This window comes from Methanohalophilus sp. DAL1, assembly GCF_001683555.1.
GTDB lineage: Archaea > Halobacteriota > Methanosarcinia > Methanosarcinales > Methanosarcinaceae > Methanohalophilus > Methanohalophilus euhalobius.
In genome coordinates, this window is record NZ_MAFX01000033.1 from 55,375 (window position 1) to 99,083 (window position 43,709).

At 40.9% G+C, this 43,709-nt stretch carries 48 protein-coding genes and 3 tRNA genes (1 of these 51 running past the window's edge); 23 read left to right on the top strand and 28 right to left on the bottom strand.

Annotated elements, in window-relative coordinates; translation table 11 throughout:
- From A9957_RS07000 to A9957_RS07020, 5 genes are all read right to left on the bottom strand, one after another.
- Positions 1-441, bottom strand: the 5' portion of a protein-coding gene (locus A9957_RS07000; RefSeq protein WP_292343653.1) for a formylmethanofuran dehydrogenase subunit C. It extends 369 nt beyond the left edge of the window; only the first 441 of its 810 coding nucleotides appear in the window; its start codon is at positions 439-441; its stop codon lies beyond the left edge, outside the window.
- Between the two features lie 4 nt (positions 442-445).
- Positions 446-2,203, bottom strand: coding sequence for a formylmethanofuran dehydrogenase subunit A (locus A9957_RS07005; RefSeq protein WP_292343655.1), 1,758 nt, complete (start codon positions 2,201-2,203; stop codon positions 446-448).
- 1 nt (position 2,204) lies between these two features.
- Positions 2,205-3,230 (bottom strand): 4Fe-4S binding protein, encoded by a 1,026-nt coding sequence (locus tag A9957_RS07010; RefSeq protein WP_292343657.1) that lies wholly within the window; start codon positions 3,228-3,230, stop codon positions 2,205-2,207.
- The gene (locus tag A9957_RS07015; protein ID WP_292343658.1) at positions 3,227-3,832 is read right to left on the bottom strand and encodes an FmdE family protein; all 606 of its coding nucleotides are present in this window, start codon (positions 3,830-3,832) and stop codon (positions 3,227-3,229) included. The genes A9957_RS07010 and A9957_RS07015 overlap by 4 nt, the downstream gene beginning before the upstream one ends.
- Before the next feature lie 182 nt (positions 3,833-4,014).
- A complete protein-coding gene (locus A9957_RS07020) occupies positions 4,015-6,762 on the bottom strand; it encodes a UPF0182 family protein (protein ID WP_292343659.1) in 2,748 nt (915 codons plus the stop codon).
- A gap of 309 nt (positions 6,763-7,071) precedes the next feature.
- Between A9957_RS07020 and A9957_RS07025 the strand changes: the two genes are divergently transcribed.
- The 5 genes from A9957_RS07025 (at position 7,072) to engB (ending at position 10,626) form a co-directional block, all read left to right on the top strand.
- The gene (locus A9957_RS07025) at positions 7,072-8,547 is read left to right on the top strand and encodes a BatD family protein (RefSeq protein WP_292343661.1); all 1,476 of its coding nucleotides are present in this window, start codon (positions 7,072-7,074) and stop codon (positions 8,545-8,547) included.
- 135 nt (positions 8,548-8,682) lie between these two features.
- Positions 8,683-8,841, top strand: coding sequence for a hypothetical protein (locus tag A9957_RS07030; protein ID WP_165868996.1), 159 nt, complete (start codon positions 8,683-8,685; stop codon positions 8,839-8,841).
- On the top strand, positions 8,838-8,999 hold the full coding sequence (locus tag A9957_RS07035) for a hypothetical protein (protein ID WP_292343663.1): 162 nt from the start codon (positions 8,838-8,840) through the stop codon (positions 8,997-8,999). Before A9957_RS07030 ends, A9957_RS07035 begins: the two co-directional genes overlap by 4 nt.
- Before the next feature lie 29 nt (positions 9,000-9,028).
- Positions 9,029-10,006 carry a DHH family phosphoesterase gene (locus A9957_RS07040; RefSeq protein ID WP_096711707.1) on the top strand — a complete coding sequence of 326 codons (978 nt, stop codon included), beginning with the start codon at positions 9,029-9,031 and terminating at the stop codon, positions 10,004-10,006.
- Positions 10,003-10,626 carry a GTP-binding protein EngB gene (gene engB / locus A9957_RS07045; protein WP_096711706.1) on the top strand — a complete coding sequence of 208 codons (624 nt, stop codon included), beginning with the start codon at positions 10,003-10,005 and terminating at the stop codon, positions 10,624-10,626. Before A9957_RS07040 ends, engB begins: the two co-directional genes overlap by 4 nt.
- Positions 10,627-10,639: 13 nt before the next feature.
- On the opposite strand, the gene A9957_RS07050 is transcribed toward engB, so the two are convergent.
- From A9957_RS07050 to A9957_RS07090, 9 genes are all read right to left on the bottom strand, one after another.
- Positions 10,640-11,239: a TatD family nuclease-associated radical SAM protein gene (locus A9957_RS07050; protein WP_096711705.1), complete on the bottom strand. Its 600-nt coding sequence runs from the start codon at positions 11,237-11,239 to the stop codon at positions 10,640-10,642.
- The gene (locus tag A9957_RS07055) at positions 11,236-11,583 is read right to left on the bottom strand and encodes a gamma-glutamylcyclotransferase (RefSeq protein ID WP_128754204.1); all 348 of its coding nucleotides are present in this window, start codon (positions 11,581-11,583) and stop codon (positions 11,236-11,238) included. The genes A9957_RS07050 and A9957_RS07055 overlap by 4 nt, the downstream gene beginning before the upstream one ends.
- A 2-nt stretch (positions 11,584-11,585) precedes the next feature.
- Entirely contained in the window at positions 11,586-12,776 is a 1,191-nt protein-coding gene (locus tag A9957_RS07060) for an NAD(P)/FAD-dependent oxidoreductase (protein WP_292343665.1), read from the bottom strand.
- Between the two features lie 46 nt (positions 12,777-12,822).
- A complete protein-coding gene (locus A9957_RS07065; protein WP_128754202.1) occupies positions 12,823-13,275 on the bottom strand; it encodes a hypothetical protein in 453 nt (150 codons plus the stop codon).
- Between the two features lie 11 nt (positions 13,276-13,286).
- The gene (locus tag A9957_RS07070; RefSeq protein WP_292343666.1) at positions 13,287-14,765 is read right to left on the bottom strand and encodes a dihydropteroate synthase-like protein; all 1,479 of its coding nucleotides are present in this window, start codon (positions 14,763-14,765) and stop codon (positions 13,287-13,289) included.
- A 69-nt stretch (positions 14,766-14,834) separates the two neighbouring features.
- On the bottom strand, positions 14,835-15,995 hold the full coding sequence (gene ftsZ / locus A9957_RS07075; RefSeq protein WP_096711915.1) for a cell division protein FtsZ: 1,161 nt from the start codon (positions 15,993-15,995) through the stop codon (positions 14,835-14,837).
- Positions 15,996-16,351: 356 nt separating this feature from the next.
- Entirely contained in the window at positions 16,352-17,065 is a 714-nt protein-coding gene (locus A9957_RS07080; protein ID WP_096711700.1) for a UPF0280 family protein, read from the bottom strand.
- 14 nt (positions 17,066-17,079) lie between these two features.
- Positions 17,080-17,466, bottom strand: a complete 387-nt coding sequence (locus tag A9957_RS07085; protein WP_096711699.1) for a 4Fe-4S dicluster domain-containing protein — start codon at positions 17,464-17,466, stop codon at positions 17,080-17,082.
- Positions 17,467-17,468: 2 nt separating this feature from the next.
- A complete protein-coding gene (locus A9957_RS07090; RefSeq protein WP_292343668.1) occupies positions 17,469-18,971 on the bottom strand; it encodes a homocysteine biosynthesis protein in 1,503 nt (500 codons plus the stop codon).
- A 187-nt stretch (positions 18,972-19,158) separates the two neighbouring features.
- On the opposite strand from A9957_RS07090, the gene A9957_RS07095 reads away from it, so the two are divergent.
- Entirely contained in the window at positions 19,159-21,873 is a 2,715-nt protein-coding gene (locus A9957_RS07095) for a PAS domain S-box protein (protein WP_292343670.1), read from the top strand.
- A 68-nt stretch (positions 21,874-21,941) separates the two neighbouring features.
- On the opposite strand, the gene A9957_RS07100 is transcribed toward A9957_RS07095, so the two are convergent.
- Positions 21,942-22,151 carry an ATP-binding protein gene (locus tag A9957_RS07100; RefSeq protein ID WP_096711695.1) on the bottom strand — a complete coding sequence of 70 codons (210 nt, stop codon included), beginning with the start codon at positions 22,149-22,151 and terminating at the stop codon, positions 21,942-21,944.
- A gap of 17 nt (positions 22,152-22,168) precedes the next feature.
- Positions 22,169-22,339 (bottom strand): HAMP domain-containing histidine kinase, encoded by a 171-nt coding sequence (locus tag A9957_RS07105; RefSeq protein ID WP_123151341.1) that lies wholly within the window; start codon positions 22,337-22,339, stop codon positions 22,169-22,171.
- Between the two features lie 273 nt (positions 22,340-22,612).
- Between A9957_RS07105 and A9957_RS07110 the strand changes: the two genes are divergently transcribed.
- Positions 22,613-23,338, top strand: coding sequence for a peptidylprolyl isomerase (locus tag A9957_RS07110; RefSeq protein WP_096711694.1), 726 nt, complete (start codon positions 22,613-22,615; stop codon positions 23,336-23,338).
- Positions 23,339-23,401: 63 nt separating this feature from the next.
- Positions 23,402-23,486: transfer RNA gene (locus A9957_RS07115), tRNA-Ser, on the top strand.
- Positions 23,487-23,525: 39 nt separating this feature from the next.
- Here A9957_RS07115 and A9957_RS07120 read toward each other — a convergent pair.
- The 4 genes from A9957_RS07120 to A9957_RS07135 form a co-directional block, all read right to left on the bottom strand.
- Positions 23,526-24,053 (bottom strand): DJ-1/PfpI/YhbO family deglycase/protease, encoded by a 528-nt coding sequence (locus A9957_RS07120; RefSeq protein WP_096711693.1) that lies wholly within the window; start codon positions 24,051-24,053, stop codon positions 23,526-23,528.
- A 335-nt stretch (positions 24,054-24,388) separates the two neighbouring features.
- Positions 24,389-24,751: a hypothetical protein gene (locus tag A9957_RS07125; protein ID WP_292343672.1), complete on the bottom strand. Its 363-nt coding sequence runs from the start codon at positions 24,749-24,751 to the stop codon at positions 24,389-24,391.
- Positions 24,751-25,002 (bottom strand): hypothetical protein, encoded by a 252-nt coding sequence (locus A9957_RS07130; protein WP_096711691.1) that lies wholly within the window; start codon positions 25,000-25,002, stop codon positions 24,751-24,753. The genes A9957_RS07125 and A9957_RS07130 overlap by 1 nt, the downstream gene beginning before the upstream one ends.
- Entirely contained in the window at positions 24,999-26,897 is a 1,899-nt protein-coding gene (locus tag A9957_RS07135; protein WP_096711690.1) for a PAS domain S-box protein, read from the bottom strand. The genes A9957_RS07130 and A9957_RS07135 overlap by 4 nt, the downstream gene beginning before the upstream one ends.
- A gap of 301 nt (positions 26,898-27,198) precedes the next feature.
- On the opposite strand from A9957_RS07135, the gene A9957_RS07140 reads away from it, so the two are divergent.
- The 7 genes from A9957_RS07140 to A9957_RS07170 all read left to right on the top strand — a co-directional run bounded on the left by A9957_RS07140 (position 27,199) and on the right by A9957_RS07170 (position 31,690).
- A complete protein-coding gene (locus A9957_RS07140) occupies positions 27,199-27,645 on the top strand; it encodes a 30S ribosomal protein S13 (RefSeq protein ID WP_105460022.1) in 447 nt (148 codons plus the stop codon).
- A gap of 12 nt (positions 27,646-27,657) precedes the next feature.
- Positions 27,658-28,212 carry a 30S ribosomal protein S4 gene (locus tag A9957_RS07145; protein WP_105460023.1) on the top strand — a complete coding sequence of 185 codons (555 nt, stop codon included), beginning with the start codon at positions 27,658-27,660 and terminating at the stop codon, positions 28,210-28,212.
- 14 nt (positions 28,213-28,226) lie between these two features.
- Positions 28,227-28,607: a 30S ribosomal protein S11 gene (locus A9957_RS07150; protein WP_013037689.1), complete on the top strand. Its 381-nt coding sequence runs from the start codon at positions 28,227-28,229 to the stop codon at positions 28,605-28,607.
- A gap of 51 nt (positions 28,608-28,658) precedes the next feature.
- Positions 28,659-29,459, top strand: coding sequence for a DNA-directed RNA polymerase subunit D (locus A9957_RS07155; RefSeq protein WP_096711688.1), 801 nt, complete (start codon positions 28,659-28,661; stop codon positions 29,457-29,459).
- A gap of 138 nt (positions 29,460-29,597) precedes the next feature.
- Positions 29,598-29,685, top strand: a tRNA-Leu gene (locus A9957_RS07160).
- 526 nt (positions 29,686-30,211) lie between these two features.
- A complete protein-coding gene (locus tag A9957_RS07165) occupies positions 30,212-30,571 on the top strand; it encodes a hypothetical protein (RefSeq protein ID WP_096711687.1) in 360 nt (119 codons plus the stop codon).
- Positions 30,572-30,718: 147 nt separating this feature from the next.
- Positions 30,719-31,690 (top strand): hypothetical protein, encoded by a 972-nt coding sequence (locus tag A9957_RS07170; RefSeq protein ID WP_292343674.1) that lies wholly within the window; start codon positions 30,719-30,721, stop codon positions 31,688-31,690.
- 41 nt (positions 31,691-31,731) lie between these two features.
- On the opposite strand, the gene A9957_RS07175 is transcribed toward A9957_RS07170, so the two are convergent.
- The 4 genes from A9957_RS07175 to A9957_RS07190 form a co-directional block, all read right to left on the bottom strand.
- Positions 31,732-32,727, bottom strand: a complete 996-nt coding sequence (locus A9957_RS07175; RefSeq protein ID WP_128754195.1) for a site-specific DNA-methyltransferase — start codon at positions 32,725-32,727, stop codon at positions 31,732-31,734.
- A 303-nt stretch (positions 32,728-33,030) separates the two neighbouring features.
- Positions 33,031-33,897 carry a polyprenyl diphosphate synthase gene (uppS, locus tag A9957_RS07180; RefSeq protein WP_292343675.1) on the bottom strand — a complete coding sequence of 289 codons (867 nt, stop codon included), beginning with the start codon at positions 33,895-33,897 and terminating at the stop codon, positions 33,031-33,033.
- A 44-nt stretch (positions 33,898-33,941) separates the two neighbouring features.
- A complete protein-coding gene (locus A9957_RS07185) occupies positions 33,942-34,253 on the bottom strand; it encodes a DUF2551 domain-containing protein (protein WP_181079131.1) in 312 nt (103 codons plus the stop codon).
- Between the two features lie 204 nt (positions 34,254-34,457).
- Complete coding sequence (locus A9957_RS07190) at positions 34,458-35,504, bottom strand: radical SAM protein (RefSeq protein ID WP_096711912.1); 1,047 nt, start codon at positions 35,502-35,504, stop codon at positions 34,458-34,460.
- Between the two features lie 181 nt (positions 35,505-35,685).
- Between A9957_RS07190 and A9957_RS10590 the strand changes: the two genes are divergently transcribed.
- The 6 genes from A9957_RS10590 to A9957_RS07215 all read left to right on the top strand — a co-directional run bounded on the left by A9957_RS10590 (position 35,686) and on the right by A9957_RS07215 (position 38,438).
- Positions 35,686-35,763: a 4Fe-4S binding protein gene (locus tag A9957_RS10590; RefSeq protein WP_096711911.1), complete on the top strand. Its 78-nt coding sequence runs from the start codon at positions 35,686-35,688 to the stop codon at positions 35,761-35,763.
- 76 nt (positions 35,764-35,839) lie between these two features.
- A complete protein-coding gene (gene tsaA, locus A9957_RS07195) occupies positions 35,840-36,232 on the top strand; it encodes a tRNA (N6-threonylcarbamoyladenosine(37)-N6)-methyltransferase TrmO (protein ID WP_292343676.1) in 393 nt (130 codons plus the stop codon).
- A 70-nt stretch (positions 36,233-36,302) separates the two neighbouring features.
- Positions 36,303-36,380 (top strand) — tRNA-Arg (locus A9957_RS07200).
- Positions 36,381-36,547: 167 nt separating this feature from the next.
- Positions 36,548-36,823, top strand: coding sequence for a DUF1699 family protein (locus A9957_RS07205; protein ID WP_096711683.1), 276 nt, complete (start codon positions 36,548-36,550; stop codon positions 36,821-36,823).
- A gap of 175 nt (positions 36,824-36,998) precedes the next feature.
- Complete coding sequence (locus A9957_RS07210; RefSeq protein WP_165869005.1) at positions 36,999-37,448, top strand: N-acetyltransferase; 450 nt, start codon at positions 36,999-37,001, stop codon at positions 37,446-37,448.
- 48 nt (positions 37,449-37,496) lie between these two features.
- A complete protein-coding gene (locus A9957_RS07215; protein ID WP_096711681.1) occupies positions 37,497-38,438 on the top strand; it encodes a DNA polymerase subunit beta in 942 nt (313 codons plus the stop codon).
- On the opposite strand, the gene A9957_RS07220 is transcribed toward A9957_RS07215, so the two are convergent.
- Together A9957_RS07220 and mptA are read right to left on the bottom strand one after the other, a co-directional pair.
- Complete coding sequence (locus A9957_RS07220; protein WP_096711680.1) at positions 38,439-38,750, bottom strand: DUF2098 domain-containing protein; 312 nt, start codon at positions 38,748-38,750, stop codon at positions 38,439-38,441. It lies immediately after the preceding gene.
- A 14-nt stretch (positions 38,751-38,764) separates the two neighbouring features.
- Positions 38,765-39,718 carry a GTP cyclohydrolase MptA gene (gene mptA, locus A9957_RS07225; RefSeq protein ID WP_096711679.1) on the bottom strand — a complete coding sequence of 318 codons (954 nt, stop codon included), beginning with the start codon at positions 39,716-39,718 and terminating at the stop codon, positions 38,765-38,767.
- A gap of 242 nt (positions 39,719-39,960) precedes the next feature.
- On the opposite strand from mptA, the gene A9957_RS07230 reads away from it, so the two are divergent.
- Together A9957_RS07230 and argB are read left to right on the top strand one after the other, a co-directional pair.
- The gene (locus tag A9957_RS07230; protein WP_096711678.1) at positions 39,961-40,263 is read left to right on the top strand and encodes a non-histone chromosomal MC1 family protein; all 303 of its coding nucleotides are present in this window, start codon (positions 39,961-39,963) and stop codon (positions 40,261-40,263) included.
- 103 nt (positions 40,264-40,366) lie between these two features.
- A complete protein-coding gene (gene argB, locus A9957_RS07235) occupies positions 40,367-41,254 on the top strand; it encodes an acetylglutamate kinase (protein ID WP_096711677.1) in 888 nt (295 codons plus the stop codon).
- Positions 41,255-41,258: 4 nt separating this feature from the next.
- Here argB and A9957_RS07240 read toward each other — a convergent pair whose 3' ends face one another.
- Complete coding sequence (locus tag A9957_RS07240) at positions 41,259-42,299, bottom strand: archaeosine biosynthesis radical SAM protein RaSEA (protein ID WP_292343677.1); 1,041 nt, start codon at positions 42,297-42,299, stop codon at positions 41,259-41,261.
- On the bottom strand, positions 42,296-43,210 hold the full coding sequence (gene guaA, locus A9957_RS07245; RefSeq protein WP_292343678.1) for a glutamine-hydrolyzing GMP synthase: 915 nt from the start codon (positions 43,208-43,210) through the stop codon (positions 42,296-42,298). Before guaA ends, A9957_RS07240 begins: the two co-directional genes overlap by 4 nt.
- Positions 43,211-43,709 lie beyond the last annotated feature (499 nt).

The window sequence follows — 43,709 nt, forward strand, 5'->3', positions numbered from 1 at the left end:
CATTCCTTTCCAGCTGCCGCGGTAGGCACATCCCAGATGATCTACGGTATTACCCTTTATATGGAGTAAACCGCCTTTCATCTCGGTTCCTGCCCAGGAATCCGCATTGCCTTCCACGATAATTTCACCGCCTTTCATTTCGGCACCGACTTTCATACCAGTAGTTCCCTGGATGGTGATTTTGCCGGCGGTCATTTCCGCACCGATCATCTTCACACGGACTACATCGCCTTTTATAACAATAGAAGTCTCTTCAGCAGAACTTCCGCCCTTACCTTCCACATCAAAGAAGTTCTTCAGGGGTAGCTGGTCCGGTCCCTGCCAGACTATCAACTGCTCAATTTCTTCTTTGCTTTTGCCCGCAAACTCATCGGGTTTGATTACATCGGCTTCGATCTTAATATCAATTTCAGTGTTTGGTGTAAGTACTACCTCTGTCATGACATCACTTCTCCATGTTTACATTGATGGGGGTTGGATTGACGAGGTATTTCTCAGGTGTCGGATAGTTCTCGAAACCAAGGGTGTAATACCTGAACCAATCCTTCACGTCCTCAAGCATCTTCTTTTCCTCATTTGCATCGACCTTTATGTCACTGTAGTAGGTCCTTCTTTCAGGAATCGACATTATCTCACCGTTATGGGCTGCAATTTCTCCACCCTTGATGGTATAATCGGCATACCTGAATTTGGTGATCAGATCGTTGTAGTCGGCTGTAACGTCCAGTTTAGTTGGATCGATATCATAAATCGTTACATCACCATCTGCCCCAACAGCAAGACTACCTTTCCTGTGTGCCATACCATTGGTCTTTGCAGGAGTGGCACGTGTAATGGTTGCAATGTCATAGAGAGACAGTTCACGGCTGACACCACCGAGTGTACTTCTGTCATTTGCCCACTTGTGGACTTCGCTGAATGTCTCATTCCTGTAAGCTTCTGACATCAACCAGGTCATGACATTCGGATATTTGGTGAATGGTCCACCGTTAGGATTATCGGTTGTCATGATGGTCTTCCATGGATCATCGATCAGAAGCAGAGATTCCAGTCCCATTGCCCACTGGACACTGTGTACGGGGTTGCTCTTAAGATATGTGAACGGGCATACACCGGAACCACATTCAAGTTCCACATCACAGTTGGACCATTTACCGCCTGTAAGTACAGCAACATCATGGATGGACGGACCGTCACCGGTCATACATGTGGCTTCACCAAAAGGTACGCTACCACTGTCAATTACCACATGGTCCTGACTGTTGACATAATCTGTAATGTCCTTTACACCAGATTCAAAGTCTCTCCAGGATGTTCCGCCAAAGGCATTGAATTGCAAGTGGGTCAGGTAGATGGATTTATCCTTTGTAGGATCAATCTTGGTTTCCGCCCATTCGACTCCCATATCCTGATTGGGTTTGACTTTTGATGGAATGGTAAGGGATTCCTTAGTAGTTTCATAGCATCCCGGGTGACCCAGGTTGTTGGCGTGCAGGTGTACCGGCATAGGAATACCGAGCATTTCATTGATTTCGGTAAGTCCTTCAATGATTTCCCTTGGTGTAATCTCAAAATGGATGTTGGCCTCATCCAGGGATTCGACATTCTTGCCCCATCCCCAGTTCTCCACACCGGCAGGATTGACACATTTTATACCATAGGTCTTATGTGTCCTCATCATCCAGGCCACATATGCAGCGGCCTTCTCGAGATCGCCTTCCTTGAGGTAACGCATCATGAACCAGTTGTTACCAAGAACAAGGTATCCTCCCATGTCAAGCATTGGGATGGAATGCATCTCTTCATGGGTGTGACGTGCTTCCATAGGCGGGACTGCAGCTTCAAAAGCTGTTGTATATCCCATCTGGGCATACTCATATCCTTCAAGATATACAGAAGGTACGGTTTCCCCGGTTCCGCCATGGGTTATTGAGGTCTTTGGACGATTCCACTTATAACTGTCCTCTGGCCGCATCAGACGGCCGGAGTTTACTTTGGCACCCGCAATATGGGTGTGTGAATCCACACCGCCTGGCATTACAGTTTTACCAGTGGCATCAACGACCTTTGCGTTTTTCATTTCCGCATCAGATAATTCAGGGACGACTTTTCCGTCCTTGATATAGATGTCCATGATGTCCCCATTTATCTCATTGAGGGGATCAAAAACATGTCCATTTTTTATTGCAATAGTAGCTGCCATATTATTCCACCTCTCTCTTCTCCAGCCATATAGCGTTTGTCGGGCAGATCATGGCACATGCGCCACAGGAGCCACAAACGTCCTGATCAACTACATTAACTGCTCCGTTTTCGACTTCCAGCAATGCTTTTTCATCCATGTTATTGAGGTGCCCCGCAGCAAGTTCTTTGTTTGCATAGGCATTCACAGGACAGACAATTACACAGTTTCCGCAGCCAAGACAATCATATTCGTCGATGACAAGTTTGGAAGTAAGTGTTGGCTCGGGGGAAGGTTTGTCGAGGAGTTTTTTCTCGAATACTTTCTTCTTTTCCATTTCAGCTGTAATTGCAGTTTTCCTGACATCAATTGCCTGTACTGGACAGGAAACTGCGCATGCTCCACAGTAGATACATGCATCCGGCCTCTGGGCCACTTTGTCAACACGTTCCCCGGCTTCCCACTCCGGATTGAATAATGCATTGCATGGGCATACATCCACACAGGTACGGCACGCCTGGCAGACATCCTCGTCCCTGAACCAGGTTCCTTCAAATGGTTTCTCCACTTCTATGGCATCAACCGGACAAACGGATTCACACCATCCACAATGTACACAGCATTCCTGATTGATTGTTGTTGTACCATCTATTTTTGCTTCATTATCGTTGGAGAGCCACTGATTCACTTCAATGCAACCCTGTGGACATACCTGTTCACAAAGTCCGCAGTGTACACAATCATCATTGACAGTGGTTGGTTTAATAGCATTTATGAGGAAGGTTTTTTCCTCTACTGGCTTTCCCTCTTCTCTCATTTCAAGAGCACCTGTAGGACAGACTTTGGAACACATTCCACATGTTATACATGTGTTCGGTCTGGTCTCCAGGAACTCTTTGTCGATGAGTCCTCTGGCAACCGGTCCAACTGAACCGATGACCAGTGTCTCTTTTGGACACACCATGACACAAGTTCCACAGCCGATACACTTCTCAGGAATGTATATCACCTGTTTGTTGTCCTTTGTCGATATCACTGTTTCATTCATATTGTAGTCTCCGTTTGGCTATCATTACATGCATCACAAAGAACTTCATTGTTTCTTTGAATAAAACTTTCATTACATTTCTGGCATAATTTTATTGTCTTTTTCTTTTTTACCGGCACATCTATATCTACCATTTCACAGGAATAGACATTCTCACCGGCTTCAAGAAGCACAGGAACAACTTCTTCGTGGCGAAGTTTCTTTGTGTTCATATACCAGGCATGCAATTTAGGGTAATCTTTAGTCTTCTCCGGGTCGAGATATATTCTTACTCCTTTAACAGAAGCAATTCCCGATGGAGCTTGTTTGTTCACGATCACAGCCATTTTTCCTGTATCGTGAACTCTCAAACGTTTATTGCCTGTAGTGGCACTTTCAAGTATCTGAAAAGGGTCCGGTATACAATTATACGTTTCACTTTGAACGTATATCCTTTCTCCTTCCTTTACATCAAGTACCCTTTTTGCAATATTTAGCATGTGGATTCCTATTAAAGCACCACTGCTCAAAAAACCGTGGAATGGGACGACCTTTTCAACCTGTGAAAATAGTTCTGGATATTCCACTTTTATCTTCTCTAGGATCTCATCCATAGTTTCCATATAAAAACCTCTAATAAAGAAGGCCGGTGAGATGCTTATAAGCGTCCGGATGCCTAAAGAACATAGCGATGAAAATTATATATAATTATCGATGTGCATCAACCCGCAGACCTACCATAAAAGAGGCTATGCAGCCTTGCTAAAGGCTGCAATAACTATCTGCAAAGAAGCTATTCTTCCTTTTATTCTGTTGCTGTGGAATTGTCTTCAGCCAGGCTCTGGGAAAGCTGGTTTAGTACATCTTCCATCTGATCTATTTCTTCCCCGTAACCGGTCCAATTGCCTTCTTTCAGATATTCCCGGGCCTGATTGTAATGGTCCAGTGCTTTTTGTGCAAGCTCCCGGGAGGTTTGGGATACTTCCGGCTGATCGGTTCCTTCTTCCCTGTCAACACGGCCTTCAACTAGCATTTGCAGGGATTCTTTCAGGTCTTCCCCCATGACAACTCTTTGTCCCGAAGAAACAACAACTCTCCTTAGTTCCGGAATTTCAGACTGTTCAGCACTTATGAACAGGGGTTCTGAATACAATATCGAGTTACCGATTGGAACTACAAGCAGATTTCCCCTAATTACACGGGAACCACTTTGACCCCAGAGGGTCAGTTGCTGAGAAATATCAGGGTCCTGATCGATTCTGGATTCAATTTGGGTAGGTCCATAGACAAGTTCTCCCTTTGGCAATTCGTAATGCTTGAGTTGTCCATAGTTTGGCTTATCACATCTGGCTGCAATCCAGGCAATCATATTCTCTCTGTTACGGGGTGTAAACGGTTGCAGCAACACATATTCCAATCCACCATCATCGGGTAATTTGGTGACCATGTAATAGGGTTCCATTTCAATACTGCTTCCCCTGTAAACTTCCCTTGGTATTTGCCAGGAATCCTCTTTATTGTAGAATTCTTGGGCAGATTTCATGTGGTAATTTTCGTATAAGTCCATCTGGACCTTAAAGAAATTCTTGGGATAGCGGATATGTTTTTGCAGGCCTTGCGGCATTTCATCAAATGACTTAAACAAATCCGGGAAAATCTTAGAGTAGGTATTTACGACCGGTTCGTCCTCTATCATATAGAAATCAACCGTTCCATCATAGGCATCTACAACAACTTTCACTGAATTTCTGATGTAATTAATACCGTTAAACTGTGCTCCGTAATAGGTTTCAGAATAAGGATACTTGTTAGCCGTAGTGTAAGCATCCATTATCCAGTAGACCTTGCCTTCATGGATTACCGGATACGGGTCATTGTCATATTCGAGGAATGGTGCTATTTCCTGTGCCCTGTCCTCAATCTGTTGACGGTACAACAAGCGGGATTCATCATCGATATACTGGCTCAGGATAAAATTCGGTTCACTAAAGGTATATGCGAATATCAGCTGTTTTACAAATGAATCCAGTAGTATTCCACTTTTACCTTCATATTGTGTAAATACATTCTGCCCTTGTTTTGGATAATCAAATTCATCCTTTCCGGTATTTACTATATTGTAATCCCTGTTGATTTCCCCGTAATATATCCCTGGACTATCAACTTCAAATTCTCCTCTTGGAGGAATGTCCTGTAAGACCAATTCAGGTCTGCCATCTTCGGTTTTTGTACTGACCGGATTCATAACCATCCCGTAACCATGGGTATATACCAATTTTTCATTGACCCATGTCTTGGCTTCAGGGGATAGGCGAGAGGTATCCAGTTCCCTGGCCGATATCATATACTGCTTGTATCCATCTTCAACATGATAGCGGTCTGTATCAACATCGTTGAAAGTATAATAGGTTCGGATCTGCTGAAGCTGTTTATAGGTCTGCTCCAGGGCACGCCGATCCCATATCCTTATATTATCAATTACCTCTGAATTGTCTTCCAGCTCTGATGAAGTCAAATTCATATTGGCTTTGAACGGCTTTTCTTCAATATCAGAAAGTCCGTAAGCAGTTCTTGTATAATTTATATTGTATTCCAGATAGGGTTCTTCAAGCTGGATTTCAGTCGGTTCGACCTTGAATTGCTGATAAACACCCGGTACAAAAGAGCTGGCCACTATAAAGAGTGCTATAAGAGCTATAGCCACAAAAGGTATTTTTATGTTTTTCAACTTGACGTTGGCCAGTAAAGCAATTGAGGTCAGCACTGACAATACAGTCAGAATGGTGAAAATCGGCAAGCTTACATTGACAGCGGTATACCCGGCGCCTGCGACAACCCCCTGCTGGGAGAATAATATTTCATATCTTTCAAGGAAAAATCCAAAAGCAATTAATGCAAACAGGAATGCAAGTATTGCAGAAATATGGACAAGAACTTTTGTAGGCAATTTATCCATAATTTGCTTTAAATCAATTGATTGATTCAAAAAATAAGGTTCTTCAGAATCTTCTATTTCAATTTTGTCGGAGCTGAATAAAGGTTCAAGCCTGTAAAAATAAAGAGCCAGTACCAGTATTAGAGAAAGAATTGTCAGACCGAGAAAAACGCCTCTTATCATATGAAGGAAAGGTAGCTGGAATACGTAAAACCCGATGTCATTCATAAGAATGGGGTCTTCTAATCCGAAAGATGTACTGTTAAAATATAACAGTATAGTTTTCCAGTTTCCACTGAATATGAGGCCAAAAATAAATGATACAGCCACAATTGACACCAGGATTATCTGGGAATCTACTTTTTCTGATGTAATGTTCTTCTCTGTAAGGATCTTATCAATCGAATCTCTTGCAAATTTTGCATTTATATAAAGAAATAAGAATGCAATTATAAAACCGGGAATTATTGCAATTAATTTCCATTGTAATATTGTTGTAAATACGGATGTATATCCTATCATATCAAACCATAGGTAATCCGTGTAAATTCCTACCAGGGGACCTATCCCCACAAATAATGCCAGAATTAACAGGAATATAATTTTCATATCTTTCATAATAAACCCCATGAGTAACCTGACTCATATAAAAGTCTCATTTAGAGAAGAAGTTGCATGTTTATAAACCTTTTTTCCCACATAATTGGGATAATTATATGAATATTGGTACATTTAGCCAATACACAAAGTAAATATAATCTGCCTTATATACATTCCCACAAATAAAGAGGTATATCCATGTATTCAAGAATTTTCTTATCCCTCCTGTTAATATGTGCTGGGGCCACTACAGCATCTGCTTACACACTTGATGACATCCAGTGGGACAAAAGTATCGATTCTGCAACCCTTCATTGGGGAGATTCCGTGGAGGATAATGGTTATACTATTACTGCTGAGGATTTTCAAAAGGATGAACACGTCTATATAAGCATATCAAAAAATGGCCAAACCTTGAAACATGGAGCATTGCTTGTTGGCGATAATCTTGAATACAGGGATACAGAAGAGGGAAAAGATATACGGGTTCATGCGAATGAAGTAAAGGTTAACATTGATGAGTGGACTGGAAATATGGAAGATCCCACCGCTGAAATTAGTATTTATAATCGAGGGAAACCTGAGTTTGACATTAGTATCGAAACAGATAGGGATGAATACGACCCCCGTATAACTTCCAAGGCCGAAATAGAAGTTACATTGAAAATCAAAAATGATGGTTCAGCGAAAGCTGAAGATGTTCAGCTTAGTGTTGACCCAGCAGGGATGGATGTTGTTGAAGGGGACCTTACAGAAAGCATATCTTCGCTTGAGATCGATGAAACTACAGAGGAATACGAGTTAACTCTAAAGGTTCCTCATCTGTGGGAGGAAACGGATTTAGATATTGTTGCTACAGTAGAAGGATATGATATCAACGGGGATTTGCATAAAAATGAGGAGATCGAAACTGTAACAATCGCTCCTAAGGTTGAGTTAATGATAACCAAATCCATACCTGAAGAAATATATATGGATGAAACGGCCCGGGTTTTAGTTTCAATACGTAATAATGGTCTTTATGATGTGAGTAATATTACTGTAAAAGATAAAATCATCGATCATATGGAACTGCTTGATGATGTAGTTCTTAATAAGAATATTTCTCTTGATGCAGGAGAAACCATTAAAATTTTTGAATACTCAATGAAACCCACCAAATCAGGAGAATTCAAAGCGCCTGCTACAATTGCTTCTTTCAAAGCATCTAACGGGAAAATCTATGAATATGAATCTAACCAACCTGAAATTCAGGTTGATGGTCCAGTAATAACAGTTACGCAGAGTACGGAGAGTTCAACAATCAGACCCTCTGATGAGGTGAAAGTTACCGTTAAGGTAAGCAATAAAGGTAACAGGGATGCGAGTGTGAAGGCAGTATCTGAAATACCTGATGATGTTACCTTTGTAAGAGGAGAAACCAGTCTGGATCAGGTTATTCCAGAAGGTAAATCAAAAAGTTACAATTATATTATTCGTGCAGGAAATGAGGGTAATTTCACAGTACCAGCTGCTAGAGCTTCTTTTATCGACATGGAAAATTACAAAGGAGAAAGGGTCTCCAATATCCTGCAATTTGATATCATCAACACTTCAACCCAGGATGCAGCAACTGATGCGTCAAACAAGGCTGATTCACAAATATCCGATGATAGTGGAGACGATAATAGTATTTTCAGTGATGACGAATCAAATGGCGGTTCCGGTGAAACGAATGAAAACAACAAAGTCCAACCCGGATTTGATGCATTGATGGTAATTTTCGTATTAACAGGAATATATGTATTTGGGATAAAGCGATAAGTCAACTACCCTCCCTTACGGAAGGAGACTCCTGCTCTAAAAATTGAAGGAATAGTATGGAGCGCAACTTCACATCCTTGTCTTTCAGGATTTTTCTTTTTTCTGGTTTTCCTTCTTGCAGTAAATATAGCTGCAATGGCAGTTTCTGCAGAGTATATCGATCAGAAAGACCCGGAGGAAGATACTCTCGATTGGGGTGAAGAGGTTAATGTTAGTGGTTATACAATAAAATCAAATAAGTCCTATAGCTGGACTGCTGTTTTGGGTACTAATCAATCGGTTATCCTTTCATGAAAGTTTTCAATGGCCTTGCAAAAATAAATGAACCAGTAAAACCAGATTACGAATCCATCAATGGGGCAAATAATACTTCTTCCTTTGGTTCGGTGAGGTTAATAAAAGATTTTGTGAATGTAACAATGGAAATCATATATGATTCCCTCAATTTTTAATAATTGTAGTGATATTGATATGGACAGACATGAAAAAAACTGATACAATTATATTCACACATGGTGATTCGGATGGAGTATGTTCGGGAGCCATAGCCAAAAGTGCATACCCTGATGCCAGGGTCTATTTTACCAGTCCAGTGAGTCTGCATAATAGACTTGATATGGCTGAAGATTATGATAATATCATTATCTGCGACATAGCCGTGGATGAACGCTCATGTGTAAATCTCTACAATAAGATTAATGATATTGCCAGTCATACAGATATTACCTATATTGATCATCATCCTCTTCCAAGGATGTGCTGGGATGAACCCTGGTTTCACCATGACCTGAACACATGTGCCGCAGAACTTACATACAAGGTTTTTAAATCTCGTTTGGAAAGGGATATCCGCAGGATTGCTGTGTATGGTGCCATAGGTGATTACAGGGATAATACTCCTGAAATTAAGAAATGGACAAGGGACTGGGACAAAAGAAGTCTCTATTTCCAGGCAGGAACATTGATCCAGGCATTGCAATATGTTGGTAGAAACTATGATTTTAAAAGAGAAATCATTGACCCTCTTTCTACTGATTTAATTCCTTCTGAAATACCCAATCTCATCCCCTATGCAAAAAAAGCATCAAGAATTGAAGAAGAGTTGAGGATACGTGTAAAGGAGTTGGTCCATCCGCTTCATTCGGTAGCTTATGTACTTGATCCCGAAGGTTACCTTTCCAAATCCGCAATCTATGCAGCCTCCTATGGAAGAAAAGGAATAGGGATTGCAGCCGAACACAGGAATAATAAAGCTGCTTATGATCTAAGCTTGCGCTCCCGTAACAGCAGTGTGGATATCAACCTCCTTTTGCGAGATATTGCACCCCAGTATGGCGGTAGTGGCGGCGGCCACCCAATGGCTGCCGGGGCCCGTATTCCGGAAGAAAAACTTGATGCATTCCTTCAGGAATTTGACCGGAGAGTTAATATGGCTGAGACAAAGCAGGGAGATTTATGAAACCTACTGCAGTTCCCAAAAACAATGATTTTGAAATTGTATTTGCCGGTCGCTCCAATGTAGGCAAATCTTCTATTGTAAAAGCCCTTTCAGGACGCAAAGTAAAGGTCGGCAAAAGACCTGGTGTCACCCTGAAACCCACTCATGTGAAGAAAGGGGAATTAGTGATTACAGATCTTCCCGGCTTTGGATTTATGAATGGTGTAAAAGAGCGCAAACAGGATATCGTAAAGGATAAGATCGTACGTTATATAGAAGAAGGAAATCAGCGGATTAACATCGCTGCTATAGTAGTTGATGCAGGTTCTTTTGTTGAGGTTGTGGATCGCTGGGATCAACGGGGCGAGCTTCCCATTGATATAGAAATATTCGATTTTTTTACAGAAATGGATCTTGAACCCCTGATAGTTGTAAATAAAATGGATAAGATCAGGGAAGAGGATAAAGATAGGGTCCTCGATGCTATTATTGAAAGATTGGGGCTTTTCCCACCATGGAGGCAGTGGATTGACAGGGTAGCACCGATAAGTGTTAAAAAAGGAGATTTGCAGGCCTTAAATTCTATTATAAGGAAGCGCATCCATTCGGCTAAAAGGGATTCCTTGCTAAAATATATCTGAAAATAGGGTATTGTTAGCCCCTTATGCGGAAATCCACACCCATGTCCCTGGCTATCTGGCTGCATTTATCAGTATCAATTTCAGGAACATCTACCACGCTGAAACGTACATAAAGGCCTGCTTTTTTTGATTCTTCCGCAAATTTCAGCAGAGCAGCATAAGAGTTTTGGTAGAATGGTTTACAAATCCTGTCATAAACTTCTGCGGATTCTGCATTGAGGCTGACTGAAACTGCATCCAATCCGGCATCCACAAGACAATCAACCACATTGATCCCGGGATTTATAAGCTGGCCGTGTCCATTGGTATCCAGTCTTACATATGTTCCCTTTGCTTTCAACCAGCGGGTGACAGCAAGCAGCACGTCAAAACGGGCTGTAGGCTCTCCGAATCCTGTGAAAACGATCTCTTTATACTTTTTCAGATCATGCTTTTCCAGTTCTGCAATTATCTCTTTTTCGGAAGGGTCTTTTTTAAGCCACAGGTTATATCCGTATAATCTTTCTCCCTGGTTGCGAATACAAAAATAACAGTCTGCACTGCATTGATTGGTTATGTTCAGGTACAGGTTACCATGGGCCTCATAGCATATAGAGGGTTTATCAGTTTTCATTTATTCCAAGCTCCATCGGGAATAAGAGGAAAGTTAGAGGTATTACATGCAGAATTATCAAGAAAATACATCCAGGCTTCTCTGTTGCTTTCCAGTTTTACTTTTTTTCTTGTGAAAAACTTGCCTTCAAGTATATCAAGGCTATTTAACATATTTCTGTCAATACAATATACTTCTCCCTTGATATTACAACAATTACCATTGTTCACAACAGCTGGAAAACTACCCAGATCGAACATGCAATATTGATCAGCTGTAATATCTTTTCCAATAAATACAGAATCCCTGATTATATGATTATTGGAGAATCCTTTTTTAAGAGTCCCATACACAAAAATATCCATGATTAACCCAATCCGAAATTCAGTTTTGTGAGTGTTTTTTTCACAGGATCGGGAAGTTTGCCACACTGTATTGCTTTCATGTGTTGTGGTGAGATCGTCCGTATGGCCTTTGACATCAATCTGTCAGATCTCATCAGGTTGTCCATCATTTTACGGATATAAACAGCAGTTTTTATCTCCAGTCCCATTTGCTCCCTCCATCTCCTTTCATAAATAGAGAGTTCGCATTTACCTGCAATATATTCTCCAGCCGTTTCTCCTGCCAGTTTTCCCCCTATCATGGCCGTGGGAATTCCCCCTCCGTTGGTAGCGATCAACTGGCCTGCAGCATCACCGGCAAGCATTACACTGTTTGAGACAGTTCTTTCGGGGGCGCCCCCTACCGGCACCACTCCGGAAACCACGGAAAGTATCCTGGCATCCTGCAGTTTATCGCTGGCAATAGGATGTTTGTACATGAACTTTTCCAGATAATCCCGGGCACACATATTCTTCTCGAAAAGGACTTCCCGGATTCCCACACCGATGTTTGCGGTGTTTCCTCCCTGTGGAATAATCCAGGCATATCCACCGGGAACATAGTCTTTTCCGAAATACATCTCTACGGCATCTCTGTCCGCTGCGGTGTTTGCAAGTTCATATTCAAAAGCAGTTCCGATTCCCATTGGATCATGTCCCCTTTTCATACCGTGGGCTCTTGCAACAATAGAATTTGGACCGTCTGCACCTATCAGGACTTTGCCCCTGATTGTCGATGGTCCAAAGACCCCGTCTACTTCAATTGCATTTCCGTTAACATCTGTTACATTGGTTCCCACCATCAACTCGGCGCCTTCCTCAGCCGCCCGGGATGCCAGGAATCTGTCAAACCTTCTCCTGTCAATAGAATCGGCTTTTACTTCAAACCCCTTTGAATAGCCATCCGGTGCAATAAAACGCTGATAGGTGCTGGTGGAATGTACACAATTTTTCGGATAATCAAGCAGGGTGTGGGGAAGGTGTGCATCGGGCACAAGTTCCTGCAGGGTATCGGCATGGGGCATAAACCCGCCGCATTGGAGGGGTACACCTATGTCTTTTTTCCTGTCAACCAGTAAAACGGATGCACCGCCCTGTGCGGCATACATTGCAGCTGTGGTGCCCGCCGGACCAGCTCCGACAACTACCACATCATATATTTCATCGGGATGCATGGGAATAATTGCTACTTTGGTATTGCTTATAAACCTATTTCATCAATCACATGCCGCCCCCTATCTGGGACAGCTCGAATTCCATTTCATCGGGGACTCTTGCAATGAATACAAAAACAGTATACCTGAGTTTCCTGGCCTCGGAGATAGCTGTCTTTTGTCTGTCGCTTAATTCTTCAGTAGAACTTATGCACAGCATCTTGTGGTTTGCTCCGACCAAAAAATCAAATTGTTCTACATAAGCATTCAAAAAATCAACCATATCCCTGAGTTCATCCCAGCGACTACACATGTGCAGGCTTTTCGTAGAAGAATTTTCTACATACCAATCCTTGCTCATGTAGGGGTAGGAATCATACTGATCCTTAATTTCTTCATAGGCTTTCTGTATTCTGGGCATGTCCTTTGCAAGGTTTACCCATTTCCATTCATTCTGCGAAAAGTATTTCCCGGCCAATATGTCAGCAATTTCCTTTTTATCTTTTGAATCAAGTTTCATAATATCACCTGTTAAAAATCATCGTCCTGTACATAACTCCTGTCAAATTCAATCGCAATTTCAGCTTTTTCCAGTTCCCTTCCAAGATAACCAGCATGCTCAAGGCTTGTGACAAGTCCTTTATCTATTATCATGTCCAGTATTTCTGCAGCATTTTTACCGATGATAGTTTCCTTTGCATGTTCTGCGACGATGTACCTTTTTCCATCATTTATATGTGCAATTCCTATATGGAATGCTCCGGCTGGATCCAGTTGCCAGTTGGGGCTACTCTTTGCAGCAGTTGCATTATCGGGCATATCAATATCCGGTCGCTTTCGTTTTTCTTTGATCATGAACATGTCAATTCCCAGGTCCTTTGGGGAACTGTGCCTTTCCTCTGCCAGTTTCATCATTGAAGAGGCTGTTTTTAGTTCGGCAATGGAACCCTGGGTTTTATCACTATATTCGGGTGTGAAAAGAATGGCTGCGCCGACCTCATGTGCTATTCCGCACAGTGTTGCATTTATACCTATTGAATCAGCATCCATGAGTTCAGTAACATTGCCAGCTCCAAAGAAAAGAGGGATGTCCGGGTAAGTATCACGGAATTTTCTGTACCTTTCTACAGAAGATGTAAATCCGTGGCCAATTGGATCAAGCACAGGGTCTGCAATTATGTTTTCAATTCCGAATTCCTTTGCTCGTTTGATATTCTGCATCAATGTATCATATTTATTGCCACTGCCCGGGATAATCACAACAGCACATCCCTTTGCAGCGATCTCGTCTCCCAGCTCATCAATATTTGTATCATTGAGGCTGAGGACGATATCAATACCGGCTTCAATTGCACTACATATATGGGCAGGGTCCAGGGTATCCACACTTAGTGGCAGTCCGGTCATTTTTCTTGCATTGAAAATGGCCTCATGGACACTTTCAGTGGGTGTATCAATGGCCATGCCCAGATCGATGATATCAACACCTTTACGGGTGAATTCTGCCACTTTACTCTGAAGAAGGTCACAATCCATATTTCCCGCATCAACGATTTCGCCCATGACTTTCATTTGGGAATTGCCCCCTATTTTCGTACCATTGAATATTAAAGGAGCAAAAGCACTCTTTTCCATCTGGTTCAATTTTTTGTATGCTTCCTGTTGGCGTATATCTTTGAGTAATTCACATGCAGGGATTTTATCTGAAAATTGCACATCTCCGGCAAACCGTATTGCGTAACCCAGGTCATAGGCGTGTTTCGGACCTAAGTAGACAGGGCAGCCCATTTTGTTTGCAACTTCTGTGAAATCACCGGGGACAAGACCAGGAATAAGGATCATATCAAATTGCCCGGATTTAAAATTATTGTTTTCATAGGAATGAATTAACCTTTGTGGGGTAATGAAAGCAGCTATTTCCGTATCCACAATAAGTACACTTGTCTCAGAACCAACCGCATGACGAACTGTGTTTTCCGCCAGCTGACCTGTAGCTACAAGAATTTTCATGGGGAATAATCGGTTGGATATTAAAAATAAGTATCTGTGAAAGATGCTTTTGAGGCATCTTTCCAGATTTTAATTAATTATGTCTATAATAGAACCGCCATTGTCAGAAGATCGATTCATTGGTTCGACTACCTGACGGCTTCCGTTTGGAACCTTTTTATAACGTGATTCGGTATTCTTTTCCACAATATCGGCCTGATATTGAGGTCCAAGTACCTGTGCTGACTGCACTCCGGTCATAATGGCCATTACACGAATCTTTCCTTCATAGTCATCGCGAATTCTGGCTCCCCAGATTACATTTGCATTTGAGGACAATTCATATGTCAGGGATGCTGCAACTTCTTCAGCTTCCTTGAGACTTAGATCCGGTCCTCCGGTAATATGTACAAGGCTACCCGTGGCGCCGCGGTAATCGACATCAAGAAGTGGGTGATTCAAAGCTGCCCTGACTACATCTTCACTCTTATCCTGATTCTTACTTTCCCCGACAAGCATTACGGCCACGCCACCACATCCCATAATAGCACGGATGTCTGCATAGTCCAGATTGATAAGAGATGGTTGTGTGATCGTTTCAGTGATTCCCTTTACGGTTTCAGCGATTAGCTGGTCCATTACTGAAAATGCCTGCTCTATAGGGAGGTTTGGTACATAGTTGAGAAGCCTGTTGTTGTCAAGTACAATAACAGTATCTGCTGCGTGGCGGAAATCCTCTATTCCCTCTTCAGCTTTTACAGCACGTGCCCTTTCTACCCTGAAAGGACTGGAGACCATGCCTACTACAATTGCTCCCTGTTCCTTTGCTATGTCAGCCACAACGGGGGCAACACCGGTACCGGTACCTCCTCCCATACCTGCAGTTACAAAAACAAGGTCACTTTCCTTGAATACTTCTTCAAGGGTTCCACGGGCAAGATCTGCTGCTTTGGCACCGACTTCCGGGAAGCCACCCGCACCAAGTCCACGAGTTAAGGTTTTACCCACAAGGATCTTCTTGTCAGCACGTATGTGATCAAGATGTTGTTTGTCCGTATTTATTGCAATAGTTTCGGCACCTTCGATACCGATATTATACAGACGGTTGACGGTGTTGTTTCCGGCGCCTCCGCAACCAACAATGGTTATCCTGGGAAGCCCGAATTCAAAATCTTCTTCATCTTCAAAGTTCTGGCGATACTCTCTTTCCTGTTCTGATAGTTTCAATGCATCTTGCACTATGGACTGCACATTCATCCCCTCTGATGATTCGTGATTTTACGATCTCCTAAGTAATGACAAGGTATCCAGCATCCCCGATATGCGAAGAAACCTTTACCTCTATCTCCGATTTATTCTCTCATGCCGTCCGCATATTTCAATTACGGACGGGGATTTCGCCAAGCTACATGTGAATGATCAGTACCAACTGTTCTTTGGAAATTGAACTGTATCTTTTTCGTTATTGTAGCCCTGAGGCGTTCGACACTTGCTTGAATAAAGTCCGACTTTCAGCGGCCAAGCATCCACTTTTGGTCTGACTGAATCCTTACATTTTGTCTGATTCATTATTTATAAATAGTTGTATATAAGGGTATTCATTTATATCACCCTTTTGTGATACAATCGTAATTTACACGGGTTTTTTTAAACCTGGGTAGGTTTCCCCACATACCAACATATTCACCCTGAACAACAAGGGCACCATTTATACTCTCAATCCCTTCTAAAACTTTAAATGCTTTTTCCACAGCTTCCCTGCCAGGATCGGTTGCATTTGAAAGAGCGGTTGCAGCAGAGTCAGCAAGGGATACATCTTCGGAAAAAACAACTGCAGCATCTGCCATCCCAAAACTAATCGATGGACCGACAGTACCCGATGACGTGCATACACCTGTCACATTGTCAACTGGTTCAAGCACAAAACCAATATCCTTTACGGCGGATTCTCCTGCATATATACCTACGACAATCTGCCGGTCTGTTACATAGGCTATGTCTCCTCCATTATCGACCAGTGCAAAACTTGCTCCTGCATCTACCATTGCTTCAACAGCAAGTGAAGCAATCGTGCCTGCCACGGCACTCATAGGACCAAGTCCCATTGTAGATGAAGCATCTGTCATTCTTCTGACTATTTCAGGAGCATCTTTGGGGCATGAATGGGGTTCCAGTGTAATCTGAAAATAAGGGTCCCTTCGAATATAATTCTCAAGCAGTGACCTGTGGAAGCCAATAGCTTCTTTGGCTGCTTCCACATGGCTGACATCATCTGCATGGATGCTAACTATAGTTTCCTTGAGACGATAATGTTCTTTCATGTTTTGCAAGATAATTATTTCTCAAGGCTCAGGGCCCGATGCGGACACATTTTGATACAGGTGCCACACTGTATACATTTTTCTATGTCCTGGACAATACCCCATTCCTCATCAAAGGAAAATACATGTCCGGGACAAACCGATATACAGGCTCCACATTCTACACATTCTTCCTCATCCCTGACTATCGGATGGTCTAGAACTGTTACTTCAGCACCCTTTGATTCCAGTGCTTTTCTTATAGCCTTGAAATCATCAGTTTCTACCTCGGCAATTATCTCTCCGTATGTGGAATCGAAATGTGCCTGCGAAATGTTCAGGGCAGTTCTGGTTTCAATTATTGATTCTGCAAGTATGGGCTCACCTATGACATTGGACGAAATGCTGATCTTTATCATCATCCTCACCGCCTCCTGGCAAACAGTTTGCTGATATCATTACTCGTGATTATACCGATTACATATCTGTCCTTATCTATCACAGGCATTGCTGATACTTCTTTCATGTCCAGATTGCGTGCTGCAATATCTATGGGATCGGTGGCATTGGAGGTGAGGACCTTTTTTGTCATTATATCCTTCACATAATTACATCCCGTTTCAGCAACAGCTTTGGATATGTCCCATGCAGTCACAATACCTGCCAGTTTTCCATCCTCTGAAACAACAGGCAAATGGCTAAAAGTATTTTCCATGATCATTTTAGCTGCTTCATGGAAAGTTGCATTCTCATCGATGACTACTACATCCTTTGCCATTATATCCTGTACCAGAGGGTTTCTCGTTGTTTGTCTCATCGGTTTGCATGTGGCTTTTGCAGGAAGTCTCTGGGAGGGGGTGTTTACAAAAAAATCTCCAGCTGCGACCCATTTTTTCAGTTCCTCTGCAATCTCACGTGATTTTTTGAAACTTGACATAGAGGAGGTGGGTGTATCTTTGCCGTTTATTTCGATGCTACCGGAGCGTAGTTCTTCATAATTGACCTTTCTGATAACAGGCCTGTCCCGACTTGGCACCCCGTAATCCAGTACGTTTGTCACTACATCTTTATCTGTAACTGCGGTTGATTGTGCAAGTTGTTCATTCAGGATAGGTATAGGTATGCCCATCCCAACGTAGAGGGAAGTGCCGTATTCATGGAAATTTGCCGCACGAATATAATCGGCACTCATATCTTTCAGGTCACCCCTAAGCATCAATGTACCAAAATTAGTTTCCGGGCTGTGCTGTGTTCCTTCCCCAATAATATGTCCTTTTGCCCCACCAAGGAAGATAGGGGTGCCAACTCCTATTGTCTGGTAATCAGGATCATTGGATAATGGTGATAGTACACCAGCGCCGGAATAGGTTACATTTCCATAGTTGGGAAGTAACGAACCCATATATGTGTAAATCGTTCTGTTTATGCCGTTAGTAGCAACATTGTATTTCTGATATCCGTTACGGGGGTTGATCATGATTGCCTGGTTCAGGTCATATATGTTGAGTGTAGTGTCAAGTGTTTTTCTGGGATAACAATCGGTACCATAAGATGTGGCGTGAAGATCAATGGATTTACCGCGTATCAGGTCCTCAATTACATGGGCCCCACCATAATCGAAACCTTCAGTTTCGGAAAGTTGTCCTGCGCCTATAAAGGCATCTACTGCAGCTACGCCTGAGTAGGCTTCCACGCCATTCAAAAAAACCTTATTCATTTTCATTGGTGGTTCTGAATGACCGAAATTGAGCCAGACTCCTGAGGAGCACATTGCTCCAAATGTACCTGTGGTAACTACATCAACTTCCTTAGCAGCCTCTTTTGCACCCAGTTCTCCTACTATACCTGCCATTTCCTCAGCCGTCACAACATTGACATTACCCTCTTTTATTCTCCTGTTTATCTCCTCTATGGATTTTTCTACCATGAAATCTACCTCTTTTAATATCATTTGGTAATATTAGAGTACCTATATATTACTTCTGGTTATTGGATGTAATTCTTTTTTTGTTTTTGTGAATCAAAGAGTTATTATATTTGATGAAATATATGGCAAATGGGAGTTGGTATGATGTTAAGGGGGTACTAGCTTACATAATTCATTATTTGGCAATATGTTCTATGAAATCCTGGCAGAGGATATGTCATTTGACCAAAAGATGGAAGAAATTGCAAAAGTCCTTCCTCAAATACTTCGATATCCGGAGAAGGCGTCTGCAAGGATATTATTTGGTCCTTATTCTTATAAGTCTCCTGTTTTTAAGCAGGGTAAATATCAAATCTCCTCTTCAAATATACCCAAAAATGAAGAGAAAAGCCATGCGTTATGGCTGGAGTTATTTTATAAGGATCTTTCATTGAAAAATAATTACGAACCTTTCACTTCTGATGAAAAACAAAAACTTGATTTTATTGCAAAAATTTTGTCTGTATTTATTGATAAAGAGATCGAAGCGAAAAAAGTCCGGTATGATTACGATTTCCTTCTGGGCAGTACAAATGAAATTCCCTATTCCCTCAACAGTGAAGGAAAAATTGTCTATATTTCACCCAACATTCAAGAATACGGTTTGCGTCCTGAACAAATGCTTTCCCGGCCATTTGCAGATTATGTATGTCTGGGTGATAGGGATGAGTGGTTGAATATATTTAACAAAATAAAATCAGTGGATAATTTACCCCTTAAAGCACAGATACGTATCCAGAATGGCAATAAAGAATTGCATTGGTTCCAGAACCGTATAGATCCAATATATGATGAAATGGGAAACTTTTTGGGAATTAATGGTATAGCTAATGATATAAACAGGAGGAAAGAGGCGGAAATCCATTCTCAGAAACAGTCCAATGCGTTTCGTTTCCTAGCAAGAGCGTGTAATCAGTTGGTAGACCCATTTTTTGAAGATATTGATCTGCTTATAGAACCAATTCTGGAAAAGATCAGGGAAATTCTTGATGCAGATTCAATTTTTATATATGAACTAAACCATAGCGAAAATAATATGCATCTAACACATTACACTTGTGTGCCACCCTTAAAAGGAAGATGCGAACTGGCAATGGATAAATTAAGCTCACTGTCAACTGCACAATTCCCGACTGTAATTGAGAAATTCCAGAAAAATGAGCCCTATTACGTGAATTCTATAGAGCAACTTCCAGATTCTGAAAAAAATCTGAAAGGACTCTTGACAACATTGGATATTGAATCGGCTCAGATTATGCCTGTACATGTCGAAAATCAGTTAGTAGGATTTATCGGTGTAGTTTCGGCCACAAAAAACAAAAATTGGCCATCCTATAGTGATGGTCTCCTCAGGATATTGTTTGATTCCATATTCAATGCAAAGGAACGTGGTAAGACCTATATGATGCTTGATAATACAATGCACCTTTACCGTTCTCTTTTTGACAGATCAAATGATGCTATCTTAATCCACTCTTCTGAGGGTACAATAATAGATGCCAATAGAAGTGCCTGCAAAATAATTGGCTGTTCTCATTCTGATATCTTATCTATGAAAATTGCTGATCTTTATCCTCATGAATCTGAATATATGGCACAGTCCCAATCAGCAATCCAAAAAACATTGAATGAAGGATCTACACGTTTTGAATCGAAAATTAAACATATGAATGATTCAGTTATTGATGTTGAGATCAGTTCTTCTGTACTTGATAAAGAAAATAGTATCATGCTCAGTATAGTACGAGATATTACTGAACGTAAAAGTTCAGAACTGGAACTGGAAAATTATCGCAAACATCTGGGAGAAATTGTGGATCAACGTACCTCTGAACTCCAAACTGCCAATTCCTGGGTCTCTGCTCTCTATGACAATGCTCCTATAGGTATCGGTGTGCTCAATAAAGATCTGGAATTGATTGACCTTAATAAAGGTATGGCCGAAATTACTGGCATTCCTAGAGAAAATATTGTAGGTAAATCTCTATTTTCTATATGCACTGAAGAATCTTCGAGGTATCTTGATAGCGACTTAGGGCCAGATATCCATGAAATACAATTTTCTACAGAATTACACTGGGTATGCAATAAAAAACACATCTGTATACAGTTCAATTCTCAGCCACTTGGTTTGAGTGATTCTCCTCAAAAGGTAATCTTTACTGCACAGGACATTACAAGAAGAAAACAGGCTGAAATCGCTCTTAAAAACTATGCAGGTCAATTGGAGAAATCTAATGAAATGAAGGACCTTTTTACCGATATAATGCGCCATGATCTTTTAAATCCTGCAAATATCGTGAAAGGTTTTACAGACGTACTCATTAAGAAAGAAAAGGAAGAAAAAAAGATTCATTTTTTATCAAAGATCAGGGATAACACAGAACGCTTGATCGATATGATCGAAAACGCAGCTTATCTGTCCAAACTTGAATCTACTGAAACCCTTGAGCTGCAAAAGATGGACCTGGGTCGAATATTAACTTCCTGCATTTCAGAGATGGTCCCTCTGGCTGAAAATAAAAATATGGATATAATACACGATCTGCAACAGCCATATCCTCTAAAAGCCAATCCTATAATCAAGGAGGTTTTTATCAATCTGCTTTCAAATGCAATCAAATATAGCCCTTCGGAAAGTTCAATTCATATAGGGGTGCAGGAAAACGACTCTTCATTTAAAGTAATGATTAAGGATAGGGGGTCTGGGATTGCTGATGATGATAAAACATACATATTTAACAGGTTTAACAGGGCACAAAAAGGAAGCATAAAGGGTACAGGTCTTGGACTTGCAATAGTAAAAAGAATTGTAGATTTGCATGGTGGCAGTGTTGGAGTGGAAGATAACCCACAAGGGTAGGGTAGTGTTTTCTGGGCATATATAAAAAAAGACCCTGAACACAATAGAAATTCATGTTTTGGGTAATTTCACATAAACTGTAGTACCCAATCTTTCCATACTCCTTGCCTATATACTTCCGTTATGAATATGATTACCCTTTTGCATATATGGAATCCCAGGCCAACACCATTATAGATGCGGGTTGTGGACCCAGCTATCTGGTAAAATATGTCAAAAATACGCGGAAGTTTTTCTTTTGGTATGCCTATACCATTATCCTTTATCTTTATGTGCATATATTCTTCTTCCTCTTTCAGGGTAATTTTTCTACCGGATCCTGTGTGAATTTTGAGGCATTGTCCAGTATATTCAGGAAAACGTATGTTAACCAGTTCCTGTCGCCATAGAGAAGGGATGATTTAATTTGAATATCAATGCCTATATCGACATCTTTTCCTTCTGTGTGGACTTTCATTTTATCCATAGCATCCGTTATGATTTCACCAACATCAACCTAGTCCACACATATTATAATGGTTATATTATTTTTATTTTCAATGTATGTCTTTTTCGCCATCTTTATGAGTGAAATATATATAGTATGTTTTGTTGCAATATTCTTGCATAAATGACCCATATAGTCGTATTACCCGTCCATCCTGTCGTCTAGTTTCCAAAAAGTTATATAAAGGCAGAAGGCTATACGGGACAGACCTTTAACATATCATATTAAAAGCTAAATTCAGAGTTGATTATATTGGCAATCGAGAACGGAGATTTCATAAAAGTATCATATACTGGTAAATTCGAAGGCGGTCTGATTTTTGACACTACCGATGAGGAACTGGCCAAGGAAAACCAGATATTCAATCCACGTGGAGTATATGGCGGTGATGTGGTAGTTGTAGGTGCCGGTCATACCATTAAAGGGCTTGACGAGGATTTTGTTGGCAAGGATGTTGGATACAAGGGAGAACTTGTCATTCCTCCTGAAAAAGGATTTGGAGAACATGACCCCAAGCAGGTCGAGACCATTTCCCTGAATAAGTTCGAGGACCGTAAAGCAACTCCTGGGATGGGTGTAGAAATAGAAGGAAAACGTGGTGTGGTCACCAAGGTCATCGGAAGACGTGCACGTGTTGACTTCAATCATCCCCTTGCAGGCAAAGAAGTAACCTATGAATACACTATTGATGAGAAACTCGAAGGTGATGTTGACAAAATAAATGGTTTGCTTTCTCTTTACACAGGTGTACCAGAAATCGAAGTTGAAGTTGAGGATAAGACTGCCATTATCAACATCCCTGTTGCACTGAGTTTCAACCAGCGCTGGCTCATGTCAAAGAACAGGATTGCTTCTGAGATAATCGAAAACATCGGAATGGAACAAGTCAAATTTGTCGAGACTTATCCGGTAGGATCCCCTGCATCTGCAGAAGAGGAAGAAGCAGAAAGCGAAGATTATGAATCAGGTGAAGAGTAATCTTCGCCAATCTTTTATATCATAAGCGCTGTTCACCCGATGCTTGTGATTGTTTTTCATTGTGCTGAGGTAGCCAAGCGGCCTACGGCGCCGGTCTTGAAAACCGGTGGTGCTCTGCGCCCCGGGAGTTCGAATCTCCCCCTCAGCGTCTTTTTATTTTTTTAACAATCAAAAAAAGGAAGGTAGATTATTCTTTCAGGAATTCCGTGACAGTTTTGCCGAATGAGCGAGCAGCTTTTGGATCTCTGGCAGTGATTATATGGCCATCTCTGATAACCTCTTTGTCCTTATAGTCAGCTCCTCCCCTTTTGATCTGTTTTACACTTTCCGGATCGCTGAATACGGTGCTCTTTTTACCTTTCAGTATTCCTGCTTTTGCCAGCACTACCGGTGATACACAGATAGCAGCGATCAATTTGTCCTGTTTGTAGGCATCCTGGACAATTTCGTGCAGTTCCTTGTTATCCCATAGATATTGCTTTGCCCCCCCGCCTCCTGAAATGACAATGGCATCATAACTATCGGCCTTTTCAGAGGAAATGGTCGTGTCGGGTTTGACTTTACCTCCAAGCATACCTTTGGCAACTTTATTTTGATTTGTTGCAACGGTTATATCAAATCCCGCATTTTCAAAGATCTCTCTGGGTTGAAGGAATTCTTCATCACGGAAATTTTTCTGGGCGATTACCATTAATATTTTCTTTTTATTATCCATATCGATCACCGTATTACGATATCTGCTGTATCCTATTTGGTATTACCGATTACAATACCAATGCAACAAATATCCTCGACTTCTCAGTTAGTTCTGGTTTCTGCAAATCTGGCGAATTAATTATCTCTATGTTTGAGATTATTAATCAGTTGTACGAGTTCCTGGCGCCGGAACATTCCTTTATGCATAATGCAGGCAACATTATCATCAAGCATTTTTCTGCTTTTGTTGGTAAGTTCCTGTGCAGTACAGACAATAATGGACTCTTCGAAATAGGATCATGGTTTTGGATATATTCAATAACATCATAGCCACTGAATTCTGGCATCATCAGGTCAAACAGTACTAATGTCAGGTTGCTTTTTTTGGATAATTTCTATTGCTTCTTTTCCTCCGGAAGCATCCAGTATCCCGAAACCTTCCGAATCCAGTATGGAATGGATAAGTTCTCTATCTTTTTCCTCATCATCTATCACAAGAATCGTTGTCTCTTCTGGTTTCATGCTTTTCCTGACTCTTTCAAGTGTTTCGATAAGATCGGTTTTGTCAAGAGGTTTAACAAAATAATCTTCAACTGCCCACATGCTGTCGATTTTGCCCTTGTCCAGTATAGATGTTATGATAACAGGTATGTCCCGTGTATGGCTGTCCTTTTTGAGTTTATCAAGTACGTTCCAGCCGTCCTGACCGGGCATCATTATATCAAGGGTGAAGGCAAGTGGTTTGAGTTCCTTGATATTTTTATTACCTGATCTCCTCTTTCCACTCCGATTGCATGGTATCCTTTCGAACTCAGCATCGCAAGCATAAGTTCTCTTGATTTTGGATCATCTTCAGCAACCACCACTAATGGATCATCTCCTTTAGGATTGTGAGGTGTAGCGACAAAGCTTTCCTCGTCAACTTTCGGTTCAGGCAGTTTCTTTTCAACTTTGTCTTCCGGTATCAATTCGTTTTTTCCGGAGGATCAACAGGTATGGAAAAAGTAAATGTGCTGCCTTTTCCTTCTTCACTTTCCACTTCAAGTGATCCGCTGTGAAGTTCTATGAACTTATTTATAAGTGCAAGCCCAAGCCCCGTACCTTCATATTCCCTATTTGACGTGGAATCAAGCTGGACAAAGGGTTTGAACAATTTGTCCCGATCACTTTCAGCAATGCCTATGCCTGTATCCTCTACAGCTACATGCACCATGTCTTCAGATGTGGAAGGAATAATTCTCACGTTGCCTCCCTCCGGGGTAAATTTTATCGCATTACTTAGCAGGTTATAAAGAATCTGCTTAATCTTTCCTTTATCTGCTCTTATTTTTGGAATGTTTTCGGCTGGGTCTATCTGTAGGTTTATGGATTTCTTGGCTGCCTGTGGTGAAATGATTGTTTTAACTTCTCTGAAAACATCATCCAAATAGAACATCTCGTAATGGAGTTCAATTTTTCCTGCTTCTACCTTCGATATGTCAAGGATGCTGTTAATGAGCTCGAGCAAATGTTTGCCACTTTTAAGCACATTTCCCACATACTTGGTTTGTTCTTCGTTCAGTTCCCCAAAAACCTGATCCAGTAGTATATCCGAAAATCCGATTATGGAATTAAGTGGGGTGCGCAATTCATGACTCATTGTCGCAAGGAATTCACTTTTTGTGCGGTTGGCAGTTTCAGCTTCGATTTTTGCATTTTCCATCTCAAGTTCTGCATGTTTACGTTTTGTGATGTCCACTACAATACCACTTACAATAACCGGATTCCCTTGTTTGTCCCTTTCTGTAATTGCACCCCTGTCGTGATACCATTTCCATTTACCATCTTTTGTTTTTATTCGGTAGTCCACTTCATAGGTAGGGCATATTCCTTCCATATGACAGCGCATTGCTTCCATTGCAATTTCTTTGTCCCGGGGATGCAGCAGTTTAATGAAATCAGTATAATGCGCATCTTTAAATTCATCCAGGGAATATCCCAGTCTGGTAACTTTACCGGGATCAAAGTTTACTTTGCCACCAGGAATTTCCATTTCCCACCAGCTAAGGTTACCTTCCCGCATTGCATTCTGTAGGCGATGTTGTAGTTTTCCAATCTGTTCTTCCGCTTCTTTCCTTTTGGAGATGTCCCGTGCAATACTGAGTATTACTTTTTCTTCACGATAATCAATGACTTTGCTGCTAATTTCCGTGGGAATTTTTTTGCCGTCTTTGGTCAGATGGATTGTTTCAAATATCAATGAACCGTTTTTCAGGATTTGTTCAATCATTTCGGGTACTTCTTTGGCATTTGTTTGACTATCAATATCCATGGGTGTCAGGTTTAGTAATTTTCCTCTGGTGTATCCAAGTCTTTTGCAGGCAATTTGATTTATCTCCAGAAAATTGCCCTTCAGATCATGGATGAAAATTGCATCAGCTGCGTTGTCAAAAATAGTATGGAACTTTTTTTCAGAATGGGTTAGTTTGTCTTCCGCATTCCTGCTCTTTATAGCCTTGCTTAGGCTTTTTGTCATCAATTCCATCAGTTTTTTTTCTTCATCCAGGAAGTCTGTGTCCTTTGAGGATTTGTTTTTGTAATACTCCAGTTTGCCTTTTGTATTTCCATTGATGTTGATGTTGTTTTCAAGTTTAAGGTCCGTTTCAAGGAAGCTGGTGCTTGTGAATATTTTATCTTCAAAAGTTATGCGTGCGAAATACTGATTTTCTCCACTGTTACCTGTCAGGAGTTCTGTAATATCTTTCATCAGCTTATCCGTATTCTCTGAAGATGCCAGGATATCGTAAAAACTGTCAAGACATTCCAATATCTGAAGGCCACAAAAATTTTCAAATTTAGCATCAGTATATTTTTCAGTGGTCATGGCTATCGGTTCCTCATTATATATACAAATAATCTGTTTGGTTTTTATTTATAATTATTACTTATAATAAACAGATATCTACTATTTTTGATCACAACTTATTTTTATATGAAAGGTATTGGCACATATGCTGTTTAACATCGACCTGATCTTATTTCAGACATTAACATTATATAAGAGAAAGTCATAGTGGGCCGAGTAAGTCTGTATCATAGGTTTTTACACAGCCTGTAAAAGGGCAGTGCTGGACCTTAGTTCCAGGGCTACGGGACGCAAGAATGTGTCCTTAAGGAGGTTAATAATGGCAGACGAAGAAATAAGACATCTTGTACGTATAATGAATACTGACTTGCAGGGTAAGCAGAAGGTCCTTTATGCACTCACTGGTATCAAGGGGATTGGCAGAAGGACTGCGAGACTTGTTGCAGAAAGTGCAGAAGTAGATCCATCAGAAACCATTGGTTATCTTTCTGATGAGGGTATTGCCAGGCTTAATGAAGCTATCGAAACATTTGAAAACCATCTTCCTGTGTGGATGCTTAATAGGCAAAAGGACTTGTTGACAGGCGAAAATAAACATCTTCTCGGACAGGATATTGACCTGACCATAAGGGAAGATTTGAACGATCTCAAAAAGATTCGTGCCTATCGTGGTATACGCCATGAAAGAGGTTTGAAGGTACGTGGACAGAGAACCAAATCCGCAGGACGCGGTGGGTCCACAATAGGTGTCAGCAAAACAAGATGAAGGTGATTTGATATGGTTTATCCCGGAAAGAAAAGAAAAAGTTATGACACCCCGAAGCACCCCTGGCAAGCTTCCCGTATGGCAAATGAGGTTGACCTGATTAAAAAATACGGCCTCAGGAATAAAAAAGAACTCTGGAAGGCACACAGTATTCTCAGACGTTACAGGGCAGATGCCCGTAGATTACTGGCTGATTCTGCAGAAGCTGAACTTACCGGTCATGCAAAGACTGAAGCAGACCAGATTCTATCTAAATTAATTCGTTATTCCATGATCAAAGGCGATGCCGAGATTGATGACATTCTGGCATTAAACACAGAAGCTATCCTTGAAAGAAGGCTTCAGACCCTTGTCCACAGACTTGGTTTGGCCAGAACCCCCAAGCAGGCAAGACAGTTTATTACCCATGGTCATATTGCAATTGGTGGTAAGAAGTTGACAGTTCCTGGTATGCTGGTGTCTAAGCAGGATGAGATGATGATCGATTACTACGATACATCACCTATGACAACCGAGTCACACCCGGAAAGACCCGCTCAGGTTGCATCTTCCCTTGTGGAGGAATGAAGGAGGTTTGAATTATGGCAAATGGAATATGGGCTGTTGCTCACATCAAATGTTCATTTAACAATACTATAATCACAGTTACCGATATAACCGGTGCTGAAACAATAGCAAAATCATCCGGTGGGATGGTAGTCAAAGCTGCAAGGGATGAAAGTTCTCCTTATACTGCTATGCAGATGGCCGGCCAGCTTGCAGATACTCTCAGGGATAAAGGTGTCGAAGGTGTACACATTCGTGTCCGTGCTCCCGGTGGTAACAAGCAGAGAAGTCCCGGTCCAGGTGCACAGGCAGCCATTAGGGCTTTCGCACGTGCAGGTATCAGGATTGGACGTATTGAGGATGTAACGCCTGTGCCACATGACGGTACCCGTCCAATAGGCGGCAGGCGCGTCTAATTGCAGTGTAACACATATAGACAGGTTTGTAATTTCACGAGGTTCCCGAAAATGGAAATCGATATACTTGAGCTGTCTGATAGATCTGCCAGATTTATTTTGTCGGATGTGGATGCAGCTTTTGCGAACGGATTGAGGCGGGCTATGCTTGCCGATGTCCCCACTCTCGCAATCGATGAAGTCAATATTTACAACAATACTTCAGTCCTTTATGATGAACAGATAGCTTTGAGACTGGCCCTGGTACCTCTTGTGACAAGTTTCGATGAGTTTACTCCTCATGAAGAGTGTTCCTGTGAAGAGGGGTGTCCGGCCTGTACGGTTTCCCTCACATTGAGTGTAGAAGCACCAATGGGTGAGGAAAAGACTGTTTATTCAGGGGACCTTGTATCCGCAGATCCTAAAGTAAAAGCTGCTGATTCCAACATCCCTGTTGTTAAGCTTAAAGGCGGGCAGCAACTTGTCCTTGAAGCGATTGCAAAGATGGGTTACGGTCACGACCACGCTAAATGGCAGGCAGGAGTTGCCTGTGGTTACAAAAATGTGCCAGTGATCAAAATTGAGGATTGTGATCTCTGCGAAAAGTGTGTTGAGGCCTGTCCTCGCGATATATTGGCCCTTGGTGAGGAATCTGCAGAAGTTGTGAATGATAGGCTATTGAATTGCTCTCTCTGCAAGCAGTGTGTAGAAGTCTGTGGGATTGATGCAATCTCGGTTCGTGAGAATGATACATCTTTTATTTTTACTCTTGAATCCGATGGTTCATATAGTGCAAAAGAGTTAATTATGAATGCAGTTAATACTATCAGGACGAAAGCTTCAACCCTTGATGACATCCTGGGTGAATTGTAATAGGAGACATCTTTTCCTATTATCCTTTTATAGGATCTAATAGCAGAAGCAAAAGTTCATAATTGGAATTTTTGTTGGCCATCCATATGGGCAAAGTATATATAGCATTGACCCATTTATGGCGAAAAACAACAGCGTGCGAGGGTTGCCCAGCCAGGCCAAAGGCGCTAGGTTGAGGGCCTAGTCTCGTAGGAGTTCGAGGGTTCGAATCCCTTCCCTCGCACCAAATACTTTTTTAAGCCATTAAAAACATTTGCATATTCACCTTTCTTGATTTTTATTTCCCATAATATTACATAGGCGCTCCTTAACTGTGTTATTTTAACGATAAGTTTAGGGTTTACTGCAGGCCAACTTAAACCCTCCTTTATCTTTTAGTGTGGTTTTGATAGGTCTGCGTTTTGCACAATAGTTAAATAGAATTGAGTTATTACAAAATTAGTTGATTAAATATCGCTCTATAGTCAAAGGGGGATTTATTCATTTCAATAAAGAATATCTGGGGTAAAATAGAGAATACACTAAAGTCAATAAAAGGCATCGAAGAAACTCTTTTACTGAATCAGGCTGACAGGTATTATATTTTTGGGCTTGAGGTTTCTGATGAAAAGAAATCCTCCGCCAGCCTTGGAATTAAAAATAATACCGGGGTAAAAAAAACACTTGGCTCACAGATTCTTGTCTCTTTCCTGACAAACCAGGAATATGATTGGCCAGAAAATAATCTGAAACTCATATACGGGGATGAAATTGTGGGTGAAGATATCAGTGATCCTCTGGAGCTTGCACGACTTGAAAAATGCAAGGATTGCTGTGTGATGGGTAACATAGTGTTTTATAATGATAGGTTCAAAGCCCTCAAATCACCGGGTTTAGGACTTGAAATGTTAATTCAGGCAAAACCTTTCCCTGAAGTTGAGAATATCTCCTGTGTTTCAGAAGCTATGGTTGCATTACCCTCAAGGTTAAGTGATTCCTATATCAAATCCAGGATGGGTATTGAATCGAACAACTCTATGGGAACTTTCCTGTTAGGTCTGGATTTAAAACCGGATTTTTGTGCAAATATGGATTATTGCGAACCAGCCGAAGTTTGTAATCTTTCACCCTGATTTCATCTTTTCTTTGCATAACTCCCAATAATCGGCAATAAATTGATAAAGTATTAGTGCTTGAACTCACTTTATATATTCAATAATCGAGAATTGATTTATTTATGGGCGTAAGTTTTTGATTTATATGATGGAAAGGAGATTTATATGTCTGTTTTGAGGGATACGGGATGCAATGTCCCTTCTACTATTGTTAGAAATTTTTATCCATTCTATAATCCGCAGAACGTTGAGGGTATGATTATTGGCAACGATCTTGACTCCCTTCTGAGCGCCTCTTTTCTTAAAACAAAATTTGGATGGGACATAGTTGGTGTCTATGACTATGAAACATTAAGTTTTTCATCTACTGTAGAAAATTTCCATAATAAGTTGCTTGAAGGAAAATATATTGCTGTGGATCTGGACATATATCATCCATGTATCTTCTCCATTGGGCATCACATAATAGGATCCAGCTGTCAGGACTGCCTTGAAGGTCATTCCAGTTCACTGAATCCAAATCTTCTAAGGGGCATCCATCTCCAAAGTTACAGGAGAAAGTATCCGTTAAGTACCATTCACTTTCTTCTCTGGCTGTTTGAATCAGAAGCGGGTCTGGGTATAAAGACCAGAAGTCTTGTATGGCTTGCGGATTCCTCTTATGTAAATGGACAGCGTCACAGATTCAGGTCGAATGTTCATGAATGGGTGATGAATTTTTTCAGTTCACCGGCATTTCTGGATTCTTTCGAATTAATTGATACGTATAAGTTTGAATATTTATTATCCGACTGGCTGTTTCCTCTCCTTAAGGGAACCGGGTTGAATGTCTCAAGGGGTCAGGTTAGGTCTTATCATCTGGGTCTTTCCGGTTATCAATGCCAGTGGACATCTACTGAAAAAGAAAGAGCCTGTATTCTTGCGATGCTTGAACTGATAGAACATATTACAGGTTGGCATGCCCCTACATTCCCGCGTAAATTTATCGAAATAAAAGGTGTTCGCAGGAGTATTGTTCTAAGCGATATTTTTAAAGATAGTACTAATCTGGATTCTTTTCTGCTAAAAAATAATGTGTTTTCTTTTGTATTTCCTACGTCAAAATCAATTAATTATACAACAGGAATTAAATTGTGATCCGGGTTAAGTCCAGATTGGTTTTATTGTGGATGTCTGTTTTAATCTTTTTTTTCCATTTTCTTAATTGCTTTCTCGATACTCCATCTACCTCTGCCCAATTCTTCGCCAATTATCTCTATAATATCTTTTTTGTTTTGTCCACTTTGGCGCAATTCCCTGTATCTTGTAAATAGGTAGTCTTCCTCCTGTGAAGTCCAGGAGTTTCCCTGGTTTTCCAGATTCTTGATGATAGGTTTGCGTAATTCCGGGATCATAAATCCAGGTTTAATGACACTGCTTTGTCCAATTTCCCGGGTTTTTGCTCTAAACATCGTTTCGGATATTTCAAAGCCAGTACAACGCCTATTCAGGCCAATTGCAACGGTTGCAGTTGAAAATCCGCCCAGGAACATGTCACAAACAAGGTCGCCTTCATTGCTACTGTATTGTATAATTTTCTTCAGGAGTTTATAGGGCAATTCATTCTTATTTTTAATTTTGCCGGGTTTGTACTCCCTGTTAATTATCCAGACATCTTCCCTGTCCCTGTAATTCAGTGACCTCCCATCTTCTGTTTTTTCACAGGTTCCGTATCTTGATTCCAGATTAAAGGTGCGCCTTTTGCCGGGTTTTTGGTAGTATAAAATATGATAATGGGAGGATACGTATTTTGTTTTTGTGTAAACACCAAAATTGTATTTCCATATTATGTGATTGATCTCCTCCAGATTTGTCTGGTACAGAGCATGGAGGATATGATAGAGATTTGTGTATCCGGAGACAATGTAGATGGAGCCACCCGGTTTTAGAATTCTTTCTGCTTCTTTAATCCAGGTCAGACTGAAATCTGCATATTTATCTTCCGGGATTTCTACGTATCCATCAATTACAAATTTTTCATTCCTATTGTAATGCTGGTGTAATTTGTCCCCTTTTATCCCATATGGAGGATCGGTAATTATCAGATCTACCGATCCATCGGGGATATGAGTTGCAGCTCCTGTAATGCAATCCTCATTGTAAAATACATTCCCATAAATTTCAGCGGGCTTCATTTTCAACTCCTTACGCCAGGTATTTTCATAACCTATCTGGAAGAATAAATAAATATTGTCTAAAAAGTGGCTGTTTTTGAGTCATTTATATTACTTTCACCTTGCTTGGAGGTCCTTAAAATAGCTTATATTCTTATTTCTTATTGAGGTGATAAGTATGGATGAATTCTTCAAAGGACTTATCGAGAGAACCAAACGCTATGAAAAACTGGACCACTTTAGGAACAATTAACAATAAAAAGGCTGGCCGGCTTTCATCACCCTCCCGTCATGGTTTCTGATGATACCGGCCTTTTATGAATTTTAGCTATTTTTTTCAGGTAATTTATTTGGTTGAGCATCAACATCTCTTACATCCAGTTTTCTCTCTATATTATGGATAAAATGCATTGTCCTGTTGGAAAGTGTTCTGCTTCTCTCTTCCTGTCTCTGCTGGTATGTACGGATGGATCGAAGGAAATCAATTTTCCTGAATTCCGGCCAGTATGGGGCGCAGAAATAGGCTGCACATTCATTTCCACATGCTTGCCAGGGGAGGAAATTCGAAACCCTTTCATTTCCCCCTGTGCGAATTATGAGATCAACATTTGATACGGCTGAATTTTCTTCCGGATATAGGTGTCTGGATATGGTTTTTTCAGTTATTTCACCCGTTTTGATATTCCCTGTTTTTATCTTCCTGGCAACTTCACGTATGGCCTGTATGATATCCTGTCTTCCGCCATAAGCAATTGCAATGTTAAGTTTTAGCCTGTCGTAGTCCTTTGTTGCCATCTCGACTTTATCAATACTCTGCAAGAGGTCCCCTGGCAAAAGGGTTCTGTCTCCAATTATGCGTACTTTCAGGCGTCTTTTATGTGTCCTTTCATCAACACACATCTCTTCAAGTCTGGTTCCTATAAGTTTTAGTATACTTTTCTTCTCATCTTTTTTCCTGTTGAAATTCTCAGTAGAAAAAGCATATATTGTCAATTCCTTGATGCCGCTTTCATAGGACCATTCAATGACTTTTTCAGTAATATCGGCTCCCCGGGCATGGCCGTATGAGGTGAATTTACCAAGTTTTTTGGCATATCTGCGGTTTCCATCCATTATAATAGCTATATGCTGCGGTAATTTAGAATTACGGATATTTTTTTCCAGAAAAAATTCATATCCTTTATACAACATTTCAGGTAATATCCGCCACATCATTATCAGAGCTACAGGTGATGTTAATAATTGTCAAGTACTGAACGTACGATATCCCTGTAATCATTTTTTAATAAATAGATATTGTGATCGCCGGTTACATCAATACTCAGGATTCCCAGGCGTGTGTTCATGAGCCCAACCATAGCTGAAACTCCCCTGTAACTGATATCAAAATTCTTTTCATGAAGGTATTTATAGATATCATTGGTGGTATATTTCCCGCCGTCAAGGAACAGTTTAAGCACCACTTTGCGTATCCCTGTTTCATCCCGGCCAAGATATTTTATCAGCCTTGATCTTACCCGGTTTTCAATGGTTTCCAGCACGAACACCTCTATCTAAACTATGTTATTTTTGCATATATATTTATGCTAACTTGTAATATGTATCCCAGAAAAGAAACAATCTCAAGACCTTTTATTTTTCTGATGCGGGATACCTGTTTGCCTGCCTTTTAAGGTTTGAACTGCCCCTTATTATTCATTTTAACATAAAAACATATTGTTTTATTTTAAGTTCAAGGGTATTTTTGCACTTTAAACAGGCATGCTTTCCACAATCAGGCCATCTGAGGTAGGGTATCTTTCAATAATTTCAATTTTATCACTAATGTCGCGGATATCATCTGCAATATCTTCAAGTATCCAGGATGCGATCTCAATTATATTTTCCTTTATTTCATACATTTCTTCAGGAACTTCAAATTCCTGCAATTGCTCAAGTATTTTAGCAGTATTTTTGGTATGTATTATTCCAAATATGATTGTTCCATCATCGGTTATTTCGTCAAATGAGCGAGAGGTATTTTCTGCAATCCTAATAAGACGTTTCCTTAACTGTATAGCGTCTTTATATGCAGATGAGCAGAAATGCCCCCTTCTAAAAAGTTTTATGACTTTTAATGCACTATCTCGTGAACCTGCTACCGCATTTGATATATCATCCTTTAACCGGTACCCTCTGCGATGCAATTCCCTGTAATTTGTATCTGTAAATTCCAGTTCATTGAAATTGATGTAACAATCAACGTTATCACACAAATCAGCAAACTTTCCAATACCTTCTATGGCAGGCACTTCGATTCCTGTTTCCAGCTCTGCTTGTTTACAATTGAGAATTGCCGTCTTAAATTTACTTTTTTTAATATTCTCCCATTCCTGCAGAGGAGGGTGAAAACGTATCTCGTCCAGTCCTGCTTCAACAAGATTATTAATTGCTTTTTCATCTACGGGTAAGGCAGTATAGAGATGAATATGGTACTTTTGTCCGAATGTGCTTTTCAGTAGATGGATGTAATGCAGGACCTTTCCCATTTCAAGGAGTGGTTCACCACCCGTAATTCCTGTTCCCAGGGCCTGCATACGCATGCTTTCTTCTATTACTTCATCATCGCATTGCACTTTCCTTTCATTGGCATATGCGGCATCGCCTTTTCTCTCTTCTGATAGCGGACAATAGAAACAATTCTTACCGCAACGACCGGTTATGTACAATACCATTTTTGCACCATCGCGGCACATTTTGCAACCGGTTGAAAGATAACTGTAAAAAGAGCCTGCTTCTGCTTGCTGGATATTTGCCATTGCTTTTGCATGAATATATAAGTATATAACTTTTTCTTTACCCATCGATTAACTAATATGAAATCAGTCATCATTTCATGGTACCTGGGTCACATGTAGCCGTATTCGGCTGCAAAGGCTGTAGAAAATGTATATCTATTTGCATTGAGAATGCAAATTTTATAGTTCCGGATGCGTTCAAATAGACATACAAAAGTGTAATGCTTGTGAGCAATGTGTTTCTCATTGTCCAAATAAGGCTCTTTTGTTGATGGATTAAGCAGCCATAAATCCTGCAGGTAAATCTCAAAAATGTTTCCGTTATATTTTTATTTGATAGCAGGTATGATTGAGACATGAAAAACATATGTTTTCCGGAATCTGTTGGTTATGTGAAAAGTACCTTTAAGGAACCTGTATTTGATGAAAAAATGTATTCATCAATTTCCTTTATTGAAATCTATCCTGATTTTGCAGAAGCCCTGGATGGAGTTGATGAATTTAAGAAAATCCAGATATTGTTTCAGTTTGACAAAAGTCAAGGCTATAAATTAAAGCAAAAGCGTCGAACCGATGGTAAATTGGTGGGGGTATTTGCCACCCGCAGTCCCCATAGGCCAAATAGTATAGGGATAACAACGGTAAACCTTCTTTCAGTCGACGGATTAACCCTGGAAGTGGAAGGCCTGGACGCCATAGATGGCACTCCTGTACTTGACATTAAACCGTATACCATCAAATTTGACTGAAAGAATTTTCTGGGATTCAGTTTTACCAATAAGTATAAATGATTGTTTTTACATTCAGCATGTGTCAAGCGGGCGTGTGGCCTAGCCAGGATATGGCGGCAGCCTCCTAAGCTGTAAGTCAGGGGTTCAACTCCCTTCACGCCCGCCATTTTCTTATTATGTAATTTATTATATTGTATTTCTTTTTATACCTAAGTTTGTAAATTCTTCTATTCTCTATTGCAATTAAATACTATGAAGTACGAATTATATATTGTTATACAAAGAATACTATATGTATTTGCGCAATATCGATTAATTCATAGAGGTGAGTTGATGAGAATAAGGATGTTGAATTCCAAATATGAGATTGAAACTCTTAAAGAAGATGAAGAAGTTGTACATCTTTCTTTCAGGCCGAGCAATACGGATATTATGCAGATTATCACCAGATGCAAGGGTTTAAGGGCTCTGCAATTGCCTTCATCCTACAGGAAAACTCTGTCAGATGTGGCAATTAAATTCCTTGAAATGGAAGATGTTGAGTTACTTGAAGGTGACCTGAAAAGTACTGGTATCTCAATGTATAAGGAAATCGATTCTGAAGAGTGATTATAGTTTTTTATAAGTATTATTTGCAATTTTTATATTCTTTAGCCCTGTCACCTGCAACTTCCAGACAGGGTTATTACAATTTTGACTCGATATTTTTATTTATCTTTTGTTCATTCGTACCATTCATGCTATTATTTCGGAGGAATCTAATATCCATAAGCAGTTACCGGGTATAATTCGTAAGGCTGTAATTGAGGATGTAACTCCCATGAAAGACCTCATAAACAGCTATGCGAAAAAAGAGATTATGTTACCCCGCTCTGTGGGGGAACTATATGAAAACATAAGGAATTTTTATGTTTATGAGGAAAATGGTGAAGTGATTGGTTGCTGTGCTCTTCAGGTTGTATGGGAAGATCTGGCCGAAATCCTGTCTTTTGCTGTTAAACCCGAACACACTGGAATGGGCATTGGGTCGATACTACTGGATACCAGTATCGAAGAGGGGAAAAACATCGGGGTGAAAAGAGCATTTACCCTTACTTACGTGCCGGAATTTTTTGAAAGACAGGGTTTTTCAAAAGTTGAAAAGGCATCACTGCCGCATAAGGTATGGGTAGGTTGCATAAAATGTCCAAAATTCCCGGATTGCAATGAAATTGCCTTGCTCAGGTATTTGTAATTTATTTATCATGATTTCACTCTTGCATTTAATAAAGGAAGGCTATGGATGATCAGGACCAGATTAAGGGATTTTGTACGTACAGATGAAGACTGTTTTTTTTCGGTAGTCGATTATTTCCACCCCGACGGTATAAGGGGAATACTAAGGTATGCTCCGGATGAGGAGGGGAATCGATTTGCAAACGGAATGAAGTACAGGAAATACGATTTCGCCGATTCTTTTGATTACATGCGCAAGCATCACCCGGATTGGATAGCTGATGTACATATAATTCCACAGGAACGGATTTCAGAAATTCTCAGCCCTGTAGATCGGGTGCCTGAAGTAGTTGACTCGGATGAACAAATCAAAACAATTGTTACGGTTCTTTCTGATGCTGGTATACCTATGAGCAAACAGGGAGTTACCGGTTCAATCCTCCCTGGTTTACAAAATGACATGTCTGATATTGATTTTGTGATTTACGGGCCGGACTGGTTTAAGGCACGTGATGCCATAAACAGGGCAAAACTATCCAGTTCCCTTATTGAGGCAATCGATGAGAATATGTGGCAACGTATTTACAGAAAACGCTCTCCTGAAATTTCATATGATGAGTTTCTTCTGCATGAATTGAGAAAAGGAAATCGTGGAATGGTAAATGGTACCTATTTTGATCTCCTCTTCACAAGAGATTGGGATCAGATACATCAGCCCCTGGAAAGGGGGACAGATACCAAGCATATACAAATAAAAGCTACTGTTACAGATGCGACATTTGCTTTTGATAATCCTGCGTTGTATAAAATTGATCATGAGGAGATAGACCATATCCTTTCATACACGCACACCTATTCGGGTCAGGCATTAACAGGAGAAAGAATAGAAGCAAGGGGAGTGGTTGAGGAGCTGGGACATAAAAAAAGGCTTGTAGTAGGTACTTCAAGGGAGCCCCGGGGTGAATGGATGCGCTCCCTTACGTTGCTTGAGAAAGAGGGTTTATTGTAATCAGCCCCCTCCAGTGGACTGATATACATTCTCCAGATTTCCTGAAGAGGCTTCCTCGTCCTGGCTGAGCAGGTAATCCTTTACATCGCTTGCACTGTATTCTTTTTCTCCCCTTTTTCCTACTTTTTCGTCTGATACTTTCAAGGTATCGACCCTGTAGTAAAGGTCTGTGGTATTCATCAGGGCCCATGTGCCTTCATCATCTTCCTTTATATCGACGATTTCTCCCAGAGTTCCAGTATTGAGATATCTCACCACCATGCCTTTTTCAAGGGGGTGACCGTCGATGTCAGATGTTTGTATTTGTTCCATTTATATTGCCTTCTTTAACTATTTGCAATCTCATTTTTGAGATCACTGAAATCCGCAACCCTTTCGGCAAATGCATTATGCCTGTGTATGCTTTCCTCATTTATCTGTTTAATAGTTATTACAGCATCATCGGGTAGGTGGGGGAACTTTTCTACAACTTTCTGTGCCATTGTTCTCACACAGTCTTCCACGAATTTTGGATTTCTGTGAGCGGTTTCTACCACAAAAGCTTCGTCCTGGCGCTTCAATAATTCGAAGACATTTGAACTCATGGAGTTTTCGATAACCTTTATTATCTCTTCCAGAGACACTTCGACATCACACTTTGTCTGGATAGAAATTATACCCCTGCCTCGCTGGTTGTGGGTGGGCATTGGCATCCTTTTGAGGAAAAGGGATATGGTCTTCTCATTCACTCCAAGTTCTGTAAGCTCTTTCATGGCCTTATCCCGCATAATTTCCTGTGCACAGGGGCATGCGGTCATTCCTACAACTTCTGAACCAATAAGTTTCTTGACTTCGATGTTGTTTTCTTCATCACGGGTTGCAAAGGATTCTGCGAATATATCGACAACTTCCTGACATTGCATTTTATTCACAGGCGCTTCACGTTTGATCACGTACTCACTTTTCATGATCACTTCTGCCTGAGTGGCATATTCATGTCTTGTGAGAAGATTTTGTGCAACATCTCCGCAAAGTTCTTCTATCTCATAAACAGGCATATTGACTGCCTTTTCGAGAACCTCATCTATAGCTTCAAAATTACGTGAAAGGTTTGCTCCTTTCCTGTCGGAAGGCAGATCAACAAAAATATCGAAAGTAGATATAAGGACTATTGGTCTTTTATCTTTTCTCTTGATCTCGACCAGTTTTTTCACGTCGGTTACACCGACTCTGGTGAGGTTTATCGGTATTTTTGGTTTATTTGCCTGAACATCTGGTAATTCTAATACTGGGAGTTCCATTTAAATGACCTCTAAACGGGTTAAGTAAAATAAATTGATTGTAATTGAAACTATAATTGAAACTTATTCATCGCATGTAAATGTTTTGTTGACGAATTTATTGTATGTGTTTACTACTGTGCATTAACCCTTTTGGTCGGTTTTCATTCAAATCATTATCAAAAGGCAACATTAAAAGTTAATTATATATACAACAACATTACAACTAATCAATAACCGGTAACGGTGGACAAGGTGATTAAATGTCTAAGTCAGAACCGAGAAATTTTGTATTAAGGGATGAAAAAGGAAACGAACATGGAGTATTTACAGGAAAGCAACCAAGACAGGCAGCTCTTAAAGTTGCAAACCGTGGTAAAGGCACCAAGAAAAACCCTGAAAAAATTATGCTCCGTGAAAGGGGGACCAAGAAAGTCCATGTTTTCTATGGTTGGAAAGAGGAAGTTGATGCTCCCAAGAACAAACCAGACTGGATGCCTGACAAAATCAACAAGCCTTTTGTAAGAAAAGAAAAACCAGGCATAATCAAACTTGAGCAAGTCTGATTATTTCTATTACTTTCTTATTATACTCATATAGGGGTTATCCCCTTGTTTATCTATTTTTCTTTACAAAAAGTTTAAAGCATTGTTTTCCTATGTAGCCTTTATGTCAGAAGGCTCGTATAAGAAGGAAAATATATTGATTGAAGCCCTTCCCTACATTCGTGAATTCTATGATTCATTTATGGTGATAAAGGTTGGAGGGCACGCAATGGTAGACCCCGAAATAATGAGTGCAATTGTTGAGGACATTGTGCTTCTCAGATTCGTGGGAATACATCCGGTAATCGTACATGGCGGCGGACCTGAAATTACTGAAAAAATGGAGCAGATGGGCAAGAAACCCGAATTTGTAGGCGGCTTGCGTATTACTGATGACGAGACCATGGAAATTGCCCGTATGGTCCTTGTAGGCAGCATCAATACGAAAATTGTGTCCCTGATTGGTCAGCACGGTGCAAAAGGTGTGGGTCTTTCCGGAAAAGACGGGAAAATGATAATGGCTCGCAAAAAACCTGCCCAGAGGGTTATGATAGAGGATATAGAGCACAGTGTGGACCTGGGGTGGGTTGGAGATACCGAAATAATCAATACGGAATTGATCCATATAGTGACAAATCAGGGCTACATACCTGTGATCTCTCCGATTGCTGTGGATAATGAGGGCAATGCCCTGAATATCAATGCAGATACGGTTGCCGGAGATATTGCCAAATCCCTGCAGGCCAAAAAACTCATTCTAATGACTGATGTGGCAGGACTTATGAGGGATCCTTCAGACACTACGACAAGGATTTCACGGGTGCTTGCACCTCAGGTAGAGGATCTAATTGATGAGGGAATTATTGGTGGCGGTATGATCCCCAAAATGCGCAGTGCATCCACAAGTGTAGAAAACGGTGTAGAAAGGGTGCATATAATAAATGGAAGTGTGCCCCATTCCATCCTTCTGGAACTGTTTACAGATGGCGGGATAGGCACTATGGTATTTTAAGTTTTCAGGATTTGATGGGGCAGCCAAAGGTTAACCCGTCAAGTTCCAGTACTTTTTCCCATTCTTCCTTGCAATCACAGTTGAGGTCTTCCAATATCGCGATATCCTGTGTGAGGGAATATTCCCTGATCATATCGGCAACCATGTGGCTGCATTCCCTGCAGTTATGAGGTCCACGCTTTGAGCCGGCTCCGACGGGATCCGATGTGATCACAAGATCAGGGTGATTCTTTTTGGACTCGATGAGTATCCGGACAACACTCCATAGCCAGGGCGGTCTATATTGGTTTCTTTCCCATAGGCGTTCCACAAAAGTTCCTCTCTGGACATTGCACAGGTTTATGGAGACTGTGTCAACCAGACTGACAATATCATCTATCGTATCTATAATGTCGTTCATTCCTTCGATTTCTGACAAAAAGGGTGGTTTGAGAAGCAGGTATGCCTTAACAGTAACACCTTTCTCATGAGCAAGTTGTGTCGCACGGGAAAAACCTGCATAGGTAAAACCCTTGTTTATGGAACGTTTGCGTATTAAATCACTGCTTGTCTCAAGACCAATAGCGATTTCAAAACCGGTGTTTTTTAGCACTTCTGTGCAGGAAGCAAGGGTATCTTCTGTTACAAATTCGGGTCGGGTTTCTACAATTACTTTCTTGATCCTTTCGTCTGCTTCCATTTTATTCAGTAGGGTTTCTCTGACTTGTGCATCAATTTCCTTTTCATCCAGGAAACTGCCGGATGTGAATATTTTTACTATGAATTCCTGCAATCCGGAAGAACGCTCAAGTGCTTTTTCGTACTGCTGCAATAGGTCTTCAGCTGATGGAGGTGTGGAGGCTCTGTCATAAACAAAACCACACATTGTACACCCTCCTTTTATCCCCCACCAGCATCCACAGGTCTTGAAAATAAGGGTTAGGGTATCTGTTATTTCTCCTTGAAGAAGATCTTTGCCTGTCCAGACAGCAGCAGGCTCATTGTTTGGAGCCTTTTTTATGCGTTGCTGCTGTCTAATTTCCAGTATTCTATCATTAAGATTCATTCGAACTCGATAGTAGCAGGTGGTTTTGGTGTTATGTCATAGACAACTCTTGCTGCTGTGGGGATTTCCCCGGTTATGCGCGAGCTGATTTTTCTGAGGGTATCCCAGGGTAAATCCAGGGCCTCTGCGGTCATACCATCTCTTGAACCTACTGCGCGCACTGCAACGATCCAGCCATGTACCCTTAGGTCGCCTTTTACGCCGGTCCCTTTGCCCAAAACTGCCGCGAATGTTTGCCAGGGGAAGAACTGTTCAAGCAGTTCTTCTTCCACAATCGCATTTGCTTCTCTGACAACTTCGATCTTTTCTCTTGTAACTTCTCCGATTATCCTTACTGAAAGTCCCGGTCCCGGGAAAGGCATTCTTTCACAGATTTCTTCTGGCAGTTCGAGCGCATGAGCGACTTCCCTTACCTCGTCCTTGTAGAGGTCATCAATAGGTTCTATAATATGTTTGAAATTGATATGTTCGGGCAGGCCGCCTACGTTGTGATGAGACTTGATACCACCATCGGATTCAATCTTATCCGGGTATATGGTCCCCTGGATCAGACATTCTGCCTCAACACCGAGTGCTTCTTCTTCAAAGACACGAATGAAAGTCTCACCGACAGCTTTTCTTTTTTCTTCTGGGTCCTTGATTCCCACCAGGCTGTCAAGGAAACGATCCTTTGCATCGATGATTTGGAGATTCATGTCACCGAATATTCCCTTTATTCGTTCGGTTTCACCTTTTCTCATAAGACCTGTGTCTATATAGATCGGTATCAGATTATCACCAATTGCACGGTGTGCAAGGACTGCACATACGGAACTGTCAACGCCTCCCGAGAGGGCGATGATCGTTTTGCCCTGCGCTTTGGCTTTTATTTTCTCGATTGCTTTTGGAATGAATTTTTCGGTTTTTACCATGAAAGGAAACTCCATATGGTTTATGATGATTTGTGCTTACTAGGGATTTGTATGACTTAATCGTACCGATGCAATTTTTGATTTATATAGATATGTTTTCCGGTCGGTAACTTGGTACTGTTCAGTAAAAGCATCTTTCCCATTGATAAGGCGTATATGAGTTTAGATTTTGATAATTTCTGATGTAATTATGATTAAACATCTGTATCCAGTTATTAATATGCTGAACAAGTCCCTCTTTATGTGGGAAATATTTATCGAACATCTTAATCCTCCTTTTAAAAGATTTGACCATCGCTCGATATAATTTCTGATATCCCCGGATATTACAGTTCTCTGAATCCCGGGTTTCGCTGTAGCAGTGTACCATGGCCCCCATCCACAACTGCCCTCTTTGGCATTTCTCCATATATTCGTTTCAAATCCTTAAAGAAAGATTTCGTAGTTAAGTGGTTCCTTGTAGGATATATCTTGGCATAGATTATTCTTTTAGAATCGG

What these genes read in the sequence shown, in the direction of transcription:
- A9957_RS07005 (WP_292343655.1), bottom strand. Translation starts at nt 2,203, where the DNA reads ATGGCAGCTACTATTGCAATAAAAAATGGACATGTTTTTGATCCCCTC.
- A9957_RS07010 (WP_292343657.1), bottom strand. Translation starts at nt 3,230, where the DNA reads ATGAATGAAACAGTGATATCGACAAAGGACAACAAACAGGTGATATAC.
- A9957_RS07015 (WP_292343658.1), bottom strand. Translation starts at nt 3,832, where the DNA reads ATGGAAACTATGGATGAGATCCTAGAGAAGATAAAAGTGGAATATCCA.
- A9957_RS07020 (WP_292343659.1), bottom strand. Translation starts at nt 6,762, where the DNA reads ATGAAAGATATGAAAATTATATTCCTGTTAATTCTGGCATTATTTGTG.
- A9957_RS07030 (WP_165868996.1), top strand. Translation starts at nt 8,683, where the DNA reads ATGGCAGTTTCTGCAGAGTATATCGATCAGAAAGACCCGGAGGAAGAT.
- A9957_RS07035 (WP_292343663.1), top strand. Translation starts at nt 8,838, where the DNA reads ATGAAAGTTTTCAATGGCCTTGCAAAAATAAATGAACCAGTAAAACCA.
- A9957_RS07040 (WP_096711707.1), top strand. Translation starts at nt 9,029, where the DNA reads ATGAAAAAAACTGATACAATTATATTCACACATGGTGATTCGGATGGA.
- engB (WP_096711706.1), top strand. Translation starts at nt 10,003, where the DNA reads ATGAAACCTACTGCAGTTCCCAAAAACAATGATTTTGAAATTGTATTT.
- A9957_RS07050 (WP_096711705.1), bottom strand. Translation starts at nt 11,239, where the DNA reads ATGAAAACTGATAAACCCTCTATATGCTATGAGGCCCATGGTAACCTG.
- A9957_RS07055 (WP_128754204.1), bottom strand. Translation starts at nt 11,583, where the DNA reads ATGGATATTTTTGTGTATGGGACTCTTAAAAAAGGATTCTCCAATAAT.
- A9957_RS07060 (WP_292343665.1), bottom strand. Translation starts at nt 12,776, where the DNA reads ATGCATCCCGATGAAATATATGATGTGGTAGTTGTCGGAGCTGGTCCG.
- A9957_RS07065 (WP_128754202.1), bottom strand. Translation starts at nt 13,275, where the DNA reads ATGAAACTTGATTCAAAAGATAAAAAGGAAATTGCTGACATATTGGCC.
- A9957_RS07070 (WP_292343666.1), bottom strand. Translation starts at nt 14,765, where the DNA reads ATGAAAATTCTTGTAGCTACAGGTCAGCTGGCGGAAAACACAGTTCGT.
- A9957_RS07080 (WP_096711700.1), bottom strand. Translation starts at nt 17,065, where the DNA reads ATGAAAGAACATTATCGTCTCAAGGAAACTATAGTTAGCATCCATGCA.
- A9957_RS07085 (WP_096711699.1), bottom strand. Translation starts at nt 17,466, where the DNA reads ATGATGATAAAGATCAGCATTTCGTCCAATGTCATAGGTGAGCCCATA.
- A9957_RS07090 (WP_292343668.1), bottom strand. Translation starts at nt 18,971, where the DNA reads ATGGTAGAAAAATCCATAGAGGAGATAAACAGGAGAATAAAAGAGGGT.
- A9957_RS07095 (WP_292343670.1), top strand. Translation starts at nt 19,159, where the DNA reads ATGTTCTATGAAATCCTGGCAGAGGATATGTCATTTGACCAAAAGATG.
- A9957_RS07100 (WP_096711695.1), bottom strand. Translation starts at nt 22,151, where the DNA reads ATGCACATAAAGATAAAGGATAATGGTATAGGCATACCAAAAGAAAAA.
- A9957_RS07105 (WP_123151341.1), bottom strand. Translation starts at nt 22,339, where the DNA reads ATGGATAAAATGAAAGTCCACACAGAAGGAAAAGATGTCGATATAGGC.
- A9957_RS07120 (WP_096711693.1), bottom strand. Translation starts at nt 24,053, where the DNA reads ATGGATAATAAAAAGAAAATATTAATGGTAATCGCCCAGAAAAATTTC.
- A9957_RS07125 (WP_292343672.1), bottom strand. Translation starts at nt 24,751, where the DNA reads ATGATGCCCGGTCAGGACGGCTGGAACGTACTTGATAAACTCAAAAAG.
- A9957_RS07135 (WP_096711690.1), bottom strand. Translation starts at nt 26,897, where the DNA reads ATGACCACTGAAAAATATACTGATGCTAAATTTGAAAATTTTTGTGGC.
- A9957_RS07140 (WP_105460022.1), top strand. Translation starts at nt 27,199, where the DNA reads ATGGCAGACGAAGAAATAAGACATCTTGTACGTATAATGAATACTGAC.
- A9957_RS07145 (WP_105460023.1), top strand. Translation starts at nt 27,658, where the DNA reads ATGGTTTATCCCGGAAAGAAAAGAAAAAGTTATGACACCCCGAAGCAC.
- A9957_RS07150 (WP_013037689.1), top strand. Translation starts at nt 28,227, where the DNA reads ATGGCAAATGGAATATGGGCTGTTGCTCACATCAAATGTTCATTTAAC.
- A9957_RS07155 (WP_096711688.1), top strand. Translation starts at nt 28,659, where the DNA reads ATGGAAATCGATATACTTGAGCTGTCTGATAGATCTGCCAGATTTATT.
- A9957_RS07170 (WP_292343674.1), top strand. Translation starts at nt 30,719, where the DNA reads ATGTCTGTTTTGAGGGATACGGGATGCAATGTCCCTTCTACTATTGTT.
- A9957_RS07175 (WP_128754195.1), bottom strand. Translation starts at nt 32,727, where the DNA reads ATGAAGCCCGCTGAAATTTATGGGAATGTATTTTACAATGAGGATTGC.
- uppS (WP_292343675.1), bottom strand. Translation starts at nt 33,897, where the DNA reads ATGTTGTATAAAGGATATGAATTTTTTCTGGAAAAAAATATCCGTAAT.
- A9957_RS07190 (WP_096711912.1), bottom strand. Translation starts at nt 35,504, where the DNA reads ATGGCAAATATCCAGCAAGCAGAAGCAGGCTCTTTTTACAGTTATCTT.
- tsaA (WP_292343676.1), top strand. Translation starts at nt 35,840, where the DNA reads ATGAAAAACATATGTTTTCCGGAATCTGTTGGTTATGTGAAAAGTACC.
- A9957_RS07205 (WP_096711683.1), top strand. Translation starts at nt 36,548, where the DNA reads ATGAGAATAAGGATGTTGAATTCCAAATATGAGATTGAAACTCTTAAA.
- A9957_RS07215 (WP_096711681.1), top strand. Translation starts at nt 37,497, where the DNA reads ATGATCAGGACCAGATTAAGGGATTTTGTACGTACAGATGAAGACTGT.
- A9957_RS07220 (WP_096711680.1), bottom strand. Translation starts at nt 38,750, where the DNA reads ATGGAACAAATACAAACATCTGACATCGACGGTCACCCCCTTGAAAAA.
- mptA (WP_096711679.1), bottom strand. Translation starts at nt 39,718, where the DNA reads ATGGAACTCCCAGTATTAGAATTACCAGATGTTCAGGCAAATAAACCA.
- A9957_RS07230 (WP_096711678.1), top strand. Translation starts at nt 39,961, where the DNA reads ATGTCTAAGTCAGAACCGAGAAATTTTGTATTAAGGGATGAAAAAGGA.
- argB (WP_096711677.1), top strand. Translation starts at nt 40,367, where the DNA reads ATGTCAGAAGGCTCGTATAAGAAGGAAAATATATTGATTGAAGCCCTT.
- A9957_RS07240 (WP_292343677.1), bottom strand. Translation starts at nt 42,299, where the DNA reads ATGAATCTTAATGATAGAATACTGGAAATTAGACAGCAGCAACGCATA.
- guaA (WP_292343678.1), bottom strand. Translation starts at nt 43,210, where the DNA reads ATGGTAAAAACCGAAAAATTCATTCCAAAAGCAATCGAGAAAATAAAA.